This is a genomic window from Streptomyces sp. Y7 (assembly GCF_043195415.1).
Lineage (GTDB): Bacteria > Actinomycetota > Actinomycetes > Streptomycetales > Streptomycetaceae > Streptomyces.
This window is the reverse complement of record NZ_JBIDDQ010000003.1, coordinates 397,740-454,254: the sequence shown is the minus strand read 5'-3', so window position 1 is coordinate 454,254 and position 56,515 is coordinate 397,740. Positions and strand designations below refer to the sequence as shown.

The window sequence follows — 56,515 nt, the reverse complement described above, 5'->3', positions numbered from 1 at the left end:
TGGCCACACGATCGGTGCATCATGTTCCTGCATGTTCAGGACCCTGGGGGGTGGAGATTTGGCAGCGAATCCGACTAAAGCGACACATCCCCATGCGATGACCGAGATGTGCGCGGAAGGTGGCCGACTCTATGCGAACGCACTGCGCACGGGGCGTATCGCACGCGCGGACGTGGAATCCGCACCCTGTCTGACGGAGTTCGCCCTGCTCTACCCGGATCCTGACGACGCGAACTGGCTGCGCCCCGTGCCGGCGTCGGTCGCCCTCGCTCAACGTCTCAATCCGATCGAGCGGGAGATCGCCGAACGCAGACGGATGTCGGTCGGTCTGGCCGAGGCACTCCAGCCGTTCATGGATCTCAGTACCCAGGTACCGGGAAGCACGCACTCCATCACGGTCCTGGAGGGCGGGGAGCGGATCAACGCCGCCCTCAACCTGGCCACGTCCCAGTGCCACACCGAGATGCTCACGGTCCAGCCGAGCAACCGGCTCTCCGAGCGCCAGCTCCTCCAAGGGCTGGAGCGCGATCGCCCGATGATCGAACGAGGCGTGCGGATACGGACCCTCTACCAGCACACGGCGCGCTACAACCCGGAAAAACTGGCCTACGTCGCCCAGCTCTCCAACGGAAAAGTGGAGTACCGCACGATCGACGAGCTGGTGGAGCGGCTCATCATCTGCGACGAGTCGGTCGCCTTCATCCCCACCCGGGACGACCAGCAGGTGGCCCTGGAACTCCGCCACCCCGGGCTCATCCGCTATCTGATCAAGGTCTTCGAGTTCATGTGGAACCGCGCGGTCCCGCTGACCGCCGGCGCCCCGTACGAGACGGCCCCCGACGGCATCACCGACATCCAGCACTCCATCGCCAAGCTCCTCGTGGAGGGACACGTCGACGAGGCCATCGCCCGCCGGCTGGGCATGAACGTCCGCACCTGCCGCGCGCACATCGCCAAACTCGCCGCCTCGCTGGGCAGCGGCAGCCGCGCCCAGCTCGGCTATCTCATCGCCCAGTCCGGAATCCTGGAACAGGAGCAGTGAATCGCGGGGGAGAGCGACGCGTGAGCGCACCGGCACACGACCACGGAGCGGACGACATGTGCGAGCCGGGGCTGCGGCTGTACGCCCAGGCCCTGCGCGAGGGCTACGTGGGTGCCCCGGACGCGCACGAAGCGCCCTGTCTGATCGACTTCGGCCTGCTCCAGCCCACGGTCGAGGACCTGGACCGGCTGGAGCCCGTGCCGCCCGCTGTCGCCCTGCACCGGCTGCTACGGGTCTCGGAGGACCGTGTCGCCGACGAGCGACGGCGCGGGGAGCGGCTCGCCGAGACCTTCGAGCCGCTCATGCGGATCGGCGGACGGACGACGGCACCGGCGGACCCGCCGGCCATCTGTCTGCGACAGGGCCCCGAGCGGATCAACGAAGCCATCGGTGAGGCCATGGCCGACGCCCGCCGCGAACTTCTCGCCATCCAGCCCTACAACGGGCAGAACCCGGCTGCCCGTCTGGCAGCCTCACTGGACCGCGATCAGGCCCTGCTCGACCGGGGCGGCCGTATCCGCACTCTCTACCAGCACACCCAGCGCCACTCCGCCGCCATCACGGGCCGCTACGAGCAGCTCAGGGGCGACGCCGAGGTCCGCACCCTCGACGAGGTCACCGACCGACTCGTCATCATCGACCGCAAAGTCGCCTTCATCCGCGCCGAATCGGCCGGCTCCGCCGCCCTCGAGGTCCGGCACCCCACCCTGGTGTCCTACTTCGCCACGACCTTCGACCGCCTCTGGCGCCTGGCCACCCCGATGTACCCCGAGGCCGTCCAGCCGCCCACCCTGAACGGCGTCAGCTCGCGCCAGCGCGCCATCGCGAGTCTGCTGGTCGAGGGGCACACCGACGCCTCCATAGCCGACCGTCTGGGGATGAACATCCGCACCGCCCGCGTCCATATCGCCAAGCTCGCCGCGAGCCTGGGCAGTGAGAGCCGGGCCCAACTCGGCTATCTCATCGGCCGGTCGGGGATCCTTGACCGGGAACCCCGTGACCTCCGGGAATCCCCGGCACCCCGGCAACCCTGATCACCGCCGCCTCCGACGAAGTGGCCCGCGACCGGTCCAGCCCCACCTGCGCTATCCGCACCCCGAGTTGGGTGCGGCTGGCGGCCCCCAAGGTCTCCGAGAGCCGGGCGATGTGGGCCCGGCACGTCCGTACGCTTATCCCCAGCCGCTCCGCGATCACCGCGTCCTGGTGGCCCTCCGCGAGCAGCGCGGCGATGGACTGTTCGCGGTGCGAGATGCCCTCGATGCCGGTGTCGGGGAGCGGGGCGGTCAGCGGGATCGCGAGGCGCCACAGCCGCTCGAAGACCGTCACCAGGTAGTGGACGAGCCCCGGGTGGCGCAGTTCCAGGGCGAGCGTGCGGTCCGCGTTCGCCGGGATGAAGGCGACCGTGCGGTCGAAGAGGATCAGCCGGTCGATCACCTCGTCGAGCGTGCGGGCCTCCACCGAGTCGCCCATCAGCTCCAGGTAGTTGAGCAGGCCCTGGCCGTGCCGGGCCACATGCGTGTACAGGTCGCGCATCCGCACGCCCCGCCCCCGCAGCGCCATCGCCCGGTGCAGACCCTCCGTCAGCTCGTGCTCGGGCCGGATACCGCCGGGCTGCACCGTCAGCACCTCGGTCGTGCACGCCTGCGTCGCCTCGTCCAGCGCGCCCTGGATGCGCGAGTCGCCCTCCAGGACCCGGATCGCCGAACCCGCGACGGCGGGGTCGGTGCCGGAGGCCGGTGACGGCCGGGGGCCGAGCGCGGCGTACCACTCGAAGGCCGCCACCGCCGAGCCCATCCGCCGCTGGCTGGCGCTGACCTCGTCGTAGACCCCACGCAGCAGCCGCGTCATGACCTCCTGCGGGGAGGTCGGCACCAGCCAGTCCATGTCGTCGGGGTCCGGGTGCAACAGGGCCAACTCCAGCAGACAGGGCACCGGATCCGCGTCGTGGCGCGGCACGCGGCCGCGTCGTACGGCCCGGGAGTACACCCGGTCCCCGGCTTCGCACAGCCGGTCGGCACCATGTGGATGCTCCTGCGCCCCGTGCCCGGCCATCGCCCATCCACCCCCGGTTCTTGCCTCTGCCGCCGGCCCACTCACCTCCGGAGCGCGGTGTCGACACACCTGCCGGGACACACCGGCCGGGCGGGACCCGGTCGACGGACCCACCGTGCTCGGCCCGGTCGGCCCCGCGGTTCGCTCGCGCTTCCGCAGCGCAACTATGCGCGGACCGGCCTTGCTCCGCAACACGGCTCCTACCGGGAAGGCCGCCGTAACATGCGGATTCGCCCCGTTATCTCCGGGCCTCCGTACGTCGACTTGCAACAAGCTGATGGTGCGTTTCCGGCCCTTGGCGGGCGCGTGAGGAGGGGAGTCGTCGCCGCGGGAGTTCGCGAAGAGGAAATCGCATACGACGTCAAGGCGCGGTGGACCGGTACGACCCGAACGGCGTGCGGTGCGGACACAACCGAGTGCCGCCGGGGCCCGGCCCCGGCGGCACTCGAAGGAAAAAGCTGTGCTACTTCAGACCGCTCGCGTTGCAGTCCGCCTTGTACTTGGCGGTGCAGATGTCGGCGACGGTGTAGATGCCGTCGGCGATGACGGTCTCCTTGATGTTGCCGTCCGTCAGCGCGACCACGGGGACCAGCAGCGCCGGGATGTCCTTGTCGGTCGGGCTGTCGACCTGGTCCTGGGTGAGCGAGTCGAACTGGATGTCGTGGCCCTGGACCTTGGCCACGGCCATCTCGGCGGCGCTCTCGGCCTCCTGCGGGTACGACTTGTACACGCTCATGAACTGCTCGCCGCTCACGATGCGCTGGACGGCGTCCAGTTCGGCGTCCTGGCCGGTGATCGGCGGCAGCTCGGAGACGCCGGCCGCCTTGAGGGCCTTGATGATGCCGCCGGCCATGCCGTCGTTGGCGGAGTAGACGCCCTTGATGTTGTTGACGCCGATGGACTGGATCGCCTCGGCCATGTTGGCCTGGGCGTTCTCCGGCTTCCAGTCCTTGGTGTCGTACGTCTTGGCTATGTCCACGGCGCCCTTGAGCTCCGACATCGCGCCCGCCTTGAACTGCTTGGCGTTCGGGTCGGTGAGCGAGCCGTTCATCATGACGATCTTGTCGGAGGAGTCGACCGGGTTCATGGCCTCCAGGAGCGTGCGGCCCTGGACCTCACCGACGAGTTCGTTGTCGAAGGAGACGTACGCGTCGATCGGACCCTCGGCCAGGCGGTCGTACGCGATGACCGGGATACCGGCGTCCTTGGCCTTCTTCACCCCGTCGGCGATGGCGTGCGAGTCGACGGCGTCCAGCAGGATCACGTCGACGTGGTCGTCGATCATCTGCTGCAGCTGGGCGGCCTGCTTCGAGGCGTCCGCGTCGGCGTTGCGGTAGACGACCTTGCCCTGCTTGTCGGTCAGGTCCTCGACCTTGTTCTTGATGATGGGGTAGTCGAACTTGTCGTAGCGCGTGTTCGCCGTCTCCGGCAGCAGCAGACCGACGGTGACGTCGTCGCCCTTGGTCGGACTCGCCTCGCTGCTGTCCCCGGTGACGCCCAGTGCCCCACACGCGGCCAGCGAGAGGGTCATCGTGGACGCGGCGGCCACGGCGGTGGCGGTGCGGCGCAGGGGGCGCAAGGGACGCATAGAGAAGCTCACTTCTGGTGCCATCGGGACACGGGCGCGCCAACGCGCCCAGATGACTGAAAAGCCAACGCGCCGACGGCCCTCAGCGTCAAGCGGAATCACTTAACGAGTGCGCAACACCACGCTCCGCTGATCATGTGGAGACGGAGCGGAACCTCTCCAAACACCCCTTACAACCCCGTCACCAAACCTTGATCGAGCGCGCGACCAAGATCCGTACAACCAACCCCATTCCTCGCGAGTCCAGATGAGGACAGCGCCCACCGCTGTCCCGCACTCGACCAGAGGATCGAATGAACCCAGCCAGACGCACGACCGCCGCGGCCGCGGCGACGGTCGTGCTCGCCACCGCGGGCACCCTGCTCTCGACGACGCCCGCGTCCGCCGCCGTGACCTGCGCATCGCCGGTCTTCAAGCGGCAGTTCTTCGCGAACACGTCCTTTTCGGGCACACCGAAGAAGACGGACTGCGACACCGCGATCGACCAGGACTGGGGCACCAACGCCCCCGCCTCCGGCCTCCCGAAGGACAACTTCGCCGTCCGCTGGACCGTGACGCGCGACTTCGGCTCCGGCGGCCCCTTCGCCCTCTCCGCCTCCGCCCTGGACGGCATCCGCGTCTACCTCGACGGCAGCCGCAAGATCGACCTGTGGAAGAACACCTCCACGACCGTCTCCAAGACCGTCAACGTCACCGTCCCCGCGGGCAAGCACACCCTGCGCGTCGACTACGTCAACTGGACCGGCAGCGCGAAGGTCAAGTTCGGCTACACCCCCAGCACTTCGGCGACCGTCGACAAGGTCACACCCCTCACGCCCACCGGCATGAAGGTCACCTACGACACGGCCACCGGCAAGGCCACGCTGACCTGGACGAAGAGCCCGGAGATGGACCTCGCCGGCTACCGCGTGTACCGCCGCCTCAAGGGCACCTCCTACGGCAGCGCACCCCTCGCGACGACGACCTCCACCACGTACACCGACACCACCCTCCCGCTGACCGGCGACACGTACTACTACGAGGTCCGCGCCTACGACAGGGCGGGCAACTCCTCGTCGGGGACGGCCGACCAGGCGGTGGTCACGGTCGACCGGACGGCCCCGGCGCGGGTCGAGACCGTGTCGGCGCTGGGGACGACGGCAGGCAACTCCCTCACGTGGAAGGCCTCGACGTCGAAGGACGTGCACCACTACGAGGTGTGGGGCGCGGAGGGCGGCCAGTCGGACATGGACGGCCCGCAGATCGTCTTCGGCACGTCCTGGACGGACCCCGTCGCGCCCGCGGGCCTGGCCTACAACTACGAGGTGGTGGCCGTCGACGCCGTCGGCAACACCGCCCCGGTCTCCGACTCCGTGGTGGTCACCCGCCCCGTGGCGTCGGCCGTCGCCGCCCCCACGGGTCTCACCGGAACACCCGCCGACGCCTCCACGAAGCTGACGTGGACCGCGGCCGAGGACGCCGGGGTCACCGGCTACCGGGTCTACCGCCGCACCACCGCCATCGGCGCCTGGAGCCTTCTGGGCGCCACGTCCGGCACGTCGTACGCAGACACCTCGGCCCCGAAGGGCACGGCGTACTACTACGTGGCGGCCGTCGACGCCCAGGACACCGACTCCGCCCCCTCCGCGGAGACCACGGTCGACCGTCTGACGCCGGCCACCGCGAGCGGCCCGGTCGCGCCGAAGCTGACCCTGGTCACCGCGGGGATACCTGCGCGCAGTCCGATCCAGGTCACCGCCGCCCCCGGCACGGGCGACGAAGCACGCGTCCTCAAGGGCTACTCCTGGGAGATCTCGGGCGCCTGCGGCAGCAGCGGCACCCGGTTCTCCACCACGGGGTCGCTCTCCTGGACGGCTCCCTACAACGGCCCCTGCATCGCGGAGGTGTACGCCGTGGACGCCTACGGCCGTCAGGGCACGCAGAGCGCCTCGCTGGAGTTCTTCGTCGGCCGCTGACAATCGGCGGCTGGCAGTCCGCTGCCGACGGCACAGGAAAGGGGCCCGGAGAATCCTCCGGGCCCCTTTTCCGTGCGCGTGCGCGTCCGCCTAGTCCTTCGGCTTCTTCGGTCGCCACACCACCAGCGCGCTGGTCTGCTGTACCTCCTGGTACGGCACCAGGTCGCGGCGGTAGGACGCGTGGACCGCCGCCTCGCGCTGCTGCATCGCCGCCGCGGCGCCCTCGACGGCCGACTGGAGCTCGGCCACCCGGGACTGGAGCGCGGCGACCTGGTTCTCCAGTTCGATGATGCGCTTGATGCCGGCCAGGTTGATGCCCTCGTCCTGCGACAACGCCTGCACCTGGCGGAGCAGTTCGATGTCGCGGGCCGAGTAGCGCCGGCCGCGGCCGGCCGTGCGGTCCGGGGACACCAGGCCCAGACGGTCGTACTGGCGCAGTGTCTGCGGGTGCAGGCCGGAGAGCTGGGCCGCCACCGAGATGACGTAGACCGGGGTTTCCTCGGTCAGTTCATAAGGGTTTCGTCGACGACCGTCCATCTCCGTCATGCTCCCTTCGCGGCCTCGAACAGCTCCGCCCGCGGATCCTCAGCCGCGGTCGCCTCGCGATACGCCTCGAGCGCGTCACGAGCCTTCCCCGAAAGGTCCTTCGGGACACTCACCTCGACGGTGACCAGCAGGTCTCCGCGGGTGCCGTCCTTGCGGACCGCGCCCTTGCCCCGCGCCCGCATGGTGCGGCCGTTGGGCGTGCCGGGCGGCAACTTCAGGGTGACCGGCGGTCCGCCCAGGGTGGGAACCCTGACCTCGCCGCCCAGTGCCGCCTCCGTGAAGGTCACGGGGACGGTCACCGTGAGGTTGTCCTCCTTGCGGCCGAACACCGGGTGGGTGTCGACGTGCACGGTGACGTACAGATCGCCGGCCGGGCCGCCGCGCTCGCCCGGCGCGCCCTTGCCGCGCAGCCGGATGCGCTGGCCGTCCGACACCCCGGCGGGGATGCGGACCTGCATGGTCCGGGACGACTTGGCGCGGCCGCTGCCCTTGCACTCCATGCACGGGTGCTCGGCGATCAGGCCGCGCCCCTTGCAGTCGGGGCAGGGGTCGGTCAGCGAGAAGCCGCCGCCCGAACCCCGGGCCACCTGGCCGGTGCCGACGCAGGTCGGGCACACCCGAGGCGTGCCGTTCTTGTCGCCGGTGCCCGCGCACGCCTTGCACGGCGACTGCGCGGTCATCCGCAGCGGGACCGTCGCGCCCTCGATCGCCTCGGTGAAGCTGAGGCTGACCTCGGTGTCGATGTCCTGGCCGCGCCGGGGCTGGGTACGGGTGGTGCCCGTACCGCCGCGGTTGAAAAGGCCCCCGAAGACGTCACCGAGTCCGCCGCCGAAGCCGCCGGCTCCCTGGCCCCCGCCCTGGGCGTTGCCTCCGAAGAGGTCCCCCAGGTCGAAGTTGAAGGAGCCGCCGCCCGCGCCGCCCGGCCCGGGGCGGAAGCCACCGTTGCCGAACAGGGCGCGTGCCTCGTCGTACTCCTTGCGCTTCTTGGGGTCGCCGAGGACGTCGTTCGCCTCGGAGATCTCCTTGAAACGCTCCTCCGCCTTGGTGTTGCCCTTGTTGGCGTCCGGGTGGAACTCGCGGGCGAGCTTCCGGTACGCCTTCTTGATCTCGGCCTCGGTGGCGTCCTTGGGGACGCCGAGGACCTTGTAGTAGTCCTTCTCGATGAAGTCCTTGGTGCTCATCCTCGACGCCCCTCCTCTCTCGTCAGTTCAACGTCAGCCCTCGTCCGGGCCACCGTTCTCCTTGTCGTCGGCCGTCTCGGCGGACTCCTCCTTGACGGTCTGCGCGCCCGGCTGGGGCTCGGCGACGGCCACCCGCGCGGGGCGGATGGTGCGCTCGCCGATGCGATACCCCGGCTGGAGGATCGCGACGCAGGTCGTCTCGGTGACGTCCGGCGCGTAGGAGTGCATCAGCGCCTCGTGGATCGTCGGGTCGAAGGGCTCGCCCTCCTTGCCGAACTGCTGCAGGCCCATCTTGGCGGCGACGGTCTCCAGGGACTCCGCCACCGACTTGAACCCACCCACGAGTTCGCCGTGTTCCCGCGCGCGGCCGATGTCGTCGAGCACGGGCAGGAGCTCGGTCAGGAGGTTCGCGATGGCGATCTCCTTGACCGTGATCCGGTCGCGCTCCACACGGCGGCGGTAGTTCTGGTACTCGGCCTGGAGCCGCTGGAGGTCCATCGTGCGCTCGCCGAGCGCCGTACGTACCTGGTCCAGCTGCGCCACCAAGCCGGCGTCTGGTGCTCCGTCCCCGGCCGGGGCCGCCCCTTCCTGAGGAGCGGCCTTCGGCTCGGCGTCGTCAGGGGTCGCGCCGGAGGGGACGTCGGGCTTCTCCTCGAAGCCCGGGGTCTCCTCCGTCATTACGCGGCACCGTCCTTGCGCTCGTCGTCGACGATCTCGGCGTCCACGACGTCGTCGTCGGCCTTGGCGCCACCCGGGGCGGCACCCTCGGCGCCACCCGCGGCCTGAGCGGCCTGGGCGTCGGCGTACATGGCCTGACCGACCTTCTGGGAGACCGCGGCGACCTTCTCGGTGGCGGTGCGGATCTCGGCGGTGTCCTCGCCCTTGAGCGCGGTCTTCAGCTCCTCGACGGCGGCCTCGACCTCGGTCTTGACCTCACCGGGAACCTTGTCCTCGTTGTCCTTGAGGAACTTCTCCGTCTGGTAGACGAGCTGCTCGCCCTGGTTGCGGGACTCGGCGGCCTCGCGGCGGGCGTGGTCCTCCTCCGCGTACTTCTCGGCCTCTTCGCGCATCCGGTTGACCTCGTCCTTCGGCAGCGAGGAGCCACCGGTGACGGTCATCTTCTGCTCCTTGCCCGTGCCGAGGTCCTTCGCGGTCACGTGCATGATGCCGTTGGCGTCGATGTCGAAGGCGACCTCGATCTGCGGGACACCGCGCGGGGCCGGGGGAAGGCCCGTGAGCTCGAACATTCCGAGCTTCTTGTTGTACGCCGCGATCTCGCGCTCGCCCTGGTAGACCTGGATCTGCACGGAGGGCTGGTTGTCCTCGGCGGTGGTGAAGATCTCGGACCGCTTGGTCGGGATCGTCGTGTTCCGCTCGATGAGCTTGGTCATGATGCCGCCCTTGGTCTCGATGCCGAGGGACAGCGGGGTCACGTCGAGGAGCAGGACGTCCTTGACCTCACCCTTGAGGACACCGGCCTGCAGGGCGGCGCCGATGGCGACGACCTCGTCCGGGTTGACGCCCTTGTTGGCGTCCTTGCCGCCGGTCAGCTCGCGCACGAGCTCGGCGACGGCGGGCATACGGGTGGAGCCACCGACGAGGACGACGTGGTCGATCTCGTTGATGGAGACGCCGGCGTCCTTCATGACGTTGAAGAACGGGGTCTTGCAGCGCTCCAGGAGGTCCGCGGTCAGCTGCTGGAACTGCGCGCGGGTGAGCTTCTCGTCGAGGTGCAGGGGGCCCTCGGCGGAGGCGGTGATGTAGGGCAGGTTGATCGAGGTCTCGGTGGACGAGGACAGCTCGATCTTGGCCTTCTCGGCGGCCTCGCGGAGGCGCTGGAGGGCCATCTTGTCCTTGCTGAGGTCCACGCCGTGACCGGCCTGGAACTGCTTGACCAGGTAGTCGACGATGCGCTGGTCCCAGTCGTCACCGCCGAGGTGGTTGTCACCGTTGGTGGCCTTCACCTCGACGACGCCGTCGCCGATCTCCAGGAGGGACACGTCGAAGGTGCCGCCACCGAGGTCGAAGACGAGGATCGTCTGGTCGTCCTTGTCGAGGCCGTACGCCAGGGCGGCGGCCGTCGGCTCGTTGACGATGCGCAGGACGTTCAGGCCCGCGATCTCGCCGGCCTCCTTCGTCGCCTGGCGCTCGGAGTCGTTGAAGTAGGCCGGGACGGTGATGACCGCGTCCGTGACCTTCTCGCCCAGGTAGGCCTCGGCGTCACGCTTCAGCTTCTGGAGGATGAACGCCGAGATCTGCTGCGGGTTGAACGGCTTGCCGTCCAGCTCGATCTTCCAGTCGGTGCCCATGTGACGCTTCACCGAACGGATGGTCCGGTCCACGTTGGTCACCGCCTGGCGCTTGGCGACCTCGCCGACAAGCACCTCACCGTTCTTCGCGAAGGCGACGACGGACGGCGTGGTCCTGGCACCCTCGGCGTTGGTGATGACGGTGGGCTCGCCGCCCTCCAGAACGCTGACGACGGAGTTAGTCGTGCCCAGGTCGATGCCGACCGCACGTGCCATGGTGAATTCCTCCAGCTGACTTGAGTGGAACGGACTCAAGTGTGCACGACGGCTCCCGATGGGTCAACAGAGCTGAGTCGACCCCACTCAACTCTTATCCGTTCCTTACACGCAACGGGGCTCCGACCTGCGACGACGCAACACGGTCGGAGGCCCTGGCGGAGTCCTGCACCGGAACTCTGGGTTGACGCCGCGGCCCGTAGGGCTTGATGTGCAGCAGCGCGAACACGGCGACGAGCGCACCCAGCCCCACCCAGAACGCCCCGGAGCGCGCCATCCATCCCATGTGCACGAGGACGCCGACGAGTACCCCGGCGAAGGCGCCGACACCCAGCAGGATCGTCACGCCCTGCGGAGTGAGCCCGATCCGGCGCAGCCGGTGGGCCAGATGATCGGGCCCGCGCCGCAGCAGCGGCCGTCCGGCGAGCCGGCGCGAGAGCGCCACCAGTACGACATCGGCGGTGGCCAGGGCGGTCAGCGAGTACAGCACGCTCACGCTCGACACGGGATCGAGCCCGGCACGCGTCATCACGGCGGACGAGGCCAGCACGAACCCGACGAACAGGGACCCGCAGGCCCCGAGGCCGATCCGCGCGGGGGGCCAGTTGTGCATCAGGAACCCGGTCAGGGCGGCGGCCAGCACGCTGAGCAGCACGGCGAGTTCGTCCATCACCTCGGCCGCCGCACAGATGCCGACACCGAAGGCGGTGAGCACCCCGACGGTGCCGACCAGGGCGTCCGCGTGGTCCAGCGCCTTGAAGCCGACGGCGACCAGGACGATCCAGCCGACGGCCACCAGCCCGAGCAGGATGCCCGTGTCGCCGTACGGCACCACGCACGCCGCCGCCACGGCCGTACCGCCGACGAGGAAGCGCGCCTTCACCCGCTGCAGGTCGGCGACCAGTCCGAGGCAGGCCACGGCACCCGCGGCGATCAGCAGCCGCCCGATCTCGGAGCCGAGCGGGGCGAACCGCGTCCACTCCCCGGCGGCGGCCACCAGGCAGGTCACGAGCGCGACGGCCACCCCGCCGAGCAGCGGCAGCGGCCGCTGCCGCCGGCGGTCGACGATGCCGAAGCGCAGGGCGGGCAGGCGGAGCAGCATCGCGAGGAGGGCGGTCACGACGAGGGCGGTGGTGGCGGCTGCGATCCCGTAAAGCACGGGCCTAGATTAGTGGCGTATATACCATTTCGGGATGAATAACACGAATCATTCTTAAGGCAAGCCTCAGCGACTCAGATCACCTCGCGCCTGGCTACAGTGCGACGGAGGATGCGGGTAGTCTCAGAGGACTGCATAAGTTACCGCTTAGTAATGTCGCCTCGCAGGCCCGAGGAGCCCGAAAATGCAACTCGCCGCGATCATCGTGTCGCTGGTCCTGATCGTGGTCGGCGTGGCACTGTTCGGCCGCGCCCTCCTCCAGATCTTCAACTTCATGCGGCTCGGTCAGTCCGTGCCCGCGGGATTGCGGACCAACGACCCGTACCAGCGCACCGTCACCCTGGTGAAGGAGTTCCTGGGGCACACCCGGATGAACCGCTGGGGCATCGTCGGCATCGCGCACTGGTTCGTCGCGATCGGCTTCTACACACTGCTGCTGACGATCGTCAACGCCTTCGGCCAGCTCTTCGAGGCCGACTGGATCCTGCCGGTCATCGGTGACTGGGCGCCGTACAACATCTACGTCGAGTTCATCGGCACCATGACGGTGGTCGGCATCGCGACGCTGGTCGTCATCCGGCAGCTGTCCCGGCCGGGCCGGGCGGGCCGCAAGTCCCGCTTCGCGGGCTCGAACACCGGCCAGGCCTACTTCGTCGAGACGATCATCCTCATCGTCGGTGTCTGCATCTTCATGCTGCACGCGCTGGAGGGCGCACAGCACCACGTGGACGGCTACGAGGCCTCGTTCTTCATCTCGTACCCGGTGGTGCACTGGCTCGAGGGCATGGACGTCTCCACGCTCCAGAACCTCACCTACTTCTTCGCGGCCCTGAAGATCGCGGCCTCCTTCATCTGGATGATCGTGGTCTCGCTCCGGACCGACATGGGTGTCGCCTGGCACCGCTTCCTGGGCTTCCCGAACATCTGGTTCAAGCGCAACGCCACCGGCGAGACGGCCCTCGGCGCCCTGCTGCCGATGACGTCGGGCGGCAAGCCGATCGACTTCACCGACCCCGGCGAGGACGACGTCTTCGGTGTCTCCCAGGTCGAGCAGTTCTCCTGGAAGGGCCTGCTGGACTTCTCCACCTGCACCGAGTGCGGTCGCTGCCAGTCGCAGTGCCCCGCCTGGAACACCGGCAAGCCCCTTTCCCCCAAGCTCCTGATCATGTCGCTGCGCGACCACGCGCACGCCAAGGCGCCGTACCTGCTGGCCGGCGGCGGCAAGACCATGGAGGGCGAGGAGAAGGCGTCCGAGGAGCAGCTGAAGGACGTTCCCGCCGCCGCTCTCGCCGAGGCCGAGCGTCCGCTGATCGGCACCGTCGAGGAGAACGGCGTCATCGACCCGGACGTCCTGTGGTCCTGCACCACCTGCGGCGCCTGTGTCGAGCAGTGCCCGGTGGACATCGAGCACATCGACCACATCGTCGACATGCGCCGCTACCAGGTGATGATCGAGAGCGCGTTCCCGTCCGAGGCGGGCACGATGCTCAAGAACCTGGAGAAGAAGGGCAACCCCTGGGGCCTGGCGAAGAAGCAGCGCCTGGAGTGGCTCAAGGAGGTCGAGTTCGAGGTCCCGGTCGTCGGCCAGGACATCGAGGACCTCACCGAGGTCGAGTACCTGTACTGGGTGGGCTGCGCCGGCGCCCTGGAGGACCGCGCGAAGAAGACCACCAAGGCCTTCGCCGAGCTGCTGCACATCGCGGGCGTGAAGTTCGCGATCATGGGCGGCGACGAGAAGTGCACCGGTGACTCCGCCCGCCGCCTCGGCAACGAGCCCCTGTTCCAGGAGCTCGGCATGGAGAACGTCATGGCGCTGAACATGGCGTTCGGCGAGGAGCTGGACGACGAGGGCAAGGTCGTCCCCGAGTCGGCGAAGCCGAAGTCGGCCAAGAAGATCGTCGCGACCTGCCCGCACTGCCTCAACACGATCGGCAACGAGTACCCGCAGATCGGCGGCGACTACGAGGTCATCCACCACACCCAGCTGCTCCAGCACCTGGTGGACGAGGGCAAGCTGGTCCCGGTGACCCCGGTCGAGGGCATCATCACCTACCACGACCCCTGCTACCTGGGCCGGCACAACAAGATCTACACGCCGCCGCGCGAGATCATCGCCAGCGTCCCGGGTCTGCGCAACGAGGAGATGCACCGCCACAAGGAGCGCGGCTTCTGCTGTGGCGCCGGTGGCGCGCGGATGTGGATGGAGGAGCGGATCGGCAAGCGCATCAACAACGAGCGTGTCGACGAGGCCCTCTCGACCAACCCGGACATCGTCTCCACCGCCTGCCCGTTCTGCCTCGTCATGCTCACGGACTCCGTGAACGGCAAGAAGAACGATGGCAAGGCCAAGGAGTCCATCCAGGTCGTCGACGTCGCCCAGCTGCTGCTGGAGTCTGTCAAGACGCCCGTGGACCCCGAGGACACCGCCCAGACGGAGAACGAACCGGAGCCCGAGCCGGTGAAGTAGCCGTCACGGCCGTACGTCCGACGCCCCCTGTCCCCCACACGGGACAGGGGGCGTCGTCGTGAGGCAGGCTGGACACAGGAACTGATCGGAAAGGATCACGCGTGATCATCTTCGGCACCAAGGGCTACCTCTACCAGCTCGCGATACTGACGCTGGTGTGCGGTCAGTGCGGCAACCCCGCGGCGCACACGCTCCGCAAGCGCGTCACGAAGTTCACGCTGTTCTTCGTGCCGCTGTTCCCGGTCTCGACCAAGTACGCGACGCAGTGCACGTTCTGCGGCGCGGAGCACAAGGTGCCCCAGGAGCAGGCCGAGCAGCTCCAGGCACAGGCCGCCGCCGGGGGCCCCGGGGGTCAGCAGCCGTACGGACAGCCTCAGCAGCCGTACCGGTCCTGACCGGACCCCGGTTCCCGGAACCCCGGGCGGCGGTCTACGACTTGGGCTGCTTGGGGTTGTTCATCGCGTCGGCGGCGTGCTTCGGGCCGGGGCGCGACGAGAACTGGCCGACAAGCTCGCGAAAGCAGACCAGGGCGGTGATCGGGGGAATTCCGACGATCACCATCGCGAGCAGGGAGTCCGCCGACTGACCGATGCACAGGGCGACGGCCGTGCCGGAGGAGATCAGCATGACGGCCCAGGACCGCCGGGCGGTCCGGCGCTGGACGGAGGCCCGCAGGATGGACAGGCCGGCCAGCAGCCACGGTCCGTACACCGTCAGCGGCCACCATTGGGCCAGGTTCTCCGATACGACGAGCAGTGCGATGTCGCGGAGCTGATCGTACGAATACGAGATGGACCATGTGAGCATCGTCACCGCACACAAGGTGATTAACGTGACCAGAACGGAGACGCTCACGATCTTCGGATTTCCACCGAGGATCCGGGCGCCCGTCTGCGGTCTTTTCCGATGAACCGGACGGGGCGGGGGTCTGTCGTCGCTGCGCGGGGGCGGCGGCGGAGGCGGCGCGAGATCGGCGAGATCCAGGCCCTGCGTCGTGCTCAGCATGTGAGCCAGCTCCGCGTCCAGATCCCAGCCGCCCGAGGAGGAGATCCCCTGCTCAGGGGCCTGCCAGAGGTTCTGCATGTCGAGCCGCTGAGCGTAATGAGGCTGCTGTTCTACCGCGTCATAGTCGGACCTCATTTCTAGATCTTCTCCCCCTCCAGAGCCGCACGGAGATATTCACTCTCCATACGGCTGATTGCCCTGAGGAAGTCCTCGAGCAGATCAGAGCAGCCGGTGATGCTCCCCGCAGTGGTCTGATCAGCTGCCCGGAACGGGCTCATCGAACTGTCCTCAGCTGCATGTTTTTCCCGCCACGTCACATTCACCTAACGAGCACCGCGGCGGACCGGACATCTGGCATTCGGGGGAATACGCGTCAACGGTGATTATCTGGAAGATCCAATCACCGGGGCGGTCGAAGAAATGCAGAAGATCTTTTACTTGGTGTTATGGACGGCGTTCGGGGCGCTTTCGCGGAGGGCGGGGGCGGCGGAACGAGCGGCCCGGCGGGGCCGGGTCGTGGTCATCGGCCGGACTCGTCGCCGGGCTCCCGCTTGCCCTCTTCGGGGACCCGCTGCTCCGGCACCTGGTGCAGCGCGGCGAGGACGCGCTCGGCGTAGTCCTCGCAGGCGGCCACGCAGACCTTGAGCCGTTCGCCGGCCTCGGCGGCCTCGGGGGCGCCGAACACGTCCCGCGCGGTCAGGTCCCGGTGCCAGCGGCGCAGCCGCTCCAGCGACTGCTCCTCGTCCTCCAGTGCGGCGAGCGTGAGCTTGGGGGGCCGGCCGCTTCCGTCGGCGGCGCCGCCGAGGGCCTTGGTCAGCTCTTCCTCGAACTTGCCGCAGTCGGCCATGAATTCGGCCCAGTCGGCGGAGCGGGCGGCCGTGAACATGGCGCGCAGCCGCAGCCCGTCCTGCGCGCCCCGTCCGGTGGCCGCCAGCGACACGGCCTCGCCGTCGGCGCGCTCGGTCAGCTCCAGCACGCGGAGGATCCCGTCGGCGAAGAGCGGCACGTCCGGTACGGCCCACACTCCCTGCCCGAGGGACAGCGCGCCGATCTTCCGCAGTTCCCGCCAGACGGCCACCCGGTGCCGGGAGGGCTCGGCCGGAACCCTGACGACGAGGACGATCCAGCGCGTTCCGTCCCGCGCCTCGTCGTCCCCGCCGCCGTACTCCATCGCAGTCACACTTCGGAATGTAGCAGCTGTTACATCATGCCGACCGGCGAGTGAAGAGGGGACTCGGGTGCCGCAGGAGTGTCAGTCCTGGCGCTCGACGTCGGTGCCGGGCCCGCCGGAGAGGGTGTCGCGGCCCGGGCCGCCGTACAGCTTGTCGTTGCCGCTGTTGCCGTAGATCGTGTCGTCGCCGCTGTTGCCGTACAGGATGTCGGCGCCGGGGCCGCCGTACAGGAAGTCGCTTCCGGCGCCGGCGCGCACGGTGTCGTTGCCGTCTCCGCCGTTCAGGCGCTGCCGGCCCGCGGCGCCGTACAGCAGGTCGTTGCCCGCGCCCCCGTCGGCGTCGCTCTCGTCGCCGAGCAGGTGGATCGTGTCGACGCCGCCCTGGCCCAGCACGATGGACGATTCGCCGCCGTAGACCGTGTCGTTGCCGTCCCCGGCGATCGCGTTCCCCGCGGTGCCGAGCCGGACGGTGTCGTTGCCGGAGCCGCCGCGGATCTCGTTGCCGTCGACGCCACCGGCGTGGGTGTAGCCGTCCTTGCCGGGGCCCAGGTCTATGCCGGCGAAGTAGTAGGCCTGGTCGGTGACGTTGTCGTAGGTGAGGGTGTCGTTGCCGTCGCCGAGGTTCACGGACAGCGTGGCGTACGGGTCCTGGCTCTCCAGGGTGGTCTCGGTGCAGGTGACCTTGGTGCGGTCCGCGCTGTCGGGATGGGCGCAGTCCTCGTCGCCCGGGGCGATGGCGATCGGGACCACGTCGTCGATGACGTAGGTGATCCGCGCCAGGCCGTCGGCGGCCGTCGCCCGGACGGTGACCTGGTTGGTCTGGCCGGCCGCCGCCGTGTAGACGATCGACCGCCCGCTGCCTCCCGTGACGGTGGCCGACGGCACCGCGGCGCCGGCCATCGCCGGCAGGGCGATCGTCGCGGTCAGACCCGTACCGAGGGCGAGGGTCAGGACCGATGCGGCGCGCACTGCCTTGCGGCCGACGGGGTGAGAGAACATGGCACAACCTTCCTGTGGGGCATGTGGTGTGAACCACCACAGGTGACTCGCGGGGTATGTGCGGGGTTGCGCCCCCACAGGTGCGGCGGCGGCCGTCGCCGTCCCGGCGGCAGGACCGCGGAACCCGCCGACCAGGGACGGTCCAGCCGCCGTAGGGCGGAGCGCCATCTACCGGCCCGGCGGGCTTCGCAAGGAATTCATCGAACGGCGGGCCTCAGTGGGCGGCCACGAACGTGACCGTCTCGTCGAGGGGCGCCCGGCCCGTGCGGGCGTGGTGCACCGTGTCGTCCTCGAAGCCGATCGACATGCCGCAGAACAGCACGAGGCCGTCCGGCGGCGCCAGGACCTCCGCCACGCTCCTGTGGTACTTCGCCCACGCCATCTGCGCGCAGCTGTGCAGCCCCTCCGCGCGGAGCAGCAGCATCACGGTCTGGAGGTACATGCCGACGTCGGACCACTGGGCCGGGCCCAGGTCGCGGTCGATGTAGCAGAACAGGGCCGCGGACGCGCCGAAGCAGTCCCAGTTCGCGGAGGCGGCCCGCTGGCGCGCCTCGATGTCCTCACGCGGGATGCCGAGCGAGCCGTAGCGCTGCTCGCCGAAGGCGGCCCGGCGCTCGCGGTAGGGGGCCTTCAGATCGGCCGGGTACTGCTCGTACTCCGGCTCGTCCCAGGGGTCGCCCGCGGCCAGCCGGGAACAGGCGCGCTTCTTCAGTTCGGCCAGCGGCTCACCGGTCAGCACGTAGGCGTGCCACGGCTGGAGGTTGGATGCGGACGGGGCCCAGGCCGCGGTGGCCAGGACGCGCTCCAGCACCTCCCTCGGAACCTGCCGGTCGGTGAATCCGCGTACGGCCCGTCGGCTCGTGACCGCTTCGTAGACGTCCAAGATCTCCTGCCTCCCGTTTGCTCTGGGCGCCGATCATCGTTGCATCCGCGATGGTATCAATCGATACCATCGCGAGTTAAACTATGGTCGATTACAAGTCACGCCCTCGGCTCAGCCGTTGGGCCACGGTCCCCCGGAGAAAGTCCATGGCCACGCTGCTGCACATCGACTCGTCCGTACTCCCCGGCAAAGCGTCCTCGTCCCGTTCGGTCGCCGCCGCCTTCCTCCAGGCCTGGCGGGAACAGCACCCGCAGGGCACGGTGATCCACCGCGACCTCGCCACCGACCCGGTCCCGCACATCACCGCCGCCGGCTGGTCCGCCGGTCAGACCGCCCCGGCCGAGCGCACCCCGGAACAGGCCGCCGCGTTCGCCGTGCGCGTGCGGCTCATCGAGGAACTGGAGACGGCGGACGCGGTCCTGATCGGCGCCCCCATGCACAACTTCTCGGTCCCCTCGACCCTGAAGGCATGGCTGGACAACGTCCTCCTGCCCGGCCGCACCAGCGGCGAGAGCCCCTCGACCCGGGGCCTCCCGGTCACGGTCATCGCCAGCCGCGGCGGCTCCTACGCGCCGGGCACCCCCCGCGAGGGCTTCGAGTTCGTCCGGAACTATCTGGAAGCCGTCCTCGCGCGCACCCTCGGCATGGACCTCGACTTCATCGTCCCGGAGCTCACGATGGCGCCGCGCAACCCGGCCATGTCCGAGCTGATCCCGCTCTACGAGGCCTCCCGCCAGGAAGCCTTCGAGGACGCGACCGCCAAGGCGAAGGAGCTCGCGAAGCGCCTGGCCGCATAACCCCCGCAACGCGTACGCCGTGTGGGACCCGGCCTTCAGGTCGCACACGGCGCATGTGTTCTCGCGGGACGGGCCCGGCCGTCAGCCGCCGGCCCCCTCGGGGTGGGCGAACCGGGTGAGCAGTTCGGCGAGTTGCTCGTCCTCGCCCGGCCCCAGCACCGCGGTCAGCCCCTCGGCCGGCCGCTCCGCCGCCGCGTGGGCCGCGTCGAAGAGCTCGACCCCCGCGGGCGTGATCTCCACCTGCCGCACCCGCCGGTCGCCCGGCACGGCCTTGCGCACGGCCAGCCCTTTGCGCTCCAGGTCGTCCACGACCCGCATGATCCCCGCCTTGTCCGTCCCCGTCGCCGCGGCCAGATCACGCTGCACCGTGGGCCCGCGGTTCACGAGCACGATCAGTACGGCGAAGTGGCGCAGTTCGATGCCGAGGGGCCGCAGCGCCTCCGTCATCGCCGTGTGCGCGCGCCAGTGCGCCCGGCGCAGCAGCAGGCCGAGCGCGAAGGGCGAGGGGTCACCGGGGCGGTCGGTCGCACGCGAGGCGGTGGTTCCGGGCGGAACGTCGGCGGTCATGTGGCCAGATTACCGCTGTACATTCACTCGATACGGTATCGATTGAAACCAAATGGGCGGTTACGCCTCGGCCGATGGTCCGCACGCTCCCGCACAGGGCTGTCGCCGCCCCTCGAACGCGTGCATCATTACCCAGTTGTTTCCCCTGATGTCGACGAGGTGAGCGGTGCGCACGCGAAGAAGCGGGAAGTGTACGGCGGCCCTGACCGGCACCCTCGGCGTCCTCGCCCTCACGGTCGCCGCCTGCGGCCCCACCAGCGCTCACGACGACGCGGAACCGGCCCGGCACACCCCCTTCCAGGTGGCCGACGCCCCCGCGCTGCTCCCCGTCCCGCAGGGCAAGGGCAGCAAGACCCCCGACGACTTCAACGGCGACGGCCATCGCGACCTGGTCCTCAACGACCTGGTCAAGGCGCAGGCCCACGCGGACGACGCGGGCATCGGCATCGTCTACGGCGGCACGCGCGGACTCGCCCCGGGCGCACGGCAGTTGCTCAGCCCCGAGCGGCAGGGCGCCCCGACCAAGGGACAGCACCCGGCCGTCTTCGACGCGGAGACGACCTGCGACCTCGACGGCGACGGCTTCACGGACCTGGTCGTCTCCACCGACCCGCCCTACGACGGGCAGGGGCAGCCCCCGGTGCCGCTCCAGCTCCTGTTCGGCTCCCCGAAGGGCCTGACGGGCACCGCGGTCAAACTCGTGGTCCCGGGCGGCGCCCGCTACGGCAACGACTGGCCCGACCAGCCGGTGTGCGGCGACTTCGACGGCGACGGCGCGCAGGACCTGGTCGTGCACGCGTCCGGCGGCCGGCTGAGCTTCCTGCACGGCCCCTTCAGCCGCAAGGGCAGCCCGCGCAAGGCCGGCGCCCCCGTCCAGTCGCCCGGCAACGTCCCCACCGGCCCCGCGGCCGACGTCAACGACGACGGATACGACGACCTGGTGGTCCGCACCGCGGAGGGCCGGGGCACCTCGGCCGTCGTCCTCGGCGGCCCGGCCGGCCCCACCCGGACGGGAGCCACCCTGCCCGCCGGCATCGACGTGGCCCTCGGCACCTTCGGCAAGGGCAGGGCGGCCCTCGACGCGGCGATCGGCACGATGGGCGAAACGTCCCTGCGCTACGACGTCACGGCGACGGCCGCGCGCGGCACCCTCGCGTCCGCCGGTTCCAAGCTCGACGCGGCCGACTTCGACGGCGACGGCCTGACCGAACTCCTCTCCAGCGGCTCGCGGTTGCGCATCTTCCCCGGCCGCACGGCAGGACTCACGACGGCGGGCATGGTGACCGTCGAGCCCCCGGCCCGCGGCACCACCCGCGTCGTCACGACCGGCGACTTCGACGGGGACGGACGGGCGGACCTGGTGGTCCGGACGTACGTCGGCGAGACCAAGGACACGGTGGCGGTGTACCCGGGCACGAAACAGGGCCTGGTGGCACCGAAGCCTTCGGTGACCTTCTCCAGCTCGGAGTTCCTGGCGAAGTAACCACCGCCCGGCGAGAACTCGGGACACACTGCGCCGAGTCAGGTGAGTCCGCTCAGGCCGCTCAGTCTCCGGCCGGCCCGCTCAGCCTCCGCTCAGTCCGCGACGCGCGCGCCGATCGCCCGGGCGCGGCGGCGGGCCTCCGGGCTGAGGCCCTTACGTCGGGCGTCGGTGCGCGGGTCGAACGCGGTGGGCTGGCTGAGGCACTCCAGTCCGCGCGGGCCGGGCTTGGCCACCACGCAGGCGAAGCGCGGGTCGCCCGCGTACCAGAGCTCCTCGTCGTAGTCCTTCAGCGCCGCTTGCGTCCGGAACCCGAACATCACAGCCGTCGGCTTCAGCGACGCCGTCTTCTCCGGGTGGTCGGGGTCGGGCAGCACGACGACCGCCCTGCCCCTGTCGATCCGGACGGCCCCCCGCAGGCGGCGCCACGGGTAGACGGCGAGGATGCGCCGGATCCGTATCCCCCTCGCGACGCGGCCGAGAGCCCGGCTCGCCACGAAGGTGATCGCGAACAGGACGAGCACCATGGGCACCACGGCCGCCACCGGCAACAGCGCGACGGTGACGTACAACGCGGCCCACCAAAGGGCCAGCCAGCCCAGGAACTTGGCGACGTTCCACGCCCTCCAGCGGCGGACGGCGCTTCGCGTACCCGGTGTGTCCCAGGCCACCGGGCCGTCGAAGCCCTGCTTGTCGAGGTTCATGGTCATGTGCCCGTCCCGGGTCATCCGAAGTCCGAGGCGATGTCGCCCGCGGTGCCACCCGGGCCGTCGGGCCCGTCACCTCGTGCGGCGCGCTCGATCTCCGGCATCGGATCGTGGAAGGACACCGTGTGCGCGATGCCCGCCATCATGTCGCGGTAGTGCTCCCGGGACCCCACGGCCGTGCTGCTCAGCGTCAGGACGCCCAGCTGTGTGCCCGAGGGGGCCGGGACGTAGAGGGTGCACTGGTACAGGTCCTGACCCGGTACGCCGTCCAGGTCGGGCGTGGTGACCAGGGTGTCGGAGATCGAGGCCGGACGGCCACCTGGCAGCGTCAACAGCTCGACGTTCTGGGCGCTCTCGCGCAGCGTGACCGCGCGCACCGCCGTGATCTTGGCCGGGGCCCAGTCGATGTCCCTCAGCGCCACCGTGAACACGGACATGGCGGAGGAACCGTTGTCCGCGATGTGCATGCCTAGCGAGCAGGCGATGACGCCCTCGCTCCGCATCCGGGCGGCCATGAACCGCACGTCGCGCAGGGCTCCCGTGTACCGGTCGCGCTGATCGACGGGGGCCAGGCCGAGTACCACCTCCATCGCCTGCTGGAGGTGGGTCTCCTGCGCCGAGCCCGGTTCGGGATCGAGGGCGTCGATGGGGACATTGAAGTACCCGGCAGGCAGCGCGTACCAGATCTTCGAGCTCGGGTCCCTGGCCGAGTCGTCGATGACCAGACGCAGCGGCGGCTGCCCGGCCGCTTCCCGGGTCATCGCAGCACCCTCGCGACGTTGCCGATGACCGCGACGGCGCCGGGTCCGTCGAACAGCCCCGCGCGGGCCGCGTCGACCCCGGTGGCGGTGTCCTTGCCGGCGTCGCTCTTCAGGGCGTCGATGTTCTCGGCGGCCAGCCCGTAGCCCGCGGTCACCACACCAGTGATCGGGGAGACGTAGTCCATGCCCGCTCTGATGGCCTGGCTGCCACCCGCCGCGTGCGCCACCAGGTCTCCGACGGGGTTGTAGGAACCCGCGGTCGCGATCCGGCCGGCGGCCGTGACGGTGTCGTCGGCGAACCGGCCGAGGAACTGCCCGGCGCTCACCGCTTCGGACGCGAACCTCGTCGACTGGACCGCACCGTTGAGGCCACGGCTCACGGCACCCACACCCGGCACCGCGCCGAGTGCGTCACCGGCGAGCCCCACGGAGTTCTCCCAGAAGTCCGCGTCGAACTCGCCCTTGGTGAACCCGTCCGCGAGCGAGGCCCGCACCTTGGGGTCGGCGAGCCGTGAGCCCATCGTCGCCAGGCTCAGCGCACCGGCGGCGAGCAGCATCGCGATCCCGAACGGCCCCGTGCACAGCAGCGCCAGCAGTCCGGCCACCGCCGCCAGCACGCTCAGAATGTTGGTGAGGTTGTCCCCGATCCAGCCGAGCGCCTTGCTCAGCCACCCCGGCTCCTCCGGCGCCAGATCCTTCGTGGCGTCCTTCAGCTTCTTCGCGAGGTCCCGCGCCTCGTCCTCGTGCGTCCCCTCCAGCTCCCGCGCCTTGCGCATCACTCCGTCCAGCGCGCTCTGCGCGTTGTTGACGGCGGCGACGGCGTCGTTCAGCCGGTCGTTGGCCGCGTTCAGCCGGGCCTGCGCGTTCTGCAGCTCCGGACCCTCCTGGAAGGTCTGTCCCGCCAGCTTCAGGTCGGGGTCCTGCTTGGCCGTCTCGTGCCGGGAGTTGGCGGTGTTCAGATCGCCCTTGTGGTCGCCCGCCTCGATGTCGTACTTGTGCGCCAGCTCCCTGCGGCCGGTCAACCCGCCGTGCCAGGCGCCGAGGTGGCCTGCCGCCTTGGTCAGAGACGTGTGGGCGTCCTTCATGTACTTCGGCAGATCGCCGTCGAGGGCCTCGCGGAAGCCGACGGCCGCGTCACCCTCCCAGAAGCTGGACTCACCGAGCAGTTTGTCGATCTTCTGGTACGCGGTCTGCAGCGCGCTCGCCGAATTGACGAGCTGGGTGCGGAGCTTCTCGACCTCGCCCGGCTCGCCCGGCACGGGGTTCCAGCCGAGGTGGACGTAGGGGTTCTGTGCCATCGCAATCACTTCCCCGCGGCCGCGGCCCGCTTGAAGCTCTCCTCCAGGGAGGTCTCCACTTCGCGGTAGTTGTCCGTGTTCTTCCGCAGACCCTCGGTGAGCTTCCCGATGCGTTCCTTGATCTGCTCGTTGCCGTACCGCCAGCGCTCCTGGAACGCGTCACACGCCTCGTCGAGCTCCGGCGTGCCGATCTGGTCGGACCTCACGTGCTGGAGAGCGGTTCGCACCTGCTCAAGGGAGTCGTTGGCACCGTCGAGGTCCTTGGTGAAAGTCGCGAGCTGATCAATATCGGTCCTGAACTGGCCCCCCATGCAGGCCTTCCCCCTTCGCGAACGCATCAGCAAACGGCACCGGCGGCCGAAGGGCCGATCATGCCATGCAGGAGTGAACGTCCTGTGCCGAGGTTGCGAAGGTCGTTCGGGTGGGCCTCGCGGTCGGGATCTGTTCAGGTGTGACAGGTGGAACCGCGGGCGGGGCGGGGGTGCTCTGTCTTGTAGGCGGACAAATGCGGGGGGTGTCGTGAGCCGGGTGCTCTACAGCGAAGAGTCGTGGAATCCGCTGGCGCGGACCGTGGAGTTGACCGATGAGCGGCTGCGCGGCGGCGGCAGGATCACGCCATTGAGTGAGCTGAACCTGGTCGCCATGGCTGAGGCGTTCCAGCGCGGGTGCTGGCTCGGCGGCGGCGGAGCGGAACGCCCGTTGCAGCGGCTGGCGCAGGGCACCGGGGTCGTTCCCGTGACCCGTGTCACCGGCACCACCACTCCGGTGCGGGTGCGGCGGGCGGCCGAGTTCGCGCACCGGCTGGGGGAGCTGGCGGTCTGGCGGTGCGGTGGGCCGGACCAGGTGGCGGCCCTGGCGGCCCGCGCCCGGGCCGAGGGCGTACCGCTGTGGATCGCCCGGCGGGTCGCGCCGGGGCCCGCCGGGCCGATCGCCGTGGCGGTGGACCGGCGCCTGGTGCGCGTGGACGTCTGGGGGCCGCACGCTCCCGTCGTACGGATCCGGGCGCCGTACGGCTTCCGACGTGACGGCCTCGACCCTGCCCAGGGCCTGCGTCTGACGGTCGGCGAGGTCACGGCGCAGCTCGAACTGCGAAGGAAGATGCGCAAGTCCAAGAGTTCCGTGGAGGTACGGCTCCCGGGACAGCACTGGGTGCTGCGGCGGGAGAACGCGTCGAGCTCGTGGCTGCTGCGCGACGAACGGCCCGTCGCCCTGCTGGGGCGGCCCCCGCGCCGACCGGGCCTGGAGCCGGGCGTGTTGCTGCGGCCGCTGTCCCCCGTGCGGTACGAGAGCCCCGACCCGCTCGACGCCGTCATGGCGCAGACCTTCGCCGTCGCCTTCGGGCTCGGCGACACCACGGGCTGGGCGCGGTTCCGGTCGGAGCGGCGCCCGCTGAACGGGGGTGAGCCGATCGCCACCGACGACTGGTGGGACCGCGCCTGGTTCAGCAACCTCGGCAACAGCGGCGCCGACAACGAACCGGGCGGCGGCGACGGCTGGGGCGGGGACGGCGGAGGCGGCGGCGACAGCGGTGGGGGCGACGGCGGGGGTGGGGGCGGAGACGGTGGTGGAGGCGGGGGCGGGGGCGGCGACTAGGCCGTCTCGCCCGGATCACCCGTACAACCCTTACGCCCGTCCATTCGGATCACCCGTACAACCCCTATGTCTCTCCACCCGGATCACCCGTACAACCCTTACGCCCCTCCACCCGGATCACCCGTACAACCCCTATGTCTCTCCACCCCGACCACCCGTACAACCCTTACGCCCCTCCACCCCGACCACCCGTACAACCCTTACGCCCCTCCAAGGGTCTCCTGAGCGCCGATCACCCGGTGAAGCCGAGGACAACTCCCGGCGAACGCGGGCGGACCGGCGCCCCCCGGCTCGGCATGATCACGGCCGGCCAGACCCAAGGAGCCTCCTCTCTCCATGCGCAGACACACCTCGGCGGCCCTGGCCGCCGCCCTCCTCGGCGCGGGCCTGACCCCGCTCGCCCTGAGCGCCCCGGCGTCCGCCGCGGTCGCCAGGCACTACGACGACTTCAACGGCGACGGCTACCGGGACCTGGCGTACAGCCACTCCTACCGAGGCATCTCCGGGGCCGACGGCTGGGAGGGCGGCGCCGTCAACGTCGTCTACGGCAGAGCGGGCGGTCTCGACACCGCGCACACCCAGGTCGTCCACCAGGACAGCCCGGGCATCCCCGGCACCGGTGAGGAGGACGACTCGTTCGGCGAGTCGATCACCAGCGCCGACCTCAACAAGGACGGCTACGCGGATCTGATCGTCGGCAACCCGATGGAAGCGGTCGGCAGCGCGCGGTACCGCGGCACCGTCACCATCGTCTGGGGCTCCAGGTCCGGCCTGTCCGGGGGCACCAACCTGACCCCGGCGTCCGGCGCCGGCAGCTACTTCGGCCGCGACCTCGCCACCGGCGACTTCAACGGCGACGGCTCGCCGGACCTCGCGGTCATCGGCGGCGAGGAAACCTGGCTGTACCGCGGCGGCTTCACCAAGTCCGGTACGACGGGCAGCGTCAGCAGGATCGACAAGGCGGGCCGGGGCTGGTACTCGTCCGGCCTCGCCGCCGGCAAGGTCAACGGTGACGGCAGGACCGACCTGGTGGTGCTCGGCGAGCAGTTCGTCGACAACAAGCCGGTCCCCCGCATCTGGTTCCTCAAGGGCTCCTCGGGCGGCCTGACGTCGGGCGCCTCCAAGACGTACACCAGCGCTCCCTGGACCGCGGCGATCGGCGACTTCGACAAGGACGGCTACGGCGACATCGCCGTCGGCCTGCCCGACAACAACGACGGCAAGGGCATCGTCAGCGTCTGGCGCGGCACGTCCGCCGGGCCGAGCGGCTCGATGACGTACAACCAGGCCGCCTCCGGCGTCTCCGGCACCCCGGAGGCGAACGACAACTTCGGCTACGCCGTCTCGGCGGGCGACACCAACGGCGACGGCTACGCGGACCTGGCGGTCGGCGTGCCGCACGAGGACGTGAACGGGCTGGCGGACCAGGGCGGCGTGCACATGTTCCGGGGCGGGTCCGGCGGCCTGACCGGTTCGCGGTCGTCGTGGATCCCGCAGACGGTTCAGGGACGTCCGGCCGACTCCTACGAGTCCTTCGGCTTCGCGCTGCGTGTGCGCGACGTGACCGGCGACGGCAAGGCGGACCTGGCCGTCGGCGCGACGGACGTCAGCGTGCTGCTGCGCGGCTCGACCGGCGGTCCGACGGCCACGGGTCTGACGGAACTGCCGGAGATGGGCGGGGCCTTCAGCGACTGAGGTTCAGCGACTGAGGTGACGTATGGGGGCGGCGGGTCCGGTGGCGTGGTGGTGATCATCGCGCGCCGGGCTCCCGCCGCGTCGGAAGCAGGTCTCAGCAAGCTCAAAGATTTAACGATCTCTCGTACAACCCTTCCGCCCCACCGCGAGTCTCCTGATCGCCGACCGCTCGGTGAAGCCGAGGGTAACTCCCGGAGAACACCGCCGGTCGCACCCCACCGACTGCGGATGCCCGCCAGGCATCCCCCGCATGCAGCAGGAGAACCCGCATGCACAAGCACCAGCTGCGACTCGCCCTCGCGACGGCCACCGCGGCCGCGCTGACGGGCGGTCTGCTCACGTTCGCCGCCTCGCCGGCGACCGCCGCCGACTCGACCACCGTCCCGCACGCCGACTTCAACGGCGACGGCATCGGAGACGTGGCCTTCTCCGCCGACGGCGCCTACGTGAGCGGCAAGAAGGCCGCCGGCCAGCTCGTGGTCCTGTACGGCACCGCCACCGGCGTCTCGTCCGCCAAGCGCCACACGATCAGCCAGAACACCACGGGCGCTCCCGGCACCGCCGAGGCCGGGGACAGCTTCGGCTACGACACCGCCTTCGCCGACTTCAACGGCGACGGCTACGACGACATCGCCGTGGGCGCCTCCGGCGAGGACGTCGGCAGCGACGTCGACGGCGGCGGCCTCGCCATCCTGTGGGGCTCCGCCTCCGGCATCACCGGCAAGGGCGTCACCGTCGCCGACCCCGCCCCGTCCGCGCACGACCACTGGGGCAAGAACCTCGCCGCCGGCGACTTCGACGGCGACGGCAAGGCCGACCTGGCCGTCGGCAGCAACAACGCCACCCTGTACGTCTTCAAGGGCGGCTTCAACTCCTCCGGCACCCCGGGCGGCCGCTACACCATCAAGCCCCCGATCATGGGCACGGACGCCGACGGCCCGCTGAACCTGAGCGCCGGTGACGTCAACGGCGACAGCCGCACCGACCTCGTCGTCGACGGCTACGAGTACCAGACCGACTACGGCTGGAACGAGAACTCCTACATCCCCGGCGCCTCCAGCGGCCTCGCCATGGCGAACATCCGGACCCTCAAGCCCGGCGTGATCACCGCGATCGGCGACATCAACCACGACGGCTACGGCGACATCGTCAGCGGCGCGGCGTGGAACGCCACCACCACGGACGGCACGACCATCCCCAACTCCGCCAAGGGCGGCAAGGTCTGGGTGACGTACGGCACGGTCAGCGGTCCCGGCACGGCCACCGGCATCACCCAGGACACCGGCAACGTCCCCGGCGCCTCGGAGACCAACGACAACTTCGGCTGGGACCTCGACCTCGGCGACATCAACGGCGACGGCTTCCTCGACCTCGCCATCGGCGTGGCCGGCGAGAACATCGGCAGCACCGCGAACACCGGTGCCGTAACGATCCTCTACGGGACCGCGAGCGGTCTGAACACCACGTCGGGCGCCCAGTCCTTCGCGCAGTCGACGGCGGGTGTCCCCGGCGACGACGAGGACGACGACATGTTCGGCATCGACCTCCGGCTCGACGACGTCACCGGCGACGGCAGGGCCGACCTGATCGCCGGCTCCGCCGAGAACGACGGCAACGGCGGGGTCACCTACCTGCCCTCCAGCGGCTCGAAGATCACCACGACCGGCTCCCGTTCCATCGCCCCGAGCACCTCGGGCGTCTCGACGACGGGCACGCCGTACTTCGGCGCCAACTTCGCCGACTGAGCCATCGCACGACCGGACCGGCCGGGCCCGTCCCTCCACGGGCCCGGTCCCCGACCTTCGGAGCACCCCGGTCCCGCCCCCACCGGGCACCGGGCGCGCCCCCTCCTCCAGGAGCACCCACCTTGCGCAAGCGCCCCCTTCTCCTCGCCGTCACCCTCACCACCGGCCTGCTCACCGCGCTCCCCGCCACCACCGCCTCCGCCGCGCCCTCGGGCCTGGCCGGTGACTTCAACGGCGACGGCTACCGCGACGTCGCCGTCAGCGCGATGTGCACCACCGTCGGCTCCGCGTCCTGCGCCGGCGCGGTCGTCGTGCTGTACGGCTCCTCGTCCGGTGTGTCCGCAAGCCGCAAGGCCGTGATCACGCAGAACTCCACCGGGGTGCCCGGCACCGCGGAGTCGGGCGACCTGTTCGGGTCCTCCCTGGCCGCGGCCGACCTGGATCGCGACGGCTACTCCGACCTCGTCGTCGGCTCCTCCGGCGAGACCGTCGGCGACGGCGAAGGCGTCGGCTCCGGCACCGTGCTGTGGGGCTCCAAGTCCGGTCTGTCCGGCGGCAAGGGCCTGCCGCAGCCGTCCGGGCTCGCCGAGTACGGCGGCTTCTCGCGCGGCGCCGCGACCGGTGACTTCGACGGCGACGGCGACATGGACGTCACCCTCACCGGGCAGAACCACACGCGGCTGTACCTGGGCCCGTTCACCCGGGCAAGTGGCCCGGTCGGCAACTACCGCGTCGGCGAACTCGGCACCACCCACGACGTGATCGCGGGCGACCTGAGCGGCGACCGCGCGGCCGAGCGGGTCTACCCGTTCAGCGTGGACGGCGACGCGGGCGGCGCGGTCGACTACTACCGCTGGACCACCGGCGGCTACAAGTTCACCGAGCTGCCGAAGGCGGACGGCCTGTCGGGTTCCATCGCCGACATCAACGGCGACGGCTACGGCGACCTGGTCCTCGGCGACTCCTCCGACCCCAACAGCGTCAAGCCCGGCGGCCACAAGGGCGGCCAGATCACCGTCTGGTACGGCGGCCCGAACGGCCCCGACCCCGCGCAGACGCCGACCGTCATCCACCAGGACAGCGCCAACGTGCCCGGCTCGGGCGAGACCGACGACGGTTTCGGCATGTACCTGAGCACCGGCGACATCAACGGCGACAAGTTCGCCGACGTCGTCGCCGCCGCCCCCGGCGAGGACCTCGGCGCGGCGCACGACGCCGGCTCGGTGACCGTGCTGTTCGGCTCGGCGACCGGCCTGAAGACCTCGGGCTCGAAGTCGTACACGCAGGACACCGCCGGTGTCCCCGGCACCGCCGAGTCCGGGGACCGCTTCGGCTCCGCGGTCGACCTCACCGACATCACCAAGGACGGCAGGGCCGACCTGTCCGTCGGTGTCGCCGGCGAGAACGGCTCAGGCGGCCTGTGGACCCTGCGCGGCTCCTCCACCGGCCTGACCACGACCGGCGCCCAGGGCCTGACCGCCGCCGCGGTCTCCCTGCAGTCCACCTACTACTTCGGCTCGGTGATCGCCCAGTGACGCACCGACGGCCGCCCGCCGTGCTCCGCACGGCGGCCCCGGCCCCGCTCGCGCCCTGCGGGCCGGCCCTCGACTCCTGAGCTCCGACAAGGACCTACTCACCATGCGCAAGCGCACCCTGCTGCTCGCGGCCACGCTCACCACGGGCCTGCTGACCGCCCTCCCGGCCACCACCGCCGCCGCCGCGCCCTCCGGCCTGGCCGGCGACATCAACGGCGACGGCTACCGCGACGCCGTCATCACCGCGCCCCTCGCCAAGGTCGCCGGCAAGAGCAACGCCGGCTACGTCGCCGTCGTCTACGGCAGCGCGAGTGGCCTGAACACCGCCACGCGGCAGATCATCAGCCAGGACACCACCGGTATCCCCGGCGTCCCGGAGAGCGGCGACCACTTCGGTGACCGTGCCACCACCGGCGACCTGGACGACGACGGCTACACCGACATCGTGGTCGGCGTGCACGCCGAGCGGATCGGCTCGACCGACGACTTCGGCGCCCTGACGGTGCTGTGGGGCGGCGCGACCGGCATCAAGTCCGGCACCGACATCACCACGCTCCCCGAGTACCGCAACGAGCTGGGCTGGTCCGTGGCGACCGGCGACTTCGACGGCGACGGCGACACCGACCTCGCGGCGGCGAACAACGCCTCCCCCGGGCTGAACGTGTTCGAGGGCCCCATCACCCGCACCGGCAGGGCGGAGGAACTCGGCGGCATCGACACCTCCGAGGAGACCGGCATCAACACCGACCAGATCGTCGCGGGCGACGTCACCGGCGACGGCACGTCGGACCTGCTGGTCATGGGCCAGGAGGAGATCAGCGGCGGCGTCCGCACCCGTAGCGTCCTGTACAAGGGAACGGCGACCGACCTCACGCCGTCGAGCAAGGTCGCGGGCGGCTACGCGGCGGTCATCGCGGACGTGAACAAGGACGGCTACGGCGACATCGTCACCGGCAACTTCATGGAGAAGTCCACGGACGAGCCCAACGGCGGCTCCGGCGGCGCGGTGACCGTGACGTACGGCGCCGCGAGCGGTCTGAGCACCCGCACGCCCGTCCGCTTCACCCAGGACACCACCGGCGTGCCGGGCGCGTCCGAGCGCAACGACGCCTTCGGCTGGAGCCTGGACGCCGGTGACACCAACGGCGACGGCTACGCCGACATCGCGGTCGGCGTGGCCAACGAGGACCTGAGCGGGAGGACGGACGCGGGCTCGGTCGTGATCCTGCGCGGCTCCTCCTCCGGCCTGACCGGCACCGGTTCCAAGGCGTTCTCGCAGGACACCAGCGGCGTGCCGGGCACCGCCGAGTCCTACGACTACTTCGGTCACTCCGTCCTGCTCACCGACGTCAGCAAGGACGGCCGCGCGGAGCTGATCAGCGGCGCCCGCGGCGAGAACGACGGCGCGAGCTCCGCCTGGGCCCTGCGCGGCAGCTCCACCGGCATCACGGCCACCGGCGCGAAGTCCTTCGGCAGCGCGACGCTGGGCGGGCCGTCCGGCCTGACCTACTTCGGCGACGTACTGGCGGGCTGACCCGCCGGCCCGCACACCCGCGCGGCCCCACGGACGCGCGGGTGCCGGGCACCCCCACCCCACCCACACCACCGCGGGAGGAACCCCACATGCTGCGGCACCACCGCAACAGCAACCGCAACCGCCTCCACTCCCTGGCCCTGGCCACGGCGACCGTCGCCGCCACCCTGACGGCCGCCCCGCTGCTCACGGCGGCGCCGGCCGCGGCGGCCCCGGCCAAGTACGCCGACGACTTCAACGGCGACGGCTACCGCGACCTCGCCACCGCTGCCCCGTACACCCCGGTCGGCGGCAAGACCGACGCGGGCGCGGTCGTCGTCAACTACGGCTCCGCGAACGGCATCAGCGCCACCCGCCGCACCGTCATCACCCAGAACACGGCCGGTGTCCCCGGCACCGCCGAGCAGGACGACGAGTTCGGCCAGGCCCTCGCCTCCGGCGACCTGAACCGCGACGGCTACGCCGACCTCGTGGTCGCCTCCACCGGCGAGAACACCGACGCCGGCGCCGTCGTGATCGTCTGGGGCAGCAGCAGCGGCCTGTCCGGCGGCCAGGTCGTCCCCGACCCGGCACCCTCGGCCCACGACGAGTACGGCATGTCCCTGACCGTCGGCGACTTCAGCGGGGACGGCAAGGCCGACCTCGCCGTCGGCAGCACCGGCAGCGACATCTGGATCCACCAGGGCGGCTTCCTCAAGGCCTCCGGCGCCGCGTCCCGCTACCAGCTCACCACCGACCTCTACACCGGCGCGATCTACGGCTCCCAGAGCCTGGCCGCCGGCGACGTGAACGGCGACGGCACCGCCGACCTGGTCGTCAGCGGCACCCAGGCGGAGACGTACGACGACGGCACCTTCGTCTACCTCGGCTCCGCCTCCGGCCTCACCCGCCAGGCGTTCCTCAAGAACGGCGCCTACGAGCTGGCGACGGTCGGCGACCTCAACGGCGACGGCTACGCCGACGTCGTCGCCTCCACGTTCGGCGACGACGGCGCGACCAGCCTCGGCGGCGTCGTCAGGGCCTACCTCGGCAGCGCGAGCGGCGTGCGCACCCAGCCGCAGGCCACGATCACCCAGGACACCGCCGGCGTCCCGGGCTCGGACGAGGTGGGCGACTGGTTCGGCAACGCCCTGTCCCTCGCCGACGTCAACCGCGACGGCTACGCCGACCTGGCCGTGGGCACGATCCACGAGGACGTCGGCACCGCCGAGATCGCCGGCAGCGTCACGGTGCTGCGCGGCTCGGCCGCCGGCCTCACCACGACCGGCGCCCAGTCCTTCACCCAGAACACGGCCGGTGTCCCCGGCACCGCCGAGTCCGCCGACCGCTTCGGCGCGTCGGTACGCCTGTCCGACCTGAACGGCGACGGCCGGGCCGACCTGTCCGTCGGCGTGGACGGCGAGAACCACCCGGCGGGCTCGATCTACCACCTGCGCGGCGCCGCCTCCGGCATCACCACCAGCAACGCGATCAGCTTCGGCCCCGGCTCGCTGGGTCTGCCCTCGGGCTATCTGCGACTGGGCCAGGTCATGCTGCGCTGATCCCGACCACCCGGCCGGTCCTCCCCGTACGGCGCAACCCCGACGGGACACCCGCGGGAGGGCCGCCGCACCCCCTAGGGGATGTCACAGGTCGGCCGCAAAGCCGGGCCCTGACCGCAGGGCCCGGCACACCGATCTCCGGGACCAGGTACGTTCGAAGACGTGGCTGGATTCAGGATCGGACGGGGCAGCCGGAACAACGGCACCCCGCAAACGCGCCCCCAACAACCTCCGTACGGGCAGCAGGCGCCCCAGGGACCGTCGTACGGCTATCCCCCGCCGCCGCAGCAGCCGCACGGCGGCCCGGGCGGCGGCGGTGGCGGCTGGCCGCAGGCGAACAGGGGCGGCGGCCAGGGCGGTTACGGTCATGGCGGGCACGGTCATGGCGGGCACGGTCATGGCGGGCAAGGTCATGGCGGGCAAGGGAACCACGGCGAGCCGGAGTACTTCGGCGACGGCGGCTACCCGCACGGCGCCGGCGGCGCCCCCGACCCGTACGCGGCGAACAACCCGGGCCACACCCAGGCGTTCTCGGTGGGCGAGGACCCCTACACCCAGGGCGGCACCTACCAGGCGGGCTCGGCCCCGGCCGGCCCGATCGGCCCCCGGCTGCACTGGAAGGCCCTCCTGCGCGGCGTCGTCCTCTCCCCCGCGCAGACCTTCCTCCAGATGCGGGACTACACGATGTGGGGCCCCGCCCTGATCGTGACGTTCCTCTACGGCCTGCTCGCCGTCTTCGGCTTCGACACCGCACGTGAGGACGCGATCAACGCGACCCTCTCCAACGCGATCCCGATCGTCCTGACGACGGCCGTCGCGATGGTGGTGTCCTCCTTCGTCCTGGGCGTGGTCACCCACACCCTGGCCCGCCAGCTCGGCGGAGACGGCGCCTGGCAGCCCACCGTCGGCCTGTCGATGCTGATCATGTCCCTCACGGACGCGCCGCGCCTGATCTTCGCCATGTTCGCGGGCGGCGACGCGCCCCTGGTCCAGGCCCTCGGCTGGGCGACCTGGCTGGCGGGCGGCGCCCTGCTCACCCTGATGGTCTCCAAGTCCCACGACCTGCCGTGGCCGAAGGCCCTGGGCGCGAGCGCGATCCAGCTGATCGCGCTGCTGTCGATCGTGAAGCTCGGCACGTTCTAGCGGACGGCCGTCCACGGAGGAAGGGGCCCCTGCCGACACCGGCAGGGGCCTCTTCGCGTGGTCCGCCCACGTCGGCGCTACGGCGCTCCGCGGCCGTTCCGGCTGCCCGCCGGGGACGCCTGTGCGCGTCGAACCGTGCGGTGCAGGCCCGGGTCGAGGCCCCGCAGGGCGGCCTCGACGTCCTCCCGCAGGCGGCGCATGACGCTCACACCGTCCGTCACCCCGTCCGACAGCGTCCACGTACGGATGCCCCACTCCGCGTCCACCCGCCGGCCGCCCTCCGCGGCCGCACTCAGCCGGAGCGACGCGGTGAAGTTCCGTCGCGAGAGGGCGCTGCCGTACGCGACGACCACCTCGGAGTCCGACGCCTCCAGGACGTAGGCGTCGGCCAGGAGCGCCGGGCACTGCGGGGCGAGCCGCACGGACGACAGCACCGCCTCCCGGATCCGCCCCGGCTCGGCCGTCAGGGTGAAGTGCAGCTGCTCGGCCACCAGCCGCTGTCCCTCCCGGTGGTCGCGCCGGGCGAACAGATGCTGCTTGGCCTTCGCACGGCCGTAGTCCTTGAGCTTCCCCCACAGCACGGCGACGACCACGAGGGCCACCAGCGCCAGTACGCCCAGCAGCGTTGCGGGGATCCCGTCCGCCCCGCCGGGCGACGTCCCGTTCACCGGCTGCGGCTCTGGTCGCGCAGCTTCTTGCCCGCGAGTGCGGCGCCGGCGCCGATCATCGCGAGCACTCCGTAGGTGACGAACAGTCCCATGCTCGTCGTGCCCACCTTCAACAGCACGGCCATGACCACGAACAGGGCCGTGCCCGCCCCCATCAACACCTTTTCCACGCTCACCCGGCTGCCCCTTTCCTCACCTGGCTGATCGATGTGTCCTGGCTCACCCGAAGGACGGGGTCGAGCCCATTCCGAGCGGATGGCCGCAGAGCGTGGCCACGCTCCCGGTGGCTTCGCTCAGTTCCAGCAGGGACGTCTCGTCGGCGTCCGAGATGGCCTCCAGCCGCTCCGCGTCCGCGGAGAGGTCCTCCGGCCCCTCGTAGCGGTCGGCCACGTCCGCGAGCTCGCCGGCCGCCCAGAACACCGGGTCGCCGACCACCGTGCCGATGCCGATCCGGTCGTTCAGGGAGCCGTACCGCTCACACACCTCCTCCCTCGACGTCGGTCCCGTGGCGCACCCGGCGGTGGCCAGTGCGAGCAGCCCGACGGCCGCCACGGCTGCGGCGATCCTCCGTGGCCCCCCGGCTCGACGCGTCATCGCCCTCCCCCTCTCTCCGCTGCTTCCTGCTGCTGCGCCCCGGCCCGTCACCGACCGCCCCGCCACCGGCGGGAACGGGGGGCGGGCGGCTCGCTCACCCGGGCGTCGCCGCCCGCCACGACCGCGCCGTTCATGTGCACGCTGTGACCGGCGCTGATGGACACCCCGCCGCGCCCGTCCCGGTCCCGCCCGTCGTCCTCCGAGGCGGCCGCCTCGCGGGCGATCCGCAGCGCGCAGGCGTTGTCCCCGGGCACATGCAGCCACGCTCTGGCGCGGGTCTCCTTGACCTGGAACGTGACCGCGTGGAACGTCGTGGGTTCCACTCCCGGAAGCCCGGCCCGTACCACCGAGTCGTGGACCACCTCGGACACCACCAGAGCCGTGTCGCTCGCGGCCTCGTCGAGTGCCTGCCGCAGCGGCTCACCGTCGCAGAGCCGGAAGACGTGGTTGACCGCGTTCCCCGCGAAGCCGTGACCGTCGCGATGCACGGCCCCGGCGTGCACGGCGATCCTGAGCCGCAGCAGCGGATCGCTGCGCCGTCTCGCGCCCAGCCCGTGTTCCAGCCGGGGCAGCACCTCGGTGAACAGGGCCTGCACCGGCAGGGCCGGCGGTATGACCACCAGCACGCCGTCCCCCCGGTCCTCCTGGGGGCACCGCCGCCACCACTCGTCGGTGAACGCGGCCTGCAACTCGGCGTAGAGGTCCTCCCGACTGCGCAGTTGGTCACGGTCGCTGCGCGCGCTGAATCCCTTGATGTCGGCGAAGACCAACGGGGCATGCTGGGCATGGGTGAGCACGACGGAGGTCCCTTTCTGTCCTGGGACGGGTCGGCCGGCTTCCGTCCTGGAGTACGGCGGCCGACGGGTCGGGTCGGCCGGTCACGACGTCGGGAGCTGGAACCCGGCGCACTTCAGTTCCTGGCTCTTCGCGTCGACCAGCGAGAGGAAGAGCCCGGCGCCGCAGAGCTTCAGCAGCCCGTAGTCGGAGGTGTTCAACTGCCAGCGCCCGCCGCTGCGGACGAGCCGTGCGGTGCCCTGGCTCCGGCCCTGCCAGCTGAGCTCGACCTGGGCACCGGAGTCGATCTCCTCGGGCTCTCCGAGGCCGACTTCCTCGACCCGGTCCCGGTACGACGGCGACTTCGCGGCGAACGCCGGGTTCATGGTGGTCTCACAGGTGCCGTCGCCGGGCTGTACGAGATGGCACCAGGAGGCCGCGTCCCCGAGCCGCTCGGCCAGCCGGGTCTGCTCGACCGTGTGCAGCGCGCCGGCGAGCCCGGGCTCGTCCACCACGGACACGTCGACCGCCGGGTCGGACCCCAGGGAGACCCCGGTCCAGATCGAACTCGACAGGGCGACAACGGCGAGGCCGCCGGCCAACAGGGGGTTGGCGATGGCCCATTGCCTGGCCTTCTGGACGATGGTGATGTGGTCGCCGTGCACGACGTGGGCGTCGCCGCCGGCCACGACCGCGCCTCCGCTGATGGTGGTGTCGCCCCCGGACCGAATGTCCACCTGGTTCTGCCGGCTCACCTGGTCGTACCGGCTCCGCCGGCTCTGCCGGTTCCGCGAGCCGTGTGCGTGCTGCCCCTGGTCCGGATCGGGACGACGCGGCGACTCCCTCTCTTCGAGCATTTGTCACACCTGTCTACTCATGTGTCCGCAAGGCACATAAGAGCAGCACCAAGACAGCCAAAACGATGCAACTGCCTCGTAAGGCAGGTCGAGTTTGGGACGCTCCCGGCGTGAGGCACAAGACGTTCTGGGACACCCTCGACGGCGACGAACGCAGGGCGATGGAGCAGGCCGGGCGGACTCCGCGGGCGCCCGTCGAACCCGGCGAGACGATCTTCCGGCAGAGCGACATCGCCGACCGGGCCGCCGTGATCATCAGCGGCGCATGCCGTGTGCTCTGGCACGGCGAGAACGAACGCACGACCTATCTGGCCTCCCGGCGGCGCGGCGAGCTCATCGGGGAGATGGGCCTGCTGGACGACGGGCCCCGGAACGCGACCGTGACGGCACTGAAACGGACGTACATCCGCTGGTACGGGCGGGAGGCGTTCGAGGGACTGCTCGCCGAGCATCCGGGGATCCTGCGGAAGGTGTTCATGACCGTGTGCACACGGTTGAAGGAGTCGGACCACCACCGCGTCGTCGTCGCGGGCGCCCCCGCCCGGCTCAGACTCGGCCGACTGCTGTTGCAGCTGGCGGAGGCGGAGGGCGAGTCCACCTCTCTCGGCATCGAGATCAGACAGGTGACGCAGGAGGACCTGGGCGACTGGCTGGGCATGGGCCGGGAGGCGGCCGGCCGGCGGGTGCGGGAACTACAGGGCCTGGGACTCCTCGGCGACGCCCCGACAAGATCCCGGATCGTCGTGACCGACATCGAGGGCCTGCGCCGCCACGCCTTCGGCCCGGAACCGGAGGAACCACCGTCGCCCACGACAGCCGACAACGGCCGATAGCCCGTCCGCCCTCCCGCAGTACGCGCGGATCAGACGGCTTCCTTGTTCGACTTGGCGGCTTCCCCGGCCTTGTGCACCGGAGGCAGCACGCTCCAGGCTGCCTTGACCCTTTGAGGGTGGTTGCGGGAAAGCCTCCGTCCCAGGCAAGCACTTAGGTGGCGTGGAGCAGACACCGCTCATCGGCCGCCAGGTGAATGTCGCCCTCCCAGACCGTAGAAGCCGCCGTCCAGCCAACCCGTACCTCCGCAGGCGCAGTCGGCAGGATCCAGCGACAGCCGAAGGCTCACGGTGTAGTGGGCTCCTTCAGGTGCCTCACTGGGGCGATGGGATCCGAGGGAACAGAAGCAGGGGAGGGACTTTCCAGGCTTCCCGGGAACGGAAACCATCATCGGTGGTGACGCAGCTACCGGAACAGGTTGGGCAGGGCTCATCTGCGATGATGAGGACAGATCGATTCGACATGGCTTGGACTCCTTCGAATCAGACGTGGCCGCGCCCGGTGTCGACGGGTGGGGCCCAACCTTCACTGCTCCGCGCTCTTGCCCCAACGGGCCACGGTCGCACGGGAGATCCCGGTTAGTTCAGCAGCGCGGCGGGTGGGGACGCCGACGCTGATGGCTTCGAGGACCAATCAACCCCTGGGCCGCAGCGAGCTACGGCCCATGAGTGGGGACCCGGACACGGAGTCCGCCGGTCAGAACGTGCCTCCGGCGGGGGCGCTCAGGCTCCGAGATGCCGGGGGCGCCTTTCGCGAGTGACGGCCGAGTGTGGCGTGCGCGGGATGGGAGCCAGGGTGAGTGGTGGGTGATGTCAGGTCCCCTACCCCTTGGCGACAAGTTGGCCGGCTGTTTTACTTTGCGCATGGTCACGGGGCTCTGCGCGTTGGTCGGCTTGTTTCTGGGCTCGCTCTTCTTGAGACGGCAAGCACGGCGGACAGCTGCTCGGGCGGAGGCAGGGGAAGCAGTCTTCTTCCAGGTCGGGGCCAACCTGCCGGACAAGGGGCGCCGATACAGCCTTGGCCTGGTACAGGCCGGAGGCGAGTTCCGATGGAAGCCCCGCTGGTCGTGGACGCGGCTGCGTGAACTCCCGACAGATCTGCGCTATGTCCGCGCACGCAGAACGACCTCCCGCGAAAGGCTGTGGCTCTCGCCCGGTCTGCTGGTGATCGAGTGTGAATCGTCTGCCGGGCCCGTACGGCTATGGGTCCGCGTGGAGCACGTGGAGCACGTTGTGGAGATGATTCGGCGTACACGTACCCCCAACTTGTCGAGCGCCCCGGATTCTGACATCAGCAGCTGACACCAACAAGTCTCTCCGTGATCGACCTGATAGGGATGAGGCCAGGCATCAGGGTGCGCACCCCCGCGTGGTGTCGCCTGTGCGGAGCCGATCGCCCGTCAACCTAGGTGGAACCCCCCAGCGCACCCCCACCTAAGTAGAAGAATGCGTCTATGGATCAGGGGAGAGCCGCCGTCTATGGAGCCTTGGTAGGAGTGGTGGGAACCCTCCTCGGCTCGTGCTTCACGTGGTTACAGCTCCGCACGCAAGCCAAGGCGAACAATGCCATGTGGCGTCGGCAAATCCAGCGAGACTCGTACGGCGTATTGATTGAACGAATCGACGCCCTGAGGAAAGCGTTCGAGCCCATCGAGCGCAGGGCCCAAGCCTCAGCATCCACTGGCACCGACCTCGATCAACTTGAGACAGCCAAGGAGACGCTGTTCGCCGAGTTCGACGCCGCGACCATCGTCGTCATGTTGGAAGGCCCAACGCCAATCGCTGAGCTAGCCATCCAAGTCGGCCACGGCCTCAGAGCGTGGGGAGCCGCGCTGGAGGATCTGGCCAAGGCAGTCACAAACGGCGAAAGCGATCTAGATAGCAAGAGGGCTCTAACGCGCTCAGTGGGTCAAGAAGCAGGAGAACTCGTGGGCACCTTTCTCTTGGCAGCTAGGCACCACCTGGACCGCGCCTAACTCGATCTGCTCAGAGACAAGTGGCCGTGCCCACCGCGTCTGATCCCCCGTTCTCGTCTTCAGAGCGTGGGCAAGCAATGAGTGCAGGTCAGAGGGCTTCCTTCGACGGAGTGATCGGCTCACCGGACCTACGTACTACAGGCAAAACACTCCACGGGAAGTTGATCCACTCATCGGTGCGCTTCCACACGTACTCGCACTTCACGAGGGAGTGGGACTTCTCGTAGATCACGGCGGACCGCACCTCGGCGACGTGCTCGACGCAGAAGTCGTGGACGAGCTTGAGCGTCTTGCCGGTGTCGGCGACGTCGTCGGCGATCAGCACCTTCTTGTCGGTGAAGTCGATCGCGTTGGGCACGGGCGCCAGCATGACCGGCATCTCCAGCGTCGTCCCCACGCCCGTGTAGAACTCGACGTTCACCAGATGGAGGTTCTTACAGTCAAGCGCGTAGGCGAGCCCGCCGGCGACGAAGACGCCGCCCCGGGCGATGCTGAGCACGATGTCCGGCTCGTACCCGTCGTCGGCGATGGTCTGCGCGAGCTCGCGGACGGCCGTGCCGAACCGCTCGTAGGTCAGGTTCTCGCGTGCCGGGCTGTCGCTCATACCGGGGTCCGGTGGAAGTTCTGGAAGGACCGGGAGGCGGTGGGCCCGCGCTGCCCCTGGTAGCGGGAGCCGTAGCGCTCGCTGCCGTAGGGGAACTCGGCCGGCGAGGTGAGCCGGAACATGCACAGCTGGCCGATCTTCATACCGGGCCAGAGCTTGATCGGGAGCGTCGCGAGGTTGGACAGCTCCAGGGTCACGTGCCCGCTGAACCCGGGGTCGATGAACCCGGCGGTCGAGTGGGTGACGAGCCCGAGCCGCCCGAGCGAGGACTTCCCCTCCAGCCGGGAGGCGAGGTCGTCGGGGAGCGTGATGACCTCGTACGTCGAGGCGAGGACGAACTCCCCGGGGTGCAGGATGAACGGCTCGTCCCCCTCGGGCTCGACGAGCCGCGTGAGGTCCGCCTGCTCGATCGAGGGGTCGATGTGGGGGTACCGGTGGTTCTCGAACACCCGGAAGTACCGGTCCAGCCGTACGTCGATGCTGGACGGCTGCACCATGGTCTGGTCGTAGGGATCGATCCGTACCCGCCCGGCGTCGATCTCGGCCCGGATGTCCTTGTCTGAGAGAAGCACGCCCCGAGGATACGCAAGGCGCGCGGAACGACGACAATCGCGCCGCCCGCGCGCCAGGCTGTCACTGCTGGTAACGCGTGTGCTTCCGCTCCGCTAATGCTTCTCCAGCTGCACCGGCACCACACTGCGGAGCCGGGCACAGCGGGGACATCGAACGAGCCGGCCGGGCCCGAGGCGCTCGGCCTGCTGCATCGGGAACGAAGCGGTGCTGAACACGTGCCCATCGGCACAACGGACGACGGTGCGCTCCATCAAGTCCTAGAGTCCCTTCCCCAAGAGCCGCGTCTGGCTGCTGCCTGCCTGACGACGAGAGGCCACATTACGGGATCAAAGGGACGGCGCTCCAGGCGGCACTCCGACCCCGCCGGGACCCTCTCACGCACCCCCACCGTACGCCCCAACTCCGGTGCCCCGCACCCGGATCTCTCCCCTGAAACGCACTCAGCCCTCGCGGCTTCAGCGCCGGAGGGCAGCGATGAGGTACAGTGACCAGGCAATCGGACACCACTCCGGATCGACACGGAGCGGCCGTCTTACGCGGGTGTAGTTTAATGGTAGAACATCAGCTTCCCAAGCTGAGAGCGCGAGTTCGATTCTCGTCACCCGCTCCATGATTAAGGCCCAGGTCAGAGACCCGGGCCTTTTTGTTGTCCATCGTGATCAGCGGTCGCGTGCCAGATTCGTGCCAGAACGCTGATCGTCTGGATCAACGGCGTCTTCTTCTGGCACAACCGCAGCTTCCTGGCGTGCCTTGCGTACGGTCGCGTCGAGTCCGGCAGCAACTTCCTGCTGTCGATCGTCGTCGGAGTGCTGATAGATCAGCGCCGCCTTCTCCGAGGACTGACCGGCCCGGACCATCGTGTCTTTGAGGGTGGCGCCGGAGCGGGTGGAGAGGGTGTGCCCCGTGTGCCGTAGGTCGTAGAACCGGAAACCCTCCGGCATGCCGACGATCTCACGCGCCTTACGCCACTTCCGCCCGAAAGTGCTTCGCCGGAAGGGAGCACCCTTCTCTCCGACGAAGAGCAATCCGTCGGGGCCCGCCTGGGCGTAGCTCTCCAGGTGCCAGCGGAGCTCCCGACGGAGGAACGCGGGAAGGATCACAGTCCGGGTACTGGCCTCGGACTTGGTTTCGCCCTGGACCCGCCGTCCGTTCATCCGCTCCGGCTCGGCGAGGCGGACACGGATACGAAGGGTGTCGAGGTCGACGTCCCGGCGACGGAGGCCGGCCAGCTCTTCCGGCCGCATCGGACCGTAGGCGCCGAGGTAGACCATCAGACGCCACCGCATCCCCACGGCGTTGGCGAGCGCGTCGACCTGGGCGACGGTGGCGATGCGCCGCTCAGCCGCCTTCTCCTTACCGGCCCCCTTGATCCGGCACGGATTGCGCGTGATCAACTCGTCATCCACGGCAGTTTCCATTGATGGCTTTCAGCAGCCGGTACGCCTTGGCCGTGATCGTCTTGGCGCCCGTGATCGCCTACCCCTTGCACCAGACGAGCGCCATCCTGCTGGGATTCCACGGTGCAGCCAGCCCCCGCCTTGCACTGCGCTGGCTACGCGAACGCATGAGCCACGTCGCAGATCAGCTCGACGCCGCGTACGCCCAGCCAGGGCGCTACTGGCTAACCGACGAGGCAGAGCACGAGCGCGCCCTGACCTACCTCGCCACGGGTACGGCCTACCAACTCACGCTGTACGACGAGAACACCCGCTACGTGCTCATCACCTACCCCCCGGGAGGCACCACGTGAACGCCCTCCCCGCGGCTACTGGTGCGAGTGCTGGACTCAGAACCTCGATAGGGACCAACGGCCGGCACTCCACGCTTCCTGCGACGCGTACTCAGCAGCGCAGGCAGACCAGTGGATAGCCGTCGCACTGCGCACCATCAGCCCAGCACTCGACGCCGCAGCGTCAGAACAAGCGTGGCAGTGGCTGTACGAGGGCCGCATCGAAACCAGGCGTGCCCTGCTCCGCGCGGAACCCTGCTCCGTCGCGGTGAACCAGGCTGGCACACGCATCACCTGGACAGTGCGGCCGGTCATCTTCCTACCGCTCGCACACCGGCTGAACATCGAACTTCCTGCCTGCGCATACGACTTCAAGCCCCTGGCGGAAGACACATAGGGCCGAGGACGGCTGCCGCTGGGCCTCCGACGTCGATACAGCCGTAATTGGTTCTCCTGTAAGCCAGCACCCAGGCATGCTCAGACGTGTGAGCGCCTACAGCAGCGACCAGGACCTGAACGTTACAGACACAACCGGGAACGGCGTCGAGGTCGACGTGGCCACCAACTTGCTTGACGGCACCGTACGGCTGTCGGTGCTCTGGACCGATGAGATCTACTTGCAACCAGCCGATGCCGAACGGGTGGCTCAAGCCCTGTCCCGTGCAGCCATGTTGGGCCGCCAAATCGCCGAGAGTCGATCCCCTGGTCCGGATGGCACTGCTGTCGGGTAGTGAGTTACAACTTTCTCTACTGGTTCAAGGCGGCTCGCTCCGCTCACCGCGCGCGGCCCGGCCCCCGGCCGGGCCTGCGCTCCTGTCTCCGCCCCGCTCCAGCCCGGCCGGCGCCCGTGCCGCGCTCAAAGCATGCAGCCACCTGATGCCAGAGAAGGGGTACGTCGTGGCTGGGGCGGTCGACTCCACGGCTTTACGGAGCCACTTTGGCGCGAGCCTCGAAGATCATGGCCCCAACGTCGTGCTTTACCGGGCAGGTCCACAGACTGCCCGACGCGCCGGAAGCTTACGGGGCCATGATCACTCGCGCCAAAGCAGCTCCAGCCCAAAGCCGCTCCGTAAGTTGTTTGGCGGTCCGGAAGAGTGGGGTGTGGCTCTAAAGTCGCTTGCCCCCGGTGGCTCCGGTGGAGTGGCCACCCCGTTCTTCGGGACGCCTGGCCGCTGATTGAGATCTGCGCATGGATCGCTGTTTACGGAGCTGACGGCGGGTGTTCCTCGGGCCGAACGGCATGCTGCCTGAACCGAGGAGACCCACATGGCCAAGCAGCTGACCCACCTCTGGGTCGGAATCGACGCCGGTAAAGCCCATCACCGGCTCGCCGCGGTCGACGAAACCGGGGCACCGATCTGGAGCAAGAAGGTCCCCAACGACGAGAGCGCGATTCTGACCGCCCTCGGCGAAATCCTCGCCCTCTCCGACAACGTGCACTGGGCTGTTGACATCGCTGGTACCGCGTCCGCGCTGTTGCTGGCCTTACTCGGCGCCCGCGGCCAACAGGCCGTCTACGTTCCCGGCCGAACGGTCAACCGGATGTCCGGGTCCTACCGCGGTGAAGCCAAGACCGACGCCCGTGACGCCTACGTGATCGCAGACACCGCCCGGCTGCGGCGAGACTTCACCGCCATCGACGTCCCCGCCCAGCTGGCAGCCGATCTGTGTCTGCTGACCGCCCACCGCACCGACCTGATCGCCGACCGCGTCCGCCTGCTCAACCGGCTCCGCGACATGCTTACCGGGATCTTCCCCGCCCTGGAACGGGCCTTCGACTACGCCGACCACAAAGGCGCGCTCATCCTGCTCACCCGCCACCAGACCCCGGCAGCCATACGCCGCCACGGCCAAGTCCGCCTCACCGCATGGCTCAAGGCACAAAACGTCCGCAACCCCGACGCGGTCGCCGCCAGCGCCCTCCAAGCCGCCAGGACTCAGCACGTCACGCTGCCGGGCCAAGACGTCGCCGCCGGCATCGTCGCGGACATCGCGACACAGATCCTCGCCTTGGACGACCGGCTCAAGCAGATCCGGCGAACCTTTCGCAGCCACCCCCAGGCCCACATCATCGAGTCCCTGCCGGGCATGGGCCCCATCCTGGGAGCCGAGTTCATCGTCGCAGCCGGTGACCTGAGCACCTACGCCGACGCAGGCCACCTCGCCTCCGCCGCCGGCCTCGTGCCCGTTCCACGCGACTCCGGACGCCGCACCGGAAACCTCCACCGCCCCAAGCGCTACGACCGACGCCTCCGCCGCGTCTTCTACCTGTCCGCCCAGACCAGCATCATCCGCGAAGGCCCCAACCGCGACTACTACTTGAGGAAGCGGACCGAGGGATGCAAACACGTCCAGGCCGTCATCGCCCTCGCCCGGCGACGTGTCGATGTCCTATGGGCTCTCCTGCGCGACGACAGACTCTTCACCTTCCACCCACCCGTCGTCCAAGCCGCTTGACGGGCCAGCACACCCCGCCCACCTGGCGATAGCCTGCGGGCCAAACCAGAAGGGTGGGTCCAGTGGGCTTCGACGCCGAACGATCAGCGCGCATCGCTGCCATGCAGGAAACTGCCCGACCCATCTGGGAGGCAACCGGCGACACGGACGCACTCCAACAGTTCCTCAAGGACAACGGGTGTCACGGAGTGGAAGCCGTGTTCGTGACCATGGGCCTGCTGAACTGCGATCTTGCCGAAGCCCAAAGAGCCTTCTTCAGCGCCCCGTGCCGCGACGCCGAACGCCGCTTCCATAACCGGGCCATGGACCTGCTCGAAGAGGCCTCCGACAGCGACGCCTGACAGCATCAGCGGCCCTTGACTCAGCCATTAAGACTCCACCGACCTTGTGTGTACGTAAACACACGTGCGTTTCAACGGCAGACGGGCCCGGGTAACGTCTTGGCAGCTCAACACAGCCATGAAGAATCGGGGGACCATGGTCGACTTCTTATCTGATGCGCTTCCATACATATCTCAAGCCGCAACACTCGTCATTGCAGCGGCCGCAGTGATTTTCTCTCATAGGGCCAGCAAGGACGTAGGGCAACGCGAAAACACAACGAAGATGTGGGAGAAGCGAACCGATACCTACACTGAGATCTTGCGCTCGACACAGGATCTAGACCCTACCCGTCGGCCAACTCCTGAAGGTTTCGTCGCGCAATCCGATGATGCCTCGTCTGGGGATATGCAGCTACTGGCGCGCGACCTAGAATCAGAAGAATGGAAGGAGTTCACTGCACGCGTGGATTCGTTTGCATCCGACGAGGTTAGGTATCTTTTTTACTTGTGGCTCGCTACTCTTTCCGGATGGTCTTGGTTGATCATGAAATGCGTAGTCCATTACGGAAGGGATCCGCTTAAGTACAGTGAAGCCGATGGTGAACTTCAGTGCAGCTATAAGGCCACGCATTCTGTATGTCTAGAACTTACCGCACAGGTGCGCGCGGAGCTCGCGTTCAAACAGCGCAACGTCCGTAAAGTGTCAGTCACGGGGCCCGATAAAATGCTTTGGCGCTGTGGTTGATGTGGAATTCACCAGGGGAAAGCAAACTGACCTGGAACCTCTCCACGCGGCCCGCCTCTCAATGTTGCGCCGAGATGCAGAGGATTGATTCCGTACTCGCAGTCCGGCTCCGTCGGCAACCGGCGCCGGCCAAGGGATGAGGCGATCGACCATCTAACACCATAGGCGTACAACGATCGATCATTCGAGCAGCAAGTGGTGATTCATTGACCATTCGTAGAAATCACCAATAGATGGCTACGATTTCGGCGTCAATGAAACTCCCGTTAACTGGATCGCCAAGACGCACGCTTGAATTATTCGGGCGCACGGAAAAGCTGCCATCCACCATTAGGCCGTGCTGAGCGAGCGCTTCACTCCGCATTCTTGCTAGATCATCAGGCGTAAACTGACATGAGAGTTGGCTAGACACGCAGTGGGCTACTTCACCAAATACCTCGCGGTTCGCGGTGACTGAGCCCATGCGGGAAGCGCCAGCAAAGGCGATTTGTTCGATCCGTTGCCTCAGCTGATCAGGCATGACAACTCCCTGCGAAATGACGAGAAGCTCGCCGTAGCGGATCAACGCCGCATGACGAAGCTGCGATGCTTCACTACTCTCATCTACGCCGCCTGACAGAGCCATAAGCGCCGACGGACCAAAATCATCCATAGCGCTCTCCATGTCTGGAATCACTTCCTTGAGCACATCAACAAGCTTGACGGGGCTCCAGGAGTCTTGCACTTGGTCTCGGCCTACTCGACAAAGAACCTTCACTACTGATTCCGAAAAGAGAACTCGCCTGATATCTTTCCAGAAAAGCGCTTCCTCTACGACGCCCGTCAGATACAGGGGCTTCCTGCGTTGTCGGTAGGCCGCAGGGAGTTCAGGGAACAGTTGACTATGGACGATGAAATCATGCCCCTCTACCCTTGAGATTTCATAGTCGAGAACTTTACATTTGATCGGGATCAGACCAGCCATCAGCTCTTGAATAAATCCATTGACCTCAATCGCCGTTCTCATCTCGTGCGTATCGACTTCGGCTGCAAGGGCGGGGGACTGGCCGATGATGTTAGTCATGCTGCTGATGATGGTGCTCGTACGAAAAATGGCGTCAGCGCGGAGTTCGACCTGAAGTTCGACAAGTTGCCCCCGCTTCATGTTGGCACCGTCGATGATCCAAGGAATAACGTCTGAGCCACCCGGCTTGACGTTTCTAATTCTTCGCGTGACTGCCGATTTAAGTTCCGGAAGTCGACCGGATCTCAATACTAGCGACGACTCTACGCTCGCATAAAGGTCCTTGAAAGTAGCCTGAATTGAAGCTTTTCGAAGGACTTGGTAGTCGCTTGTGCGAGTGATCTCTCGCTTAACTCCAGCGTTCGCCTTCACGGTGGCCGATACTTTGTATTCTCCACCTCCACTAAACTCGGAGCGCGTCGACTTCGTGAGCGATTCAGTAATTTCGCTTGGAATCGCTCCCAGGATCGAGGCAAGCAAACTAGTAACACTCACCTCGTCAAGGTAAATGAATTCGCGAAGGCGTTTAATTTCACGCGAAGGACGCCGAAGAACTTTTGCCCTGAACCACGCCCTAAAACCTCGGAACAATGCAATCAGTCCTTCGAGTTCTTTCGCTGTTTCGAAACTCGCTCAAAGCCGCCCACGTAATCCTCATCTTGCAACGATCGCCGTCCGTCAGAAACCGCTAGCAAGGCCGCTTCAGTCCAGATCGCTGCGAGTTCAGCAGGTGTCCATGATTCGGTCTTTTCTGCGACCCAGCGATGTGACATAGCTCCTTGGAGCCGCAGCCTTCGTGCGGAGGTTTCGAGGATTGCTTCGCGGTCCTCTCTATTGGGCATTGGGAAATCTACGTGCCAATCGAAGCGACCGGGCCGGCGCAGCGCGGAATCGATGTCCTGTGGTCGGTTAGTGGTGCCCAGAACCATCACATTATTGTCAGGCGAAAAGCCGTCCATAAGTGCCAAAAGTTGGCCAACGACCCGCCGAGAAGCTTCATGTGATTCATCACTTCGCTGAGACGCCAAGCTGTCAATCTCATCGAAGAAGATGATCGCACGCTCGCGCCGCTTGGCATCCTCGAAAATGCGACGGATAATTTCCTCGCTTTGGCCGTACCATTTACTCAAAACCTGCGGCCCGCTAATTACATAGAATGTTGCATTGGCGTGGTTTGCAATGATTCTAGCGAGTAGGGTCTTGCCGGTTCCGGACGGCCCCGAGAAAAGAATTCCCTTTACGGGCTTAGCGCCGATCTCGTTCAAGGCGTCATGATGCTTTAACGGAAGTTCAATCAGTTCGCGAGCTCTCTCGACGATTTCCTCATATCCGCCAAAATCTTCAAATGAGAGGCTCTCGGTGGATGGTACGATGAAGCTTTCCGGGAGAGCGTCCTCCGTCCCGTCGTCCAAGAACTTGATCGCTTTCTCGGAAAGAACCTCTAGCACGCCTTCCGAGTCCGTTCCCTCTACGGTCAGACCTGCACGTATGGGCTTATTCGGTGGAGCAGGAAATAGGCGTAGTCGGCCTCCAATCTCAACTACAACCCTGTTATCAACGACGAGCTTGGTTACGCCGACCCAGGTCTCTTCTCTCCAGAGTTCTCGTGGCGCGACCGCTGCTGATCCATCCTCAGGATCGACAAGCAGAATGTCCCCAACTTCAGCAAAGGGCTCTCCATAATCTGCCGTAGCGGTACGCCCGTCTCTGAACTCAAGGAATGTCGTCTGTCCGTCCTCGCTGATATGGCTAACGCGGGCTACCATTCGAGGCGTACCTGCACCTGCATCGAATTGTCTCAATACTTCCTCCGCTGATCACAGGTCGGATTGCTCCGCAGGGGGTTCGAGGAATGCCAAGGTGGGACGAGAGGTTACAACACGTACATCCCGGGTGTGGGGTGAAAGTTGAAGAATGATCAGAATCGGGGTCGTGAGGTGGTCCGGGCGGGGTGCCGGCAGGCTCGTCGAAGCGATTCCGGAGCAGCTTGTTGGGGCCCACGCGCGGGCTCATGCGGTTCACCTCACCGCAAGGTTGAAGAAGTGCAGCCTGTACGGCGTCACCCTGGTTCCGAGGCAGTGAGCGAGAACCTAGCGGATACGGCTAGTGAGCTGGACGAAGCTGTGCGGGACGTGCGCGGGTACGAGTACGCCGTCATCAACGACCGCGCCCGTTTCTCCCTGGACGACGAGCTCACCACCGAGGCCCACAGCGAGCAGTTGCGGTTGGCGGCCCCAGCCTCTTGCGTGAGCAGCCCCGATCCTGGGCCGTCTCTGGGCCGTGCGAGGGCGCCCGAGGCCGACCGACGTTGACAACCGAGCCAGAGGCGCAAAACAGCGAAGTGCCAGGTCAGGGCCGGTCGGCAATACGGGTTTCCCCCGAAGGGTAGCGATCCGGCAAGGTGGGGTGTTTCTCTCCGTCGGGGTGGATCAGGGTGCTTATTGTCGAGAAGGTCCACGAGGGCAACCACCTTCAGTAGGGTCCCCGCATGGAGCAGCACCGCGAACTCATCAATGGCCGGTGGATCCGTACCCAACGGATCCTCTACGGCACTGATGCCGACCTAGCTGCGGCCGGCATCAGGACGCGCGACGTGACCTCTATTGACTGGTTTCGCATCCCGGACGCGGACCATGCGCCCTCTTGCGACGTGAAGGGCCGTACTGGACTACCTGACTACCGGGTGTCCAAGAGCGTAGGGCTGTTCAAGCGGCCCAAGCAGTACTTCGGTTGCCCTGAGCATCTCGACACCTGTCGCGCGGCCATGGCTTACGGACACAGAGGCGATCCCGCTTGCGAACCGAGGTGAGTGGCTGACTGCGGGCTCGGTATCACTCGCACCCAGGGTTGGACGCTTCAAAGCGCGCCAAACTGGGCGAAACTGAAGTAGGGGGCTTTGACCATGCTGAGACGGTGGGCACAGCGGCGTTACGACAAAGCACAGGCGGAGTACTGGCAGAGCCTTGAGCCCATGCTTGATCCCGGAGAAGAGAAGATCGCCAGTGCGCCCGCACGGAACCTGTGGGACGGCCCGCAGGATGGCGTCCTCTTCCTCACGGACCGAACCGTCTACTGGGGTGCGTGGCTGGGACACGGGAGGGGGACCCGTCCCATGTTCGCCCAGGACCTTCAGGAGTGTCCGAGTGCACGCATCGGCGAGCAAGGCACCTTGGACGTAGCAGTGAACGGCGAGCATCTTGGATCGTTCGCCTCGTTCGCGCCAGCTCCCGGCGCCCAGTGGACCTTCACTGAGTTCTGCAAGAGCTTCGGCCAGGCCCTAGAGAACAGCCGGGAGCGGCCACCACCCGCGGAGGCGCCGCCTGTTGACTCGGCAGGTTCGGCCGCCGCGCAAGGAGGAGGCCCGACAAGCACAAAGCTCCAATGTGCTTCGACGAAGGACGAGAGTCGTGCCATTCCCGTGCCAGATCCCACGGGGACTGACGGGGAACAGCGGGGGCTAGGCTACGGATCCGCCGATGCTTGAATACCGTTCCGCCGCAGGTCGGTGCGGTAGTCGACCCTAGAAGATCCAAGCTTCCCAAGCTGAGAGCGCGAGTTCGATTCTCGTCACCCGCTCTATGCGAAACCCCCAGGTCAGGTACCTGGGGGTTGTCCTGTTGCCCCCGGGCGCCCGTGTCGGAGGACTTGGCAGCAACCTGTCAGTACGTCGTGAGCACCGGGTGCGACTGCCGGTCACATGCTTGGCTGCCCTGAGTTACGAGGAATCCGACGTTTTTCCGGAGGGCCCGAGATGGAGAAATACGGCGAGACACTCTTCGCTCTCGACCAGGACGAAGAGACACGCCTCCGTCTGCTCGCCGAGGTCTTCGACCCGCTGTGCACTCGCACCCTTGACGCACTCGGCGTGGACCGTGATGCCCGTTGCCTGGAGGTGGGTGCGGGTTCCGGGTCTGTCGCGCAGTGGCTGTGCGGCCAGGCTCGGGACGGCGAGGTGATCGCCACGGACCTGGATCTGCGGCTGTTGGAGCGCGTGCCGGAGCCCCGGCTGCGCCGACTGGTGCACGACGTCACCACCGACCCCTTCCCGGACGGCTCTTTCGACGTCATCCACGCCCGGCTGGTGCTCAGCCATCTCCCGCAACGCGACGACGTCATGCGGCGGATGCTGCGCTGGCTGCGTCCCGGTGGTTTCGTGCTGATCGAGTCGTTCTGCTGGTTTCCCATCGACAGTGCGCCGCACCCGACGTACCGCAAGGTGATGCAGCGCTGGAGCAGCCTCATTTGCGGGACGCTCGGCACGGACAGCTGGTGGGCTCGCAGTCAGCCCGGGTCGTTCCTCGACTACGGCTACCGCGACGTCGGTGCGAACACGGTCACTCAGCATCTGCGTGGCGGCACGCGGCTCGCTGACTTCTGGCGGCTGACCGTGGACATGTCGCGTGAGCAGCTGATCGCGGGCGGCTATGTGACGCCGTACGAACTGGACGAGTTCTACGGCCTGTTGCGCGACGACGCCTTCTGGGATCTGGCACCCGCCCTGGTGCAGTCCTGGGGCCACAAGTAGGGGCCGCGTCCATGCCGTCCACCAGGGTCACCGCCCTACGTCCGGGCGCCGGCACCGAACGGCCGCCCCGCGTCGGTCTCCTCACCTTTCTCAACTGCCGTCCGATCCTGTGGGGATTGCGGCACCGCGGTCTCCAGCCCGGCCTCGATCTGCTGTCGCTCTCCGCCGAGGCGGCCGGTGAGCGGCTGATCGCGGGCGGACTCGACCTGGGGCCGATCAGCCTCGCCGAGTATCTGCGGCACACCGACGACCTGCTGCTGCTTCCGGGACTCGCCATCGCGGCCGAAGGGCCCGTCATGTCGTGCCACATCGTCAGCCGGGCCCCGCTCGGCGACTTCCCCACCCTGCGCGTGGGCCTGACGTCCACCAGCCGCACGACGGTCCTGCTGGCCCGATTCCTGCTGGAGGATCGGCTGGGGCTGACGCCGCGATACTTCACCGGACCGCCTGATCCAGCGAGCCTGCTGCGCCGGGGCGACGCGGCAGTCGTCATCGGCGACCCGGCACTGCGAGTCCACTTCCACGGCGTGCCGCAGTACGGCACCGCGATCGTCCACGACACCGCGCAGCTGTGGACCGAGTGGACCGGGCTGCCCATGGTGTTCGCCGTGTGGGCGGTCCGACGGGAGTATGCGGAGCGGCACCCGCAGACGGTCGACGCCGTGCACCGGGCGCTGCTGGCAGCCCGCGACCACGGGCTGGAGCAGCTGCCGCGGGTCGCCGCCGAGGCGTCCCACGGGTCGGGCTTCACTGCGGCGCAGTTGCTGTCGTACTACGAGACCCTGCACTACGAGCTCACGGCGGAGGGCGAGCACGCCATCCGCCACTTCGCCGGCCTTGCCGTCGATTACGGACTGGTCCCCGGAGACTGGGCCGTGCGCCGGTTCGAGGGGGCGCGGTGAGCGACGAGCCCGCGGCAACGGCAGGGGAGCCCGGGTCGGCCACGACGCGCGCGGCAGCTCCCAGATCCGCCCGTCCGGGAGTCTCCGGTGGGGTGGGCACAGGACGCTCCTCGGCCTGCCCGGCGGGCCGTGGCCAGACGGGATCGGTGGACGGCGCCGGGCAGCAAGCGGTGGCAGTGTTGCCGCGGATCCTCGACCCCCGGTCGCGGCCCGACCCGTATCCCCTCTACGAGGAGATCCGGGCCGCGGAGCCCGTGTGGGTGCCGGGCCGCCCCGTGGTGATCTTCGCGTCCCACGAGGCGTGCGAGGCCGTGTTGCGCGACCCGCGGGCCAGCAACGACGGCCGCCACGCCCTGCTGCACCGGGCGCCCGACACGGCCGACGGCTTGGCTCCGCCCCCGGCGGAACTGCCGTCCTTTCTGTTCATGGACCCACCTCGGCACGGCGCGCTGCGCCGGCTCGCGGCCACCGGCTTCACCCCCCGGGCCGTGCGGCGGCTGACGCCGATGATCAGGGAGCTGATCGACGACCTGCTGGACGAGGCAGCGGCCCGACGACACCTGGACGGCGTCGCGGACCTCGCGTCCCCGCTGCCCGTGACCGTCATCTGCCGGGTGCTGGGTGTCGACACCGGCGAGCGGGACTGGTACCGCACGCGCTCCTCCCTGCTCGGTCGGGCGGTCGACCCCTACCTGGCGTTCCTCGGGGTACCCGCGCCGGGATTGGGCCGGCGCCGGCGGGCGGAGGCCGAACTCACGGAGTTCTTCGGCCGGTTGGCGGCCGATCGGCGGGCCGAGCCGCGCGACGACATCGTCTCGGACCTGCTGGCAGCGGAGGTCGACGGCGAACCGCTCACGGACGAGGAGATCGTCACCACCTGCCGGCTGCTGCTGAACGCCGGGCACGAGACGACGGTCAGCCTGATCGCCAACGGGCTGCTGACCCTGCTCGACCACCCCGGCACCCTGGCCGCACTGCGCGACGATCCGGTGGCCACGGCGCCGGCCGTGGTCGAGGAACTGCTGCGGCTCCAGCCGCCGCTCCAGCTCGTCCACCGGCACGCCCGCGAGGACATGGACGTACGCGGCACCCGTGTACCGCACGGCACCACCATGGTGTTGCTGCTGGCCGGCGCGAACCGCGACTCCGCCGCGTTCGGCTGCCCCCATCGCTTCGACGCCGCACGCACCGACGCGTCCCGGCACCTGTCCTTCGGCCTGGGCACGCACTACTGCCTCGGCGCGCCGCTGGGCCGGCTGGAGGCCGAACTGGCCTTCATCCGCTTCGCCCAGCGGGTCGTCGGGCCGGAACTCGCCGAGGGACCGCCGCGCTACCGCCCGCATGTCGTCCTCCGGGGCCCGGCATCCCTCCCTCTGCACACCAGGGCGATCCTCGACCGCACCACACCCTGGTGAGCCGTCTCGCTGTGAGCGGCCGAACCAACAGAGCACGCAGCTCCGTTGGAGCACGGACCTGCGGGCCGCGCAGAGGCAGGGACCGACAGCAGGACGTGTGCGACACGGCCGGCGAGGCCCCGGCGGACCGTGGCGTCCCGGCGTACGAGGGAATCGCCGGCCACTGTGGACCTCACCGGCGCCGCAGGGCCAGGACCGCGTTGTGGCCGCCGAAGCCGAACGAGTTGCTGAGGGCCAGGTCGCCGCGGGCGGGTAGCGGGCGGGCGAGGTTGGTGACCACGTCGAGCGGGATCGCGTCGTCGAGATCGTCGCAGCCCATGGTCGGCGGGATGATCCCGTGGTGCAGAGTGAGTGCCGTTGCCACCGCCTCCACACCGCCCGCGGCGCCCTGTAGGTGCCCCAGGCTCCCCTTGAGGGCGGTGACCGGCACGGGGACGGCGCCGTCCGCGTCGCCTAAGACGGTTCTCAGAGCAGCCGCCTCCGCGAGGTCGCCCTCGACGGTCGCCGTGGCGTGCGCGTTGATGTGCATCACGTCGGCGGTACGGGACCCCGCGTCCGTGACCGCGCGCCGCAGGGCGGTCGCCACTCCGCCGCCCGTCGGGTCCGGCGCGGCCATGTGGTACGCGTCGGCCGACAGGCCCCAGCCCGCGGCCTCGCAGTAGATCCGGGCGCCGCGGGCCAGCGCGTGTTCCTCCGACTCCAGCACCAGCAGCCCCGCCCCTTCGCTGTTCACAAAGCCCTCCCTGTCTTTGGCGAAGGGCCGGGAGGCGGTTTCGGGGGTGTCGTTACGGGCGGACAGCGCGCGCATCGCACTGAACGCGGCCATGACCTCGGGCGTCACGGCGGCCTCCGCCCCGCCGGCGAGCGCGATGTCGACATGGCCGTACCGGATGCGGTCGATGGCCTGCCCGATGGCCTCCGTACCGGAGGCGCATGCGCTGACCACGGTGCGGGCCTCCCCGGTGATGCACAGATCGAGCGAGATCTGGGACGCCGCCTGGGAGGGCACGGTCATGGGCGCGGTGAGCGGCGGCACCGCCCGGGCACCTCGGTTCCTCAGCCGACGGGCACCCTCCACGAGTACGCCGGCGCCGCCGATGATGGTGCCGACGCTCACCCCGACCCGGTCCGGGTCGAGTCCGCTGTCCCGGGTGCCGCTCGCACAGAACCCGGCGTCCTGCCATGCCTCCCGGGCCGCCGTCACCGCTAACTGCGCGCCCCGGTTCATCCGCCGTGCCTGCTGTCGGGGCAACAGCCCAGCGGGGTCGAAGGGGACGGTCCCGGCGATCCGGACCGCGTGCTCCGCGAACTCGGCGCCCGTCAGCGGCCGGACGCCGGAGCGGCCGGAGAGCAGCCCCTCCCAGAGGGAGTCGGTGCCGACGCCGAGCGGGGTGATGGCGCCGAGTCCGGTGACGACGACTCGCTTCGGCATGTACCTGACATCGCGCATGGGTAAACGCCTTCCCTTCTTTTTCCTGCGACTTCCGCAAGTTCTTCCTGCAGACTCGTTGATCGACTGCGCAGCGAGCATGGCTTCGGGCATGGTCACCGCCAAAGGGGTCGACGGCGCC

51 protein-coding genes, 1 tRNA gene and 2 pseudogenes are annotated in these 56,515 nt (G+C 68.9%); 26 read left to right on the top strand and 28 right to left on the bottom strand.

Annotation, left to right across the window (positions count from 1 at the left end; genetic code table 11):
- Positions 1–31 precede the first annotated feature (31 nt).
- Together ACGFW6_RS13180 and ACGFW6_RS13175 are read left to right on the top strand one after the other, a co-directional pair.
- The gene (locus ACGFW6_RS13180) at positions 32–1,042 is read left to right on the top strand and encodes a helix-turn-helix transcriptional regulator (protein ID WP_393507695.1); all 1,011 of its coding nucleotides are present in this window, start codon (positions 32–34) and stop codon (positions 1,040–1,042) included.
- A 20-nt stretch (positions 1,043–1,062) separates the two neighbouring features.
- Positions 1,063–2,076, top strand: a complete 1,014-nt coding sequence (locus ACGFW6_RS13175; RefSeq protein ID WP_393507693.1) for a LuxR C-terminal-related transcriptional regulator — start codon at positions 1,063–1,065, stop codon at positions 2,074–2,076.
- On the opposite strand, the gene ACGFW6_RS13170 is transcribed toward ACGFW6_RS13175, so the two are convergent.
- Positions 2,003–3,094: a LuxR C-terminal-related transcriptional regulator gene (locus ACGFW6_RS13170; RefSeq protein WP_393507691.1), complete on the bottom strand. Its 1,092-nt coding sequence runs from the start codon at positions 3,092–3,094 to the stop codon at positions 2,003–2,005. The genes ACGFW6_RS13175 and ACGFW6_RS13170 overlap by 74 nt on opposite strands.
- Positions 3,095–3,557: 463 nt before the next feature.
- On the bottom strand, positions 3,558–4,682 hold the full coding sequence (locus ACGFW6_RS13165) for a sugar ABC transporter substrate-binding protein (RefSeq protein WP_393507689.1): 1,125 nt from the start codon (positions 4,680–4,682) through the stop codon (positions 3,558–3,560).
- A gap of 293 nt (positions 4,683–4,975) precedes the next feature.
- Between ACGFW6_RS13165 and ACGFW6_RS13160 the strand changes: the two genes are divergently transcribed.
- The gene (locus tag ACGFW6_RS13160; RefSeq protein WP_393507688.1) at positions 4,976–6,637 is read left to right on the top strand and encodes a fibronectin type III domain-containing protein; all 1,662 of its coding nucleotides are present in this window, start codon (positions 4,976–4,978) and stop codon (positions 6,635–6,637) included.
- Positions 6,638–6,727: 90 nt separating this feature from the next.
- On the opposite strand, the gene ACGFW6_RS13155 is transcribed toward ACGFW6_RS13160, so the two are convergent.
- The 5 genes from ACGFW6_RS13155 to ACGFW6_RS13135 form a co-directional block, all read right to left on the bottom strand.
- Positions 6,728–7,174 carry a heat shock protein transcriptional repressor HspR gene (locus tag ACGFW6_RS13155; protein ID WP_393507849.1) on the bottom strand — a complete coding sequence of 149 codons (447 nt, stop codon included), beginning with the start codon at positions 7,172–7,174 and terminating at the stop codon, positions 6,728–6,730.
- 5 nt (positions 7,175–7,179) lie between these two features.
- Positions 7,180–8,364: a molecular chaperone DnaJ gene (gene dnaJ, locus ACGFW6_RS13150; protein WP_393507686.1), complete on the bottom strand. Its 1,185-nt coding sequence runs from the start codon at positions 8,362–8,364 to the stop codon at positions 7,180–7,182.
- 33 nt (positions 8,365–8,397) lie between these two features.
- Entirely contained in the window at positions 8,398–9,042 is a 645-nt protein-coding gene (gene grpE / locus ACGFW6_RS13145; protein ID WP_393507684.1) for a nucleotide exchange factor GrpE, read from the bottom strand.
- Entirely contained in the window at positions 9,042–10,889 is a 1,848-nt protein-coding gene (gene dnaK, locus ACGFW6_RS13140) for a molecular chaperone DnaK (protein WP_393507682.1), read from the bottom strand. Before dnaK ends, grpE begins: the two co-directional genes overlap by 1 nt.
- Before the next feature lie 94 nt (positions 10,890–10,983).
- Positions 10,984–12,048, bottom strand: a complete 1,065-nt coding sequence (locus tag ACGFW6_RS13135) for an MraY family glycosyltransferase (protein WP_393507680.1) — start codon at positions 12,046–12,048, stop codon at positions 10,984–10,986.
- A 184-nt stretch (positions 12,049–12,232) separates the two neighbouring features.
- On the opposite strand from ACGFW6_RS13135, the gene ACGFW6_RS13130 reads away from it, so the two are divergent.
- Both ACGFW6_RS13130 and ACGFW6_RS13125 read left to right on the top strand, forming a co-directional pair.
- Positions 12,233–14,515, top strand: coding sequence for a (Fe-S)-binding protein (locus tag ACGFW6_RS13130; protein ID WP_393507678.1), 2,283 nt, complete (start codon positions 12,233–12,235; stop codon positions 14,513–14,515).
- 101 nt (positions 14,516–14,616) lie between these two features.
- The gene (locus tag ACGFW6_RS13125) at positions 14,617–14,910 is read left to right on the top strand and encodes a zinc-ribbon domain-containing protein (RefSeq protein WP_030956327.1); all 294 of its coding nucleotides are present in this window, start codon (positions 14,617–14,619) and stop codon (positions 14,908–14,910) included.
- A 34-nt stretch (positions 14,911–14,944) separates the two neighbouring features.
- Here the strand turns inward: ACGFW6_RS13125 and ACGFW6_RS13120 are convergent, their stop codons facing one another.
- The 4 genes from ACGFW6_RS13120 to ACGFW6_RS13105 form a co-directional block, all read right to left on the bottom strand.
- Complete coding sequence (locus tag ACGFW6_RS13120; RefSeq protein WP_393507676.1) at positions 14,945–15,655, bottom strand: DUF2637 domain-containing protein; 711 nt, start codon at positions 15,653–15,655, stop codon at positions 14,945–14,947.
- 385 nt (positions 15,656–16,040) lie between these two features.
- Complete coding sequence (locus tag ACGFW6_RS13115) at positions 16,041–16,691, bottom strand: Chromate resistance protein ChrB (RefSeq protein WP_393507848.1); 651 nt, start codon at positions 16,689–16,691, stop codon at positions 16,041–16,043.
- 81 nt (positions 16,692–16,772) lie between these two features.
- Complete coding sequence (locus ACGFW6_RS13110; RefSeq protein WP_393507674.1) at positions 16,773–17,690, bottom strand: calcium-binding protein; 918 nt, start codon at positions 17,688–17,690, stop codon at positions 16,773–16,775.
- Positions 17,691–17,904: 214 nt separating this feature from the next.
- The gene (locus ACGFW6_RS13105) at positions 17,905–18,573 is read right to left on the bottom strand and encodes a nitroreductase (RefSeq protein ID WP_393507672.1); all 669 of its coding nucleotides are present in this window, start codon (positions 18,571–18,573) and stop codon (positions 17,905–17,907) included.
- A 146-nt stretch (positions 18,574–18,719) separates the two neighbouring features.
- Between ACGFW6_RS13105 and ACGFW6_RS13100 the strand changes: the two genes are divergently transcribed.
- On the top strand, positions 18,720–19,370 hold the full coding sequence (locus ACGFW6_RS13100; RefSeq protein WP_393507670.1) for an FMN-dependent NADH-azoreductase: 651 nt from the start codon (positions 18,720–18,722) through the stop codon (positions 19,368–19,370).
- A gap of 81 nt (positions 19,371–19,451) precedes the next feature.
- Here the strand turns inward: ACGFW6_RS13100 and ACGFW6_RS13095 are convergent, their stop codons facing one another.
- Positions 19,452–19,937 carry a MarR family winged helix-turn-helix transcriptional regulator gene (locus tag ACGFW6_RS13095; RefSeq protein WP_393507668.1) on the bottom strand — a complete coding sequence of 162 codons (486 nt, stop codon included), beginning with the start codon at positions 19,935–19,937 and terminating at the stop codon, positions 19,452–19,454.
- A 166-nt stretch (positions 19,938–20,103) separates the two neighbouring features.
- On the opposite strand from ACGFW6_RS13095, the gene ACGFW6_RS13090 reads away from it, so the two are divergent.
- On the top strand, positions 20,104–21,420 hold the full coding sequence (locus ACGFW6_RS13090) for an FG-GAP repeat domain-containing protein (RefSeq protein ID WP_393507666.1): 1,317 nt from the start codon (positions 20,104–20,106) through the stop codon (positions 21,418–21,420).
- Positions 21,421–21,512: 92 nt separating this feature from the next.
- On the opposite strand, the gene ACGFW6_RS13085 is transcribed toward ACGFW6_RS13090, so the two are convergent.
- From ACGFW6_RS13085 to ACGFW6_RS13070, 4 genes are read right to left on the bottom strand one after another with little or no spacing between them, the layout of a single operon-like run.
- Positions 21,513–22,127 carry a hypothetical protein gene (locus tag ACGFW6_RS13085; protein ID WP_393507664.1) on the bottom strand — a complete coding sequence of 205 codons (615 nt, stop codon included), beginning with the start codon at positions 22,125–22,127 and terminating at the stop codon, positions 21,513–21,515.
- Between the two features lie 14 nt (positions 22,128–22,141).
- Positions 22,142–22,885, bottom strand: a complete 744-nt coding sequence (locus ACGFW6_RS13080; protein WP_393507662.1) for a hypothetical protein — start codon at positions 22,883–22,885, stop codon at positions 22,142–22,144.
- On the bottom strand, positions 22,882–24,183 hold the full coding sequence (locus ACGFW6_RS13075; protein WP_393507660.1) for a hypothetical protein: 1,302 nt from the start codon (positions 24,181–24,183) through the stop codon (positions 22,882–22,884). The genes ACGFW6_RS13080 and ACGFW6_RS13075 overlap by 4 nt, the downstream gene beginning before the upstream one ends.
- A 5-nt stretch (positions 24,184–24,188) precedes the next feature.
- Positions 24,189–24,494 carry a hypothetical protein gene (locus ACGFW6_RS13070; RefSeq protein WP_393507658.1) on the bottom strand — a complete coding sequence of 102 codons (306 nt, stop codon included), beginning with the start codon at positions 24,492–24,494 and terminating at the stop codon, positions 24,189–24,191.
- A 217-nt stretch (positions 24,495–24,711) separates the two neighbouring features.
- On the opposite strand from ACGFW6_RS13070, the gene ACGFW6_RS13065 reads away from it, so the two are divergent.
- The 7 genes from ACGFW6_RS13065 to ACGFW6_RS13035 all read left to right on the top strand — a co-directional run bounded on the left by ACGFW6_RS13065 (position 24,712) and on the right by ACGFW6_RS13035 (position 34,969).
- On the top strand, positions 24,712–25,776 hold the full coding sequence (locus tag ACGFW6_RS13065; RefSeq protein ID WP_393507653.1) for a hypothetical protein: 1,065 nt from the start codon (positions 24,712–24,714) through the stop codon (positions 25,774–25,776).
- Positions 25,777–26,112: 336 nt separating this feature from the next.
- Positions 26,113–27,471 carry an FG-GAP and VCBS repeat-containing protein gene (locus ACGFW6_RS13060; RefSeq protein ID WP_393507652.1) on the top strand — a complete coding sequence of 453 codons (1,359 nt, stop codon included), beginning with the start codon at positions 26,113–26,115 and terminating at the stop codon, positions 27,469–27,471.
- Positions 27,472–27,740: 269 nt separating this feature from the next.
- A complete protein-coding gene (locus ACGFW6_RS13055) occupies positions 27,741–29,216 on the top strand; it encodes an FG-GAP and VCBS repeat-containing protein (protein WP_393507650.1) in 1,476 nt (491 codons plus the stop codon).
- A gap of 122 nt (positions 29,217–29,338) precedes the next feature.
- Positions 29,339–30,751, top strand: coding sequence for an FG-GAP repeat protein (locus tag ACGFW6_RS13050; RefSeq protein WP_393507648.1), 1,413 nt, complete (start codon positions 29,339–29,341; stop codon positions 30,749–30,751).
- A gap of 103 nt (positions 30,752–30,854) precedes the next feature.
- Positions 30,855–32,285 (top strand): FG-GAP-like repeat-containing protein, encoded by a 1,431-nt coding sequence (locus ACGFW6_RS13045; RefSeq protein ID WP_393507646.1) that lies wholly within the window; start codon positions 30,855–30,857, stop codon positions 32,283–32,285.
- Between the two features lie 89 nt (positions 32,286–32,374).
- Complete coding sequence (locus tag ACGFW6_RS13040; RefSeq protein WP_393507644.1) at positions 32,375–33,826, top strand: FG-GAP-like repeat-containing protein; 1,452 nt, start codon at positions 32,375–32,377, stop codon at positions 33,824–33,826.
- Positions 33,827–33,988: 162 nt separating this feature from the next.
- Positions 33,989–34,969, top strand: coding sequence for a Yip1 family protein (locus ACGFW6_RS13035; protein WP_393507642.1), 981 nt, complete (start codon positions 33,989–33,991; stop codon positions 34,967–34,969).
- Between the two features lie 77 nt (positions 34,970–35,046).
- Here ACGFW6_RS13035 and ACGFW6_RS13030 read toward each other — a convergent pair whose 3' ends face one another.
- The 5 genes from ACGFW6_RS13030 to ACGFW6_RS13010 all read right to left on the bottom strand — a co-directional run bounded on the left by ACGFW6_RS13030 (position 35,047) and on the right by ACGFW6_RS13010 (position 37,862).
- A complete protein-coding gene (locus tag ACGFW6_RS13030) occupies positions 35,047–35,637 on the bottom strand; it encodes a hypothetical protein (protein WP_393507640.1) in 591 nt (196 codons plus the stop codon).
- Positions 35,634–35,813, bottom strand: a complete 180-nt coding sequence (locus ACGFW6_RS13025; RefSeq protein ID WP_126904072.1) for a hypothetical protein — start codon at positions 35,811–35,813, stop codon at positions 35,634–35,636. The genes ACGFW6_RS13030 and ACGFW6_RS13025 overlap by 4 nt, the downstream gene beginning before the upstream one ends.
- A 43-nt stretch (positions 35,814–35,856) precedes the next feature.
- On the bottom strand, positions 35,857–36,231 hold the full coding sequence (locus ACGFW6_RS13020; protein ID WP_393507638.1) for a molybdenum ABC transporter substrate-binding protein: 375 nt from the start codon (positions 36,229–36,231) through the stop codon (positions 35,857–35,859).
- 47 nt (positions 36,232–36,278) lie between these two features.
- Positions 36,279–37,028, bottom strand: coding sequence for an adenylate/guanylate cyclase (locus tag ACGFW6_RS13015; protein WP_393507636.1), 750 nt, complete (start codon positions 37,026–37,028; stop codon positions 36,279–36,281).
- Positions 37,029–37,109: 81 nt separating this feature from the next.
- Positions 37,110–37,862 carry a hypothetical protein gene (locus ACGFW6_RS13010; RefSeq protein WP_393507634.1) on the bottom strand — a complete coding sequence of 251 codons (753 nt, stop codon included), beginning with the start codon at positions 37,860–37,862 and terminating at the stop codon, positions 37,110–37,112.
- Positions 37,863–37,972: 110 nt separating this feature from the next.
- Here ACGFW6_RS13010 and ACGFW6_RS13005 point away from each other — a divergent pair, with 110 nt between their 5' ends.
- Complete coding sequence (locus tag ACGFW6_RS13005; protein WP_393507632.1) at positions 37,973–38,695, top strand: Crp/Fnr family transcriptional regulator; 723 nt, start codon at positions 37,973–37,975, stop codon at positions 38,693–38,695.
- A 523-nt stretch (positions 38,696–39,218) separates the two neighbouring features.
- On the opposite strand, the gene ACGFW6_RS13000 is transcribed toward ACGFW6_RS13005, so the two are convergent.
- On the bottom strand, positions 39,219–39,326 hold the full coding sequence (locus ACGFW6_RS13000) for a helix-turn-helix domain-containing protein (protein WP_393507630.1): 108 nt from the start codon (positions 39,324–39,326) through the stop codon (positions 39,219–39,221).
- A gap of 820 nt (positions 39,327–40,146) precedes the next feature.
- Between ACGFW6_RS13000 and ACGFW6_RS12995 the strand changes: the two genes are divergently transcribed.
- Positions 40,147–40,668 (top strand): hypothetical protein, encoded by a 522-nt coding sequence (locus ACGFW6_RS12995; protein ID WP_393507628.1) that lies wholly within the window; start codon positions 40,147–40,149, stop codon positions 40,666–40,668.
- An 88-nt stretch (positions 40,669–40,756) separates the two neighbouring features.
- On the opposite strand, the gene ACGFW6_RS12990 is transcribed toward ACGFW6_RS12995, so the two are convergent.
- Together ACGFW6_RS12990 and dcd are read right to left on the bottom strand one after the other, a co-directional pair.
- Complete coding sequence (locus ACGFW6_RS12990; protein ID WP_393507627.1) at positions 40,757–41,272, bottom strand: phosphoribosyltransferase; 516 nt, start codon at positions 41,270–41,272, stop codon at positions 40,757–40,759.
- Positions 41,269–41,844, bottom strand: coding sequence for a dCTP deaminase (gene dcd / locus ACGFW6_RS12985; RefSeq protein ID WP_393507625.1), 576 nt, complete (start codon positions 41,842–41,844; stop codon positions 41,269–41,271). The genes ACGFW6_RS12990 and dcd overlap by 4 nt, the downstream gene beginning before the upstream one ends.
- 537 nt (positions 41,845–42,381) lie before the next feature.
- On the opposite strand from dcd, the gene ACGFW6_RS12980 reads away from it, so the two are divergent.
- Positions 42,382–42,455: transfer RNA gene (locus ACGFW6_RS12980), tRNA-Gly, on the top strand.
- 49 nt (positions 42,456–42,504) lie between these two features.
- Here the strand turns inward: ACGFW6_RS12980 and ACGFW6_RS12975 are convergent.
- A pseudogene (locus ACGFW6_RS12975) lies at positions 42,505–43,315 on the bottom strand (tyrosine-type recombinase/integrase); the annotation flags it as partial.
- Between ACGFW6_RS12975 and ACGFW6_RS12970 the strand changes: the two are divergent.
- The 5 genes and pseudogenes from ACGFW6_RS12970 to ACGFW6_RS12950 all read left to right on the top strand — a co-directional run bounded on the left by ACGFW6_RS12970 (position 43,266) and on the right by ACGFW6_RS12950 (position 46,372).
- Positions 43,266–43,595 (top strand): hypothetical protein, encoded by a 330-nt coding sequence (locus tag ACGFW6_RS12970; RefSeq protein WP_393507846.1) that lies wholly within the window; start codon positions 43,266–43,268, stop codon positions 43,593–43,595. The pseudogene ACGFW6_RS12975 and the gene ACGFW6_RS12970 overlap by 50 nt on opposite strands.
- Before the next feature lie 4 nt (positions 43,596–43,599).
- A pseudogene (locus ACGFW6_RS12965) lies at positions 43,600–43,971 on the top strand (hypothetical protein); the annotation flags it as partial.
- An 88-nt stretch (positions 43,972–44,059) separates the two neighbouring features.
- Positions 44,060–44,305, top strand: coding sequence for a hypothetical protein (locus ACGFW6_RS12960; RefSeq protein WP_393507623.1), 246 nt, complete (start codon positions 44,060–44,062; stop codon positions 44,303–44,305).
- Between the two features lie 535 nt (positions 44,306–44,840).
- The gene (locus tag ACGFW6_RS12955; protein ID WP_393507621.1) at positions 44,841–46,031 is read left to right on the top strand and encodes an IS110 family transposase; all 1,191 of its coding nucleotides are present in this window, start codon (positions 44,841–44,843) and stop codon (positions 46,029–46,031) included.
- A gap of 62 nt (positions 46,032–46,093) precedes the next feature.
- Entirely contained in the window at positions 46,094–46,372 is a 279-nt protein-coding gene (locus tag ACGFW6_RS12950; protein WP_393507619.1) for a hypothetical protein, read from the top strand.
- Positions 46,373–47,322: 950 nt separating this feature from the next.
- On the opposite strand, the gene ACGFW6_RS12945 is transcribed toward ACGFW6_RS12950, so the two are convergent.
- Both ACGFW6_RS12945 and ACGFW6_RS12940 read right to left on the bottom strand, forming a co-directional pair.
- The gene (locus ACGFW6_RS12945) at positions 47,323–48,597 is read right to left on the bottom strand and encodes a hypothetical protein (RefSeq protein WP_393507618.1); all 1,275 of its coding nucleotides are present in this window, start codon (positions 48,595–48,597) and stop codon (positions 47,323–47,325) included.
- A gap of 101 nt (positions 48,598–48,698) precedes the next feature.
- Positions 48,699–49,868: an ATP-binding protein gene (locus ACGFW6_RS12940; RefSeq protein ID WP_393507616.1), complete on the bottom strand. Its 1,170-nt coding sequence runs from the start codon at positions 49,866–49,868 to the stop codon at positions 48,699–48,701.
- Between the two features lie 722 nt (positions 49,869–50,590).
- Here ACGFW6_RS12940 and ACGFW6_RS12935 point away from each other — a divergent pair.
- The 4 genes from ACGFW6_RS12935 to ACGFW6_RS12920 all read left to right on the top strand — a co-directional run bounded on the left by ACGFW6_RS12935 (position 50,591) and on the right by ACGFW6_RS12920 (position 54,944).
- Positions 50,591–50,911 carry a hypothetical protein gene (locus ACGFW6_RS12935; protein WP_393507615.1) on the top strand — a complete coding sequence of 107 codons (321 nt, stop codon included), beginning with the start codon at positions 50,591–50,593 and terminating at the stop codon, positions 50,909–50,911.
- A 942-nt stretch (positions 50,912–51,853) separates the two neighbouring features.
- A complete protein-coding gene (locus ACGFW6_RS12930) occupies positions 51,854–52,627 on the top strand; it encodes a class I SAM-dependent methyltransferase (protein ID WP_393507613.1) in 774 nt (257 codons plus the stop codon).
- Positions 52,628–52,638: 11 nt separating this feature from the next.
- The gene (locus ACGFW6_RS12925; protein ID WP_393507611.1) at positions 52,639–53,529 is read left to right on the top strand and encodes a menaquinone biosynthetic enzyme MqnA/MqnD family protein; all 891 of its coding nucleotides are present in this window, start codon (positions 52,639–52,641) and stop codon (positions 53,527–53,529) included.
- Between the two features lie 170 nt (positions 53,530–53,699).
- The gene (locus ACGFW6_RS12920) at positions 53,700–54,944 is read left to right on the top strand and encodes a cytochrome P450 (protein ID WP_393507610.1); all 1,245 of its coding nucleotides are present in this window, start codon (positions 53,700–53,702) and stop codon (positions 54,942–54,944) included.
- A gap of 172 nt (positions 54,945–55,116) precedes the next feature.
- Here ACGFW6_RS12920 and ACGFW6_RS12915 read toward each other — a convergent pair whose 3' ends face one another.
- Positions 55,117–56,394, bottom strand: a complete 1,278-nt coding sequence (locus ACGFW6_RS12915; protein ID WP_393507608.1) for a beta-ketoacyl-[acyl-carrier-protein] synthase family protein — start codon at positions 56,392–56,394, stop codon at positions 55,117–55,119.
- Positions 56,395–56,515: the final 121 nt, after the last annotated feature.

Bases quoted from the DNA above. Each gene is read 5' to 3' on its own strand.
- ACGFW6_RS13180 (WP_393507695.1), top strand. From the start codon at position 32: ATGTTCAGGACCCTGGGGGGTGGAGATTTGGCAGCGAATCCGACTAAA.
- ACGFW6_RS13170 (WP_393507691.1), bottom strand. From the start codon at position 3,094: ATGGCCGGGCACGGGGCGCAGGAGCATCCACATGGTGCCGACCGGCTG.
- ACGFW6_RS13165 (WP_393507689.1), bottom strand. From the start codon at position 4,682: ATGCGTCCCTTGCGCCCCCTGCGCCGCACCGCCACCGCCGTGGCCGCC.
- ACGFW6_RS13160 (WP_393507688.1), top strand. From the start codon at position 4,976: ATGAACCCAGCCAGACGCACGACCGCCGCGGCCGCGGCGACGGTCGTG.
- ACGFW6_RS13155 (WP_393507849.1), bottom strand. From the start codon at position 7,174: ATGGACGGTCGTCGACGAAACCCTTATGAACTGACCGAGGAAACCCCG.
- dnaJ (WP_393507686.1), bottom strand. From the start codon at position 8,364: ATGAGCACCAAGGACTTCATCGAGAAGGACTACTACAAGGTCCTCGGC.
- grpE (WP_393507684.1), bottom strand. From the start codon at position 9,042: ATGACGGAGGAGACCCCGGGCTTCGAGGAGAAGCCCGACGTCCCCTCC.
- dnaK (WP_393507682.1), bottom strand. From the start codon at position 10,889: ATGGCACGTGCGGTCGGCATCGACCTGGGCACGACTAACTCCGTCGTC.
- ACGFW6_RS13130 (WP_393507678.1), top strand. From the start codon at position 12,233: ATGCAACTCGCCGCGATCATCGTGTCGCTGGTCCTGATCGTGGTCGGC.
- ACGFW6_RS13120 (WP_393507676.1), bottom strand. From the start codon at position 15,655: ATGAGGTCCGACTATGACGCGGTAGAACAGCAGCCTCATTACGCTCAG.
- ACGFW6_RS13115 (WP_393507848.1), bottom strand. From the start codon at position 16,691: ATGGAGTACGGCGGCGGGGACGACGAGGCGCGGGACGGAACGCGCTGG.
- ACGFW6_RS13110 (WP_393507674.1), bottom strand. From the start codon at position 17,690: ATGTTCTCTCACCCCGTCGGCCGCAAGGCAGTGCGCGCCGCATCGGTC.
- ACGFW6_RS13100 (WP_393507670.1), top strand. From the start codon at position 18,720: ATGGCCACGCTGCTGCACATCGACTCGTCCGTACTCCCCGGCAAAGCG.
- ACGFW6_RS13095 (WP_393507668.1), bottom strand. From the start codon at position 19,937: ATGACCGCCGACGTTCCGCCCGGAACCACCGCCTCGCGTGCGACCGAC.
- ACGFW6_RS13085 (WP_393507664.1), bottom strand. From the start codon at position 22,127: ATGACCATGAACCTCGACAAGCAGGGCTTCGACGGCCCGGTGGCCTGG.
- ACGFW6_RS13080 (WP_393507662.1), bottom strand. From the start codon at position 22,885: ATGACCCGGGAAGCGGCCGGGCAGCCGCCGCTGCGTCTGGTCATCGAC.
- ACGFW6_RS13075 (WP_393507660.1), bottom strand. From the start codon at position 24,183: ATGGCACAGAACCCCTACGTCCACCTCGGCTGGAACCCCGTGCCGGGC.
- ACGFW6_RS13070 (WP_393507658.1), bottom strand. From the start codon at position 24,494: ATGGGGGGCCAGTTCAGGACCGATATTGATCAGCTCGCGACTTTCACC.
- ACGFW6_RS13060 (WP_393507652.1), top strand. From the start codon at position 26,113: ATGCGCAGACACACCTCGGCGGCCCTGGCCGCCGCCCTCCTCGGCGCG.
- ACGFW6_RS13055 (WP_393507650.1), top strand. From the start codon at position 27,741: ATGCACAAGCACCAGCTGCGACTCGCCCTCGCGACGGCCACCGCGGCC.
- ACGFW6_RS13045 (WP_393507646.1), top strand. From the start codon at position 30,855: ATGCGCAAGCGCACCCTGCTGCTCGCGGCCACGCTCACCACGGGCCTG.
- ACGFW6_RS13040 (WP_393507644.1), top strand. From the start codon at position 32,375: ATGCTGCGGCACCACCGCAACAGCAACCGCAACCGCCTCCACTCCCTG.
- ACGFW6_RS13020 (WP_393507638.1), bottom strand. From the start codon at position 36,231: ATGACGCGTCGAGCCGGGGGGCCACGGAGGATCGCCGCAGCCGTGGCG.
- ACGFW6_RS13010 (WP_393507634.1), bottom strand. From the start codon at position 37,862: ATGCTCGAAGAGAGGGAGTCGCCGCGTCGTCCCGATCCGGACCAGGGG.
- ACGFW6_RS12995 (WP_393507628.1), top strand. From the start codon at position 40,147: ATGGATCAGGGGAGAGCCGCCGTCTATGGAGCCTTGGTAGGAGTGGTG.
- ACGFW6_RS12990 (WP_393507627.1), bottom strand. From the start codon at position 41,272: ATGAGCGACAGCCCGGCACGCGAGAACCTGACCTACGAGCGGTTCGGC.
- ACGFW6_RS12970 (WP_393507846.1), top strand. From the start codon at position 43,266: ATGGCTTTCAGCAGCCGGTACGCCTTGGCCGTGATCGTCTTGGCGCCC.
- ACGFW6_RS12955 (WP_393507621.1), top strand. From the start codon at position 44,841: ATGGCCAAGCAGCTGACCCACCTCTGGGTCGGAATCGACGCCGGTAAA.
- ACGFW6_RS12940 (WP_393507616.1), bottom strand. From the start codon at position 49,868: ATGGTAGCCCGCGTTAGCCATATCAGCGAGGACGGACAGACGACATTC.
- ACGFW6_RS12935 (WP_393507615.1), top strand. From the start codon at position 50,591: ATGGAGCAGCACCGCGAACTCATCAATGGCCGGTGGATCCGTACCCAA.
- ACGFW6_RS12930 (WP_393507613.1), top strand. From the start codon at position 51,854: ATGGAGAAATACGGCGAGACACTCTTCGCTCTCGACCAGGACGAAGAG.
- ACGFW6_RS12925 (WP_393507611.1), top strand. From the start codon at position 52,639: ATGCCGTCCACCAGGGTCACCGCCCTACGTCCGGGCGCCGGCACCGAA.
- ACGFW6_RS12915 (WP_393507608.1), bottom strand. From the start codon at position 56,394: ATGCGCGATGTCAGGTACATGCCGAAGCGAGTCGTCGTCACCGGACTC.